56 protein-coding genes (2 of these 56 running past the window's edge) are annotated in these 56886 nt (G+C 69.1%); 19 read left to right on the top strand and 37 right to left on the bottom strand.

The window, feature by feature from the left end; all coding sequences use genetic code 11:
* From trpA to hisI, 11 genes are all read right to left on the bottom strand, one after another.
* Positions 1-56 carry the 5' portion of a tryptophan synthase subunit alpha gene (gene trpA, locus ABD848_RS11870; RefSeq protein ID WP_344970962.1) on the bottom strand. 763 nt of this gene lie to the left of the window's left edge, so only the first 56 of its 819 coding nucleotides appear in the window; the start codon lies at positions 54-56; its stop codon lies off the left edge, out of view.
* On the bottom strand, positions 53-1282 hold the full coding sequence (trpB, locus tag ABD848_RS11865) for a tryptophan synthase subunit beta (protein ID WP_344970960.1): 1230 nt from the start codon (positions 1280-1282) through the stop codon (positions 53-55). Before trpB ends, trpA begins: the two co-directional genes overlap by 4 nt.
* 198 nt (positions 1283-1480) lie before the next feature.
* Positions 1481-2287 carry an indole-3-glycerol phosphate synthase TrpC gene (trpC, locus tag ABD848_RS11860; protein WP_344970958.1) on the bottom strand — a complete coding sequence of 269 codons (807 nt, stop codon included), beginning with the start codon at positions 2285-2287 and terminating at the stop codon, positions 1481-1483.
* 223 nt (positions 2288-2510) lie between these two features.
* A complete protein-coding gene (locus ABD848_RS11855; protein ID WP_344970956.1) occupies positions 2511-2963 on the bottom strand; it encodes a DUF2752 domain-containing protein in 453 nt (150 codons plus the stop codon).
* Positions 2964-2998: 35 nt separating this feature from the next.
* On the bottom strand, positions 2999-3205 hold the full coding sequence (locus ABD848_RS11850) for a hypothetical protein (RefSeq protein WP_344970954.1): 207 nt from the start codon (positions 3203-3205) through the stop codon (positions 2999-3001).
* A 15-nt stretch (positions 3206-3220) separates the two neighbouring features.
* On the bottom strand, positions 3221-3445 hold the full coding sequence (locus tag ABD848_RS11845) for a hypothetical protein (protein ID WP_344970952.1): 225 nt from the start codon (positions 3443-3445) through the stop codon (positions 3221-3223).
* A 211-nt stretch (positions 3446-3656) separates the two neighbouring features.
* A complete protein-coding gene (locus ABD848_RS11840; protein WP_344970951.1) occupies positions 3657-4043 on the bottom strand; it encodes a CD225/dispanin family protein in 387 nt (128 codons plus the stop codon).
* Positions 4044-4146: 103 nt separating this feature from the next.
* Positions 4147-4536 (bottom strand): CD225/dispanin family protein, encoded by a 390-nt coding sequence (locus tag ABD848_RS11835; RefSeq protein WP_344970949.1) that lies wholly within the window; start codon positions 4534-4536, stop codon positions 4147-4149.
* Positions 4537-4773: 237 nt separating this feature from the next.
* Positions 4774-5109 carry an HGxxPAAW family protein gene (locus ABD848_RS11830; protein ID WP_344970948.1) on the bottom strand — a complete coding sequence of 112 codons (336 nt, stop codon included), beginning with the start codon at positions 5107-5109 and terminating at the stop codon, positions 4774-4776.
* Positions 5110-5205: 96 nt separating this feature from the next.
* Positions 5206-5841 (bottom strand): Trp biosynthesis-associated membrane protein, encoded by a 636-nt coding sequence (locus ABD848_RS11825; RefSeq protein ID WP_344970946.1) that lies wholly within the window; start codon positions 5839-5841, stop codon positions 5206-5208.
* Between the two features lie 2 nt (positions 5842-5843).
* Positions 5844-6239 (bottom strand): phosphoribosyl-AMP cyclohydrolase, encoded by a 396-nt coding sequence (hisI, locus tag ABD848_RS11820; protein ID WP_344970944.1) that lies wholly within the window; start codon positions 6237-6239, stop codon positions 5844-5846.
* A gap of 121 nt (positions 6240-6360) precedes the next feature.
* Between hisI and ABD848_RS11815 the strand changes: the two genes are divergently transcribed.
* Positions 6361-7356: a sugar isomerase gene (locus ABD848_RS11815; protein ID WP_344970942.1), complete on the top strand. Its 996-nt coding sequence runs from the start codon at positions 6361-6363 to the stop codon at positions 7354-7356.
* A 71-nt stretch (positions 7357-7427) separates the two neighbouring features.
* Here ABD848_RS11815 and ABD848_RS11810 read toward each other — a convergent pair whose 3' ends face one another.
* The 3 genes from ABD848_RS11810 to ABD848_RS11800 all read right to left on the bottom strand — a co-directional run bounded on the left by ABD848_RS11810 (position 7428) and on the right by ABD848_RS11800 (position 11693).
* Positions 7428-9281 carry an ABC transporter ATP-binding protein gene (locus ABD848_RS11810; RefSeq protein WP_344970939.1) on the bottom strand — a complete coding sequence of 618 codons (1854 nt, stop codon included), beginning with the start codon at positions 9279-9281 and terminating at the stop codon, positions 7428-7430.
* Positions 9278-11200: an ABC transporter ATP-binding protein gene (locus ABD848_RS11805; RefSeq protein ID WP_425567507.1), complete on the bottom strand. Its 1923-nt coding sequence runs from the start codon at positions 11198-11200 to the stop codon at positions 9278-9280. Before ABD848_RS11805 ends, ABD848_RS11810 begins: the two co-directional genes overlap by 4 nt.
* 358 nt (positions 11201-11558) lie before the next feature.
* The gene (locus ABD848_RS11800) at positions 11559-11693 is read right to left on the bottom strand and encodes a hypothetical protein (protein WP_344970937.1); all 135 of its coding nucleotides are present in this window, start codon (positions 11691-11693) and stop codon (positions 11559-11561) included.
* A 300-nt stretch (positions 11694-11993) separates the two neighbouring features.
* Between ABD848_RS11800 and ABD848_RS11795 the strand changes: the two genes are divergently transcribed.
* Positions 11994-12857, top strand: coding sequence for an SAM-dependent methyltransferase (locus tag ABD848_RS11795; protein WP_344971157.1), 864 nt, complete (start codon positions 11994-11996; stop codon positions 12855-12857).
* 135 nt (positions 12858-12992) lie between these two features.
* Here ABD848_RS11795 and ABD848_RS11790 read toward each other — a convergent pair whose 3' ends face one another.
* The 9 genes from ABD848_RS11790 to hisD form a co-directional block, all read right to left on the bottom strand.
* Positions 12993-13169 (bottom strand): DUF397 domain-containing protein, encoded by a 177-nt coding sequence (locus ABD848_RS11790; protein ID WP_344970935.1) that lies wholly within the window; start codon positions 13167-13169, stop codon positions 12993-12995.
* A complete protein-coding gene (locus tag ABD848_RS11785) occupies positions 13166-13942 on the bottom strand; it encodes a helix-turn-helix domain-containing protein (RefSeq protein WP_344970933.1) in 777 nt (258 codons plus the stop codon). Before ABD848_RS11785 ends, ABD848_RS11790 begins: the two co-directional genes overlap by 4 nt.
* A 1381-nt stretch (positions 13943-15323) precedes the next feature.
* Positions 15324-16094, bottom strand: a complete 771-nt coding sequence (hisF, locus tag ABD848_RS11780) for an imidazole glycerol phosphate synthase subunit HisF (protein ID WP_344970931.1) — start codon at positions 16092-16094, stop codon at positions 15324-15326.
* A complete protein-coding gene (priA, locus tag ABD848_RS11775; protein WP_344970929.1) occupies positions 16091-16825 on the bottom strand; it encodes a bifunctional 1-(5-phosphoribosyl)-5-((5-phosphoribosylamino)methylideneamino)imidazole-4-carboxamide isomerase/phosphoribosylanthranilate isomerase PriA in 735 nt (244 codons plus the stop codon). Before priA ends, hisF begins: the two co-directional genes overlap by 4 nt.
* 107 nt (positions 16826-16932) lie before the next feature.
* The gene (gene hisH / locus ABD848_RS11770; RefSeq protein ID WP_344970927.1) at positions 16933-17568 is read right to left on the bottom strand and encodes an imidazole glycerol phosphate synthase subunit HisH; all 636 of its coding nucleotides are present in this window, start codon (positions 17566-17568) and stop codon (positions 16933-16935) included.
* 79 nt (positions 17569-17647) lie between these two features.
* Positions 17648-17809: a hypothetical protein gene (locus ABD848_RS11765; RefSeq protein ID WP_344970925.1), complete on the bottom strand. Its 162-nt coding sequence runs from the start codon at positions 17807-17809 to the stop codon at positions 17648-17650.
* Complete coding sequence (gene hisB / locus ABD848_RS11760) at positions 17806-18399, bottom strand: imidazoleglycerol-phosphate dehydratase HisB (protein ID WP_344970923.1); 594 nt, start codon at positions 18397-18399, stop codon at positions 17806-17808. Before hisB ends, ABD848_RS11765 begins: the two co-directional genes overlap by 4 nt.
* Before the next feature lie 35 nt (positions 18400-18434).
* On the bottom strand, positions 18435-19541 hold the full coding sequence (locus ABD848_RS11755) for a histidinol-phosphate transaminase (RefSeq protein WP_344970921.1): 1107 nt from the start codon (positions 19539-19541) through the stop codon (positions 18435-18437).
* A complete protein-coding gene (hisD, locus tag ABD848_RS11750) occupies positions 19538-20860 on the bottom strand; it encodes a histidinol dehydrogenase (protein WP_344970919.1) in 1323 nt (440 codons plus the stop codon). Before hisD ends, ABD848_RS11755 begins: the two co-directional genes overlap by 4 nt.
* A gap of 308 nt (positions 20861-21168) precedes the next feature.
* Between hisD and ABD848_RS11745 the strand changes: the two genes are divergently transcribed.
* The 3 genes from ABD848_RS11745 (at position 21169) to ybaK (ending at position 23115) form a co-directional block, all read left to right on the top strand.
* On the top strand, positions 21169-21732 hold the full coding sequence (locus tag ABD848_RS11745) for a ferritin (protein ID WP_344970917.1): 564 nt from the start codon (positions 21169-21171) through the stop codon (positions 21730-21732).
* A 126-nt stretch (positions 21733-21858) separates the two neighbouring features.
* Complete coding sequence (locus tag ABD848_RS11740; protein WP_344970915.1) at positions 21859-22536, top strand: LON peptidase substrate-binding domain-containing protein; 678 nt, start codon at positions 21859-21861, stop codon at positions 22534-22536.
* A 99-nt stretch (positions 22537-22635) separates the two neighbouring features.
* A complete protein-coding gene (gene ybaK, locus ABD848_RS11735) occupies positions 22636-23115 on the top strand; it encodes a Cys-tRNA(Pro) deacylase (protein ID WP_344970913.1) in 480 nt (159 codons plus the stop codon).
* A gap of 11 nt (positions 23116-23126) precedes the next feature.
* Here the strand turns inward: ybaK and ABD848_RS11730 are convergent, their stop codons facing one another.
* Together ABD848_RS11730 and ABD848_RS11725 are read right to left on the bottom strand one after the other, a co-directional pair.
* Positions 23127-23726: a hypothetical protein gene (locus ABD848_RS11730; protein WP_344970911.1), complete on the bottom strand. Its 600-nt coding sequence runs from the start codon at positions 23724-23726 to the stop codon at positions 23127-23129.
* 271 nt (positions 23727-23997) lie between these two features.
* Positions 23998-24561, bottom strand: a complete 564-nt coding sequence (locus ABD848_RS11725) for a PadR family transcriptional regulator (RefSeq protein ID WP_425567505.1) — start codon at positions 24559-24561, stop codon at positions 23998-24000.
* A 519-nt stretch (positions 24562-25080) separates the two neighbouring features.
* Here ABD848_RS11725 and ABD848_RS11720 point away from each other — a divergent pair.
* The 7 genes from ABD848_RS11720 to fxsT all read left to right on the top strand — a co-directional run bounded on the left by ABD848_RS11720 (position 25081) and on the right by fxsT (position 36648).
* Positions 25081-26379 carry an endonuclease/exonuclease/phosphatase family protein gene (locus ABD848_RS11720; RefSeq protein ID WP_344970907.1) on the top strand — a complete coding sequence of 433 codons (1299 nt, stop codon included), beginning with the start codon at positions 25081-25083 and terminating at the stop codon, positions 26377-26379.
* Between the two features lie 145 nt (positions 26380-26524).
* Positions 26525-27130 carry a DNA polymerase ligase N-terminal domain-containing protein gene (locus ABD848_RS11715; RefSeq protein ID WP_344970905.1) on the top strand — a complete coding sequence of 202 codons (606 nt, stop codon included), beginning with the start codon at positions 26525-26527 and terminating at the stop codon, positions 27128-27130.
* On the top strand, positions 27127-28020 hold the full coding sequence (gene ligD / locus ABD848_RS11710; protein WP_344970903.1) for a non-homologous end-joining DNA ligase: 894 nt from the start codon (positions 27127-27129) through the stop codon (positions 28018-28020). Before ABD848_RS11715 ends, ligD begins: the two co-directional genes overlap by 4 nt.
* 155 nt (positions 28021-28175) lie before the next feature.
* On the top strand, positions 28176-29324 hold the full coding sequence (locus tag ABD848_RS11705; RefSeq protein ID WP_344970901.1) for a S1 family peptidase: 1149 nt from the start codon (positions 28176-28178) through the stop codon (positions 29322-29324).
* Positions 29324-30814 carry a VMAP-C domain-containing protein gene (locus ABD848_RS11700; protein WP_344970899.1) on the top strand — a complete coding sequence of 497 codons (1491 nt, stop codon included), beginning with the start codon at positions 29324-29326 and terminating at the stop codon, positions 30812-30814. Before ABD848_RS11705 ends, ABD848_RS11700 begins: the two co-directional genes overlap by 1 nt.
* A gap of 21 nt (positions 30815-30835) precedes the next feature.
* A complete protein-coding gene (locus ABD848_RS11695) occupies positions 30836-31984 on the top strand; it encodes an AAA family ATPase (protein ID WP_344970897.1) in 1149 nt (382 codons plus the stop codon).
* Positions 31984-36648, top strand: coding sequence for an FxSxx-COOH system tetratricopeptide repeat protein (fxsT, locus tag ABD848_RS11690; RefSeq protein ID WP_344970895.1), 4665 nt, complete (start codon positions 31984-31986; stop codon positions 36646-36648). The genes ABD848_RS11695 and fxsT overlap by 1 nt, the downstream gene beginning before the upstream one ends.
* 75 nt (positions 36649-36723) lie before the next feature.
* Here fxsT and ABD848_RS11685 read toward each other — a convergent pair whose 3' ends face one another.
* Positions 36724-36981 carry a DUF397 domain-containing protein gene (locus ABD848_RS11685; RefSeq protein ID WP_344971155.1) on the bottom strand — a complete coding sequence of 86 codons (258 nt, stop codon included), beginning with the start codon at positions 36979-36981 and terminating at the stop codon, positions 36724-36726.
* A 237-nt stretch (positions 36982-37218) separates the two neighbouring features.
* On the opposite strand from ABD848_RS11685, the gene ABD848_RS11680 reads away from it, so the two are divergent.
* Together ABD848_RS11680 and ABD848_RS11675 are read left to right on the top strand one after the other, a co-directional pair.
* A complete protein-coding gene (locus ABD848_RS11680) occupies positions 37219-37572 on the top strand; it encodes a CU044_2847 family protein (RefSeq protein ID WP_344970893.1) in 354 nt (117 codons plus the stop codon).
* A gap of 119 nt (positions 37573-37691) precedes the next feature.
* Complete coding sequence (locus ABD848_RS11675; RefSeq protein WP_344970891.1) at positions 37692-38381, top strand: YdcF family protein; 690 nt, start codon at positions 37692-37694, stop codon at positions 38379-38381.
* A gap of 75 nt (positions 38382-38456) precedes the next feature.
* Here the strand turns inward: ABD848_RS11675 and ABD848_RS11670 are convergent, their stop codons facing one another.
* Positions 38457-39110, bottom strand: coding sequence for a PaaI family thioesterase (locus tag ABD848_RS11670; protein ID WP_344970889.1), 654 nt, complete (start codon positions 39108-39110; stop codon positions 38457-38459).
* A 181-nt stretch (positions 39111-39291) separates the two neighbouring features.
* Positions 39292-39720: a GNAT family N-acetyltransferase gene (locus tag ABD848_RS11665; RefSeq protein ID WP_344970887.1), complete on the bottom strand. Its 429-nt coding sequence runs from the start codon at positions 39718-39720 to the stop codon at positions 39292-39294.
* Positions 39721-39758: 38 nt separating this feature from the next.
* Here ABD848_RS11665 and ABD848_RS11660 point away from each other — a divergent pair, with 38 nt between their 5' ends.
* The 4 genes from ABD848_RS11660 (at position 39759) to ABD848_RS11645 (ending at position 46354) form a co-directional block, all read left to right on the top strand.
* The gene (locus tag ABD848_RS11660; protein WP_344970884.1) at positions 39759-40646 is read left to right on the top strand and encodes an AraC family transcriptional regulator; all 888 of its coding nucleotides are present in this window, start codon (positions 39759-39761) and stop codon (positions 40644-40646) included.
* Between the two features lie 374 nt (positions 40647-41020).
* The gene (locus ABD848_RS11655) at positions 41021-41770 is read left to right on the top strand and encodes an AzlC family ABC transporter permease (RefSeq protein ID WP_344970882.1); all 750 of its coding nucleotides are present in this window, start codon (positions 41021-41023) and stop codon (positions 41768-41770) included.
* Positions 41767-42081, top strand: a complete 315-nt coding sequence (locus tag ABD848_RS11650; protein WP_344970880.1) for an AzlD domain-containing protein — start codon at positions 41767-41769, stop codon at positions 42079-42081. Before ABD848_RS11655 ends, ABD848_RS11650 begins: the two co-directional genes overlap by 4 nt.
* Before the next feature lie 2593 nt (positions 42082-44674).
* Positions 44675-46354, top strand: a complete 1680-nt coding sequence (locus tag ABD848_RS11645; protein WP_344970878.1) for a thiamine pyrophosphate-dependent enzyme — start codon at positions 44675-44677, stop codon at positions 46352-46354.
* Between the two features lie 257 nt (positions 46355-46611).
* Here ABD848_RS11645 and ABD848_RS11640 read toward each other — a convergent pair whose 3' ends face one another.
* The 4 genes from ABD848_RS11640 to ABD848_RS11625 all read right to left on the bottom strand — a co-directional run bounded on the left by ABD848_RS11640 (position 46612) and on the right by ABD848_RS11625 (position 49116).
* Complete coding sequence (locus ABD848_RS11640) at positions 46612-47538, bottom strand: RluA family pseudouridine synthase (RefSeq protein ID WP_344970875.1); 927 nt, start codon at positions 47536-47538, stop codon at positions 46612-46614.
* Positions 47531-48241: a signal peptidase II gene (locus ABD848_RS11635; RefSeq protein WP_344970869.1), complete on the bottom strand. Its 711-nt coding sequence runs from the start codon at positions 48239-48241 to the stop codon at positions 47531-47533. The genes ABD848_RS11640 and ABD848_RS11635 overlap by 8 nt, the downstream gene beginning before the upstream one ends.
* A gap of 5 nt (positions 48242-48246) precedes the next feature.
* The gene (locus ABD848_RS11630) at positions 48247-48651 is read right to left on the bottom strand and encodes a TraR/DksA family transcriptional regulator (RefSeq protein ID WP_344970867.1); all 405 of its coding nucleotides are present in this window, start codon (positions 48649-48651) and stop codon (positions 48247-48249) included.
* A 195-nt stretch (positions 48652-48846) separates the two neighbouring features.
* The gene (locus ABD848_RS11625) at positions 48847-49116 is read right to left on the bottom strand and encodes a divalent-cation tolerance protein CutA (protein WP_344970865.1); all 270 of its coding nucleotides are present in this window, start codon (positions 49114-49116) and stop codon (positions 48847-48849) included.
* Positions 49117-49528: 412 nt separating this feature from the next.
* Here ABD848_RS11625 and ileS point away from each other — a divergent pair, with 412 nt between their 5' ends.
* On the top strand, positions 49529-52705 hold the full coding sequence (gene ileS, locus ABD848_RS11620; protein ID WP_344970863.1) for an isoleucine--tRNA ligase: 3177 nt from the start codon (positions 49529-49531) through the stop codon (positions 52703-52705).
* A 596-nt stretch (positions 52706-53301) separates the two neighbouring features.
* Here ileS and ABD848_RS11615 read toward each other — a convergent pair.
* The 5 genes from ABD848_RS11615 to ABD848_RS11595 form a co-directional block, all read right to left on the bottom strand.
* Positions 53302-54657: a hypothetical protein gene (locus tag ABD848_RS11615; RefSeq protein ID WP_344970861.1), complete on the bottom strand. Its 1356-nt coding sequence runs from the start codon at positions 54655-54657 to the stop codon at positions 53302-53304.
* Positions 54658-54734: 77 nt separating this feature from the next.
* Positions 54735-55667, bottom strand: coding sequence for a DivIVA domain-containing protein (locus ABD848_RS11610; protein ID WP_344970859.1), 933 nt, complete (start codon positions 55665-55667; stop codon positions 54735-54737).
* Between the two features lie 129 nt (positions 55668-55796).
* Positions 55797-56090 (bottom strand): YggT family protein, encoded by a 294-nt coding sequence (locus ABD848_RS11605; RefSeq protein ID WP_344970857.1) that lies wholly within the window; start codon positions 56088-56090, stop codon positions 55797-55799.
* A gap of 42 nt (positions 56091-56132) precedes the next feature.
* Positions 56133-56669, bottom strand: coding sequence for a cell division protein SepF (locus ABD848_RS11600; protein ID WP_344970856.1), 537 nt, complete (start codon positions 56667-56669; stop codon positions 56133-56135).
* A gap of 118 nt (positions 56670-56787) precedes the next feature.
* Positions 56788-56886, bottom strand: the 3' portion of a protein-coding gene (locus ABD848_RS11595) for a YggS family pyridoxal phosphate-dependent enzyme (protein WP_344970854.1). Its footprint extends 630 nt past the window's final position; the window shows 99 of its 729 coding nt (coding positions 631-729); the start codon falls outside the window, past its right edge — the gene reads right to left on this strand; its stop codon occupies positions 56788-56790.

Genomic DNA, 56886 nt, shown 5'->3' with positions numbered 1-56886 from the left:
CGCCCTTCGCGACGGGCCTGGGCCAACTTGGCCTGAAGTGTGGTGGGCGCGCTCACGCCTGCTCCCCTTCCTGGTCCACGAGCCCGAAGTAGGCTGCCGCGGTGTCGACGTCTTTGTCTCCCCGGCCGGAGAGGTTCACCAGGATGACCGCACCGGCGCCGAGTTCGGTGCCGAGGTGGCGGGCTCCGGCGAGCGCGTGTGCGCTCTCGATGGCGGGGATGATGCCTTCGGTGCGGCACAGCAGGCGGAAAGCCTCCATGGCCTCGGCGTCGGTGACCGGCCGGTAGCTGGCACGGCCGCTGTCGGCCAGCCATGCGTGCTCGGGGCCCACGGCGGGGTAGTCCAGGCCGGCGGAGATGGAGTGGCTGGGCACGGTCTGGCCGTGCTCGTCTTGGAGGACGTAGGTGCGCGCACCCTGGAACACGCCGGGGCTGCCGCCGGTGATCGAGGCGGCGTGGCGATCGGTGTCGACACCGTCGCCGCCGGCCTCGAAGCCGTAGAGGCCGACCTCGGTGTCGGGAATGAAGGCCGCGAAGATGCCCATGGCGTTGGAGCCGCCGCCCACGCAGGCGGCTACGGCGTCGGGCAGCCCGCCGGTGAGGTCGCGCACCTGCTCGCGCGCCTCGGCGCCGATGACGAAGTGCAGGTCGCGCACCATGGCCGGGAAGGGGTGCGGTCCGGCGACGGTGCCCAACAGGTAGTGGGTGGTGTCGACGTTGGCGACCCAGTCGCGGAATGCTTCGTTGATGGCGTCTTTGAGGGTGCGACTGCCGATGGTGACGGGCACGACCTCGGCACCGAGCATGCGCATGCGGGCGACGTTGAGGGCCTGGCGCCGAGTGTCCTCCTCGCCCATGTAGATGACGCAGTCCAACCCGAGCAGCGCGCAGGCGGTAGCGGTGGCTACGCCGTGCTGGCCGGCGCCGGTTTCGGCGATGACGCGGGTCTTGCCCATGTGGCGGGTCAGCAGGGCCTGGCCCAGTACGTTGTTGATCTTGTGCGAACCGGTGTGGTTGAGGTCTTCGCGTTTGAGCAGCACCCGGGCCCCGCCGGCGTGCTCGCTGAAACGGTGGGCCTCAGTGAGCGGGCTGGGCCTGCCGGTGTAGCTCGCCAGCAACTGGCTCAGCTCGGTTTGGAAGGCGGCGTCGTTTTTGGCCTTGTCCCACGCCGCGGCCACCTCGTCGAGAGCGGCGACGAGCGCCTCAGGGCTGAAGCGGCCTCCATAGCTGCCGTAGTGCCCACCGGGATCGAGGTAGGCGGGCTCGGATCGTTCAGTGCTCATTCGATTCTCCAGACCGGGCGCCGGTGCGCACGGTCGCGCTCAGGTGAAAACGGTCGGAACCGCGGTGAGGGGTACGGAACCGGCGACCAAGGTGACGACAGCACGACCATGGGAACCCATCGGCACGGATGCCGGGGTTCCCTACGGCCATCGGCGCCGGGCGCACCGGAGTGGCGAGCTGGGCATGGGCGGCGCTGCCTAGTGCCGGTCGCGCAGCGCCGGATGCGCTCCGGCGGTGACGAGGTCGGCCACGGCCTCGCGGGGATGGCCGCCGATGACTAGGCTCTCGCCGACCAAGACGGCGTCGGCGCCGGCTCCAGCGTAGGCCAACAGGTCGTGTGGCCCGCGCACCCCCGACTCCGCGATCTTGATGCGGTCGTCGGGGATCAACGGCGCCAGCTTGGTGAAGACGTCGCGGTCGACGCGCAGCGTCTTGAGGTCGCGCGCGTTGACGCCGATCACGGTGGCTCCCGCCTCGATGGCTCGTTGGGTCTCCTCCTCGGTGTGGACCTCGACGAGCGGGGTCAGGCCCAACGATTCGGCGCGCTCGACCAGGGAGACGAGGGCGGACTGCTCAAGCGCGGCGACGATGAGCAGCACGGCGTCGGCACCGTGGACGAGGGCTTCCCACAGTTGGTAGGAGGTCACCACGAAGTCCTTGCGCAGCAGCGGCGTGTCGACTGCGGCACGCACGGCGGCGAGGTCGGCAAGGCTGCCGCCGAAGCGGCGCTGTTCGGTGAGCACGCTGATCAGGCAGGCTCCACCCGCGGCGTAGTCGCGGGCCAAAGCGGACGGGTCGGCGATGGCGGCCAACGCGCCTTTCGAGGGGCTGGAGCGCTTGACCTCGGCGACGACCTGTACGCCGGGCCTGCGCAGCGCCGCGACGACGTCCTTGGGGACGGGCACCGCAGCGGCTTGCTCCTTAAGCCGCTCCAGAGGTACGGCGGCCTGCCGATCGGCAAGATCGGCGCGTACTCCGTCGAGTATCTCGTCGAGCACGCTCACGTGGGACTGCCCCCTCCAGTTGGCCGGTTCGTGTGTGGCTGGTGACACCGCGCCCCGATGCACGTGGCCAGATGGCGCGGTGTCAAGGGGTGCGCGAATGCGTTCAAAACCGGGATTGCGTGGCGTGTGCCACGCTTGCCCCGCTCCTCGATCGTAGCGACCCGCGCGCGGTAGGGAATCACCGGCTCGGGTATTACGGCGCCCGGAATATGGCCACGACCGGTCAACCCGGGGCGAGAAACGCCGCGAACGGCAGGAAGGACAGGTTACGGACGATCCAGAATCCGACGATTCCCGCCAAGAGTAGCCACAGCCAGAAGGGATTGATGGTTTTGGGCGGGTGCCGGGGCGCGGCGACGGCTGGACGCAGCGAACGCCACAGCCAGCGCGCGTACCCCGCGAGCAGGAACGGCAGCACGAGCACTGTGACCACATTCATCTCCACCGCGCCGACGACGTCGAGGTTGGTCAGCGCGTGGATACAGCGCATCGTGCCACAGCCGGGGCAGAAGGTCCCGGTGATCATCAGCCACGGGCAGGTGGGATAGTGCCCGGCCTCATTGGGGTCGACGAAGTGGATCAGGGTGGTGCCCGCGAGGGCCGCCACACCGAGCAGCAGCGGTGCCGTGGCGGGGTGCAACCGGCGTTGTAGCCGAGTGGCGAGAGGTTCGCTCATTGCTCTCACTCAAGGTCGGGAAGGGGCCGGGCGGGCTAGGGCCAGGACCCGCTGAACAGGGAACCGACTATGGCGATCGCGAATCGGATCACGGTGACGCGAAACCGGGACTCCAAGCAGGTGGCTTGGCGGGGACGAACGGCAGGAAGCCCGAAGACGTTCCAACCGACGGCAGACAGGACAACGGTTACGACATCGATGATGCCAAAGGTATCGGCCTTGCCGGCAGTGTCCTCAGCCACTGCGGCGACGCCGATTTACGGATCGTTGTCGAGTCGCCGTGAGAAGACCAGGCTGATGACGTCAAAGATCGACCTCAGGTGGTGCAGTACAGCCGAGCCGATAACCACGAGGCGAACCCGGCCCACGCCGGCTGGACGGAGGCCGGGATGAGGAGATAAGGCGCGGAGACCGAGGTAGCCGCCGGGCAGGAGGGCGTAACCGCCGGGGTTCTGGCGCCCCTGAGAGGGAGCATCGCTCACGAGTCGGCTTGCCTTAGACGTACCTGGCAGTGGGCGCCGCACGTCTGTGGAAGCGGCACCGACGACTGCGACTGCTACCAGTACACCGGGGCCGCTTCCCAGACGATTCCGGATCTCATTCATAGGGGCAACCGGCTCGCTTCGCCCCCGACACGACGGCGGCTCACCCGGCCGCGCCCGAGAGCACCGACGGTGTGGCTGCCCCGTACCGCTAGTAGTTCTGCAACGCAGGGTCGTTCATGACATCGGCGAACATGTAGGCGTTGAAGACAAACGACAAGATCCAGCCGACGATGCCCAGCGCGACGCATACGAGGCCGATGATGCCGAAGATCTTGGCCTTGCTGGCGGCGTCTTGAGCGCCGGCGACGTCGCCGGTCTCCCACTTGTTGTTGACCTGTAGCGAAAACACCAGGGTGATGATGCCGAAAATCAGCCCCAAGGCGTTGCAGCAGACCACCGAGGCCATCGACACGATCGCGGCCCACAACCAGTTGCTCGGCTTGGCCGAGGATGGCTGGGCGCCGGGGTAGCCGCCGGGCGGGGGACCGTAGCCACCGGGGGGCTGCTGGGGGCCAGAAGGCGAACCGTAGCTCATAGTCGGGGCTTCTTTCTTGGAAGAGCAGATGTGGTCGTGATTGCCGCGGGCGTCAGGGCGGCGAGGAGAGCGAAGGTGGGAAACGGGCGCACGGCGGGTCCGGCTACACCCCGGCGACGAAGAGGAACCAGGCGATCCAAAAGAAGATGGACAGCACGGTCAGCACGACGCCGATGATGCCGAAGATCTTGGCCTTGTTGGCGGCGTCCTCGGCACCGGCGAAGTTACCCGCGTTCCAGTTGCTGTCGACCTGTAGCGAGAACACCAGCGCGATGACACCGAAGATCAACGCCAACGGGTTGCAGCACAGAACCAACGAGGCTATGGAGACGATCGCGGCCCACAACCAGTTGTCCGGTTTGCCCGGAGGCGGCTGGCCGCCCGGGTAGCCGGGAGGCGGAGGACCGTAGCCCCCAGGAGGGGGAGTGTAGCCGCCGGGCGGGGGACCGTAACCGCCCGGGGGCTGCTGCCCCGGGGGCGGACCGTAGCTCATAAGCCGGGGTGTCTTTCCTAAACGAGGGATGCAAATGCGGCGACCGCGAGCGCGCGAGGACCAACGGGAGCGCGGTTGGACGCCACCTTCGCGGACATTGCGGGCAATTAGTGCAAGTCAGACTTCAGTATTGAGCTTGCCACGAACCACACCACAACCGCTATAGCTGTACCAAGCCACTAAGCCACTGTCGAGTTGGGTGCGCATTTCGTGACGCGAGCGTAACCCGTTCTCCGCTCACTCGGCGCCGACGGCGACCGACTCGTTCGACTCCGTCTCGGCGGCTTCGTCACGCTCGGCGCTGCCGCCGCGCTTGGCCTGCAACGCCTCCCACTGCGCGCGGGTCATCGGTGCCTGGCGCGGCTGCTTGCGCCCCATGCCGGCCTTCTTCATGGCGCCGGCGATGATGGCGCAGACGACGCTGGCGCCCAGGCCAAGGACAGTCCACAGCAGTAGGCCCTGACCGAAGAAGATGATGGCGGCACCGGACACGGACCAGACGACGATCCAACTCAGGGTCAAAAACCAGGCGGCGGGAGTGTTGCCGTGGTCATCGTGGTGGGCCTCGGCCATCAGTGCTCCTTGGAGTCGAAGGACGTCTCGGTGAAGGCGTCGCGGGGACGCCGCGGGTTCAACGGTGACCTGCGCGGTGGCGTTGGCGCCGCACCGCTAGGGCGGGGGCGGGCCGGACGCGGACTCCGCGGTGGGGTCGGTACCGGCGTCGAGGGAGCGCCAGAGGGTGACGGGGTCGTCAGAGCGTGCCTCGGGCACAGTACTGGGGCGATCGTACCTGTTACTCATCGCGGGCCAGTCACCCCCCCGAAGAACGGTGAGCGCTCCGGCCGCCAGCACTGCCACAGCGCCTCCCGCCGCTGTCCACGGCCAGCCGGCAGCGAGGGTGACCTCGCTCAACGTCGCCGCTCCCGTGACCTGTTCCTGGGCCGCCGCGACAAGGGCGGACTCACGCGTGGCCATCACCACAGCAACGAGCGCGACCGTGCCGAAGCCGGCGAGCACTCCCCCCACCACCTGGCGTACGCGACCGCCGACCGCGACGATCGCGGCGACCGCGGCCAGACTGGCCCACCCCATGGCCGGAGCGAGCGTGCCAAGGGCGTTACCGTGCAGTTCCACGGCGGCCGGGGCCAGCGGTTCGGGCATCGCCAGGGTGGCGGTGGCCCACGTGCGGCTGGTGGCACCCAAGAGCCCGCCGGCGCCGACGACGGTCAGCACCAGCGCCACCACATAGGCGACGGCTCGACGCCGCCGGGGCGCCGGGGCGCCGGAGTGCTCGGCAGTGCTCACCGCTACGCTTCCCCGCCCATGGGCAGCTCACCGGCGTCGAAGCAGGTCGTGGCGCCGGTGTGGCAGGCCACACCGCTCTGTTCGACCTTGACCAGGAGGGTGTCACCGTCGCAGTCCAGCGCGACCGATTGGACGCGCTGGTAGTGGCCTGAGGTGGCGCCCTTGACCCAGTATTCGCGGCGGCTGCGCGACCAGTAGGTGGCCTGGCGGGTGGTCAGGGTGCGGCGCAGCGCCTCGTCATCCATCCACGCCAGCATCAAAACCTCGCCAGTGTCGTGCTGTTGGACGATGGCTGGGACCAGCCCGTCAGGGGTGCGGTGCAGCCGGTCGGCCACAGCCGGGTCCAGGCGGGGCTCCTGAGACGTGCCGGCCGCGGGCTGGGGAGGGCTCGTGCTCATGGTCCCTACCTTACGACCGTGGTGCCGGCGGTCGCGCCGCCCCCGCCCCGGCGCACCGTAGGGTCGTAGGCAGCACCGTCCACCCCACCGGCGGTGTCCAGCCGAGGCCCCAGGGGGTTGCGTGACCGCCAAGCAACTCGCGGCCGATCTCGCCGCGAAGCCGACCGCGTTGACCGAACTAGCTGACCATCTGGTTCGCCACGACCCCTACGCGGCGCTGCCGGCGCTGTTCGACGACGAACCGGCCGCCATCGTGCTGCTGGGCGCGGGACCGGCTCGGTACGCCTGCGCCGCGGCTGCGGCACGGATGCGCCAAGCGGGGCTGGGCGCCACAGCCGAATACACTTCGACCACGCACACCCCGCCGCCCGCCCCCGACACCCTCGTGGTGGCGGTCGACTGTGGCGTGGGCGGGTTGGAGTTGTCGACCAGGCTGGATCGCTACGTGGAACAGTGCGCGATCGTCCTGCTCACTGCGGACCCCACCTCTCCCCTGACCCATTACGCCGATGTGGTCGTGGCGTTGCGCGCCGGTGCGGAGGACAGCGAACTGGGATGCCGTGCCTGCCAGCACGCGTTGGCGCTGCTGCTGTTGTTGGCCCATCGGCTCGGCGCGCCGCCTGTGGGGGGCAGCGCCGATCCGGCGGTGACGCTGCGCCGCGTGGCCAACGCCTGTGCCGACCTGCTGGAGCGGGCCGCTACGTGGCTGCCCCAGACGGCGAGCACACTTCTCGGACCCGACAGCGAACACGGCGTTCACTTCATCGCTCCGGCCGAGCGGCTGGCGTCGGCCCACCAAGCCGTGTCGGCCCTGCGGCGGGGACCGATCGTGCACGCTTACGCGGCCGAGACCGGGGATTGGTCCTATTCCGACCGTTACCTGGCGGCCATCGAGGACTACCGGGCTGTGCTGTTCGCCGGCTCGGCCTACGACGAGCGTTTCAGCGAACAGTTGCTGCAACTGCGGGGGACGTTCGTCAGTGTGGGGGGCGAGGTTGCGGGCGCCCAGATGAGTCTGCGCTACCTGGGCGATACCGATCCTGACATCAGGTTGCTGACCGAGCCGCTCGTTGGGGAGTTGCTGGCCGCCCACTGGTGGGCCGGCCGGCCCGGGTAACGGCGGCCGGGGTGCCGTGGCCGGCGCGCCGGGGGCTGGCGGCGGTGGCGAGCCCACCGGCGCGCCGGCGCTCACGCGGAGCTGTGCACCCACGAGGCGTGCAAGTCGGCGTAGACGCCGGGCTGGGCGACCAGGTCGCTGTGGCGGCCCCGCTGGACGACCCGGCCGGCGTCGAAGACCAGCACGTCGTCGGCGGCCTCGGCGGTGGAGAGCCGGTGGGCGATCGCCACGGAGGTGCGACCGTGGGTGAGCTGGTCCAGGGCGCGCTGGATGCGCACCTCTGTGGCCGGGTCCACAGCCGAGGTGGCCTCGTCGAGCACGAGCAGGTCGGGGTCGGCCACATAGGCGCGCACGAGGGCGACGAGTTGGCGTTCGCCCGCCGACAGGGACTCGCCGCGCTGGCCCACCGGGGTGTCGAGACCGTGGGGCAGGCCGGCCAGCCAGTCGGCCAACCCGAGCTCGGTGATGGCGTCGACCAGCGCGGCGTCGTCGGCCTCAGGCCGGGCGAAGCGGATGTTCTCGGCCAGGGAGCTGTCGAAGAGGAAGCCCTCTTGGGGAACCATGACCATGCGGCGGCGCAGCGAGGAGAAGGCGACAGTGCGCAGGTCCACGCCGTCGATGTAGACGGTGCCCTCGACGGGGTCCATCAGGCGCGTGAGGAGCTTGACGAAGGTCGTCTTGCCCGAGCCGGTCTCTCCGACCACGGCCACCCGTGTCCCCGGCCGAATCTCTTGGTTGATGTCGCTGAGGACGGTGGGGCCGTCGGGGTAGGCGTAGGAGACGCCGTCGAAGCGCACACTCACCGGCCCGGCAGGCAGCTCGCGGCCGTTGGCGCCGGGGTCGGCGATGTCGGGCACGGTGTCGAGGACGCCGAGCACGCGCCGCCATCCGGCGATGGCGTTTTGGGCTTCGTTGAAGATCTCGGTGGCCATCATCATCGGCCCGACGAACAGGGTGACCAGGAACAGAAACGCCAGTAGCTCGCCGGGGGTGAGGTGGCCGCCGATGCCCAGCAGCACCCCCACGACGACCACGGCGGCGTTGGCTGTTGCCGCGACCAGTTCGGCCACGGGCGAGACGGCCATCGATAGCCGCTGCGCCTTCACCTGGGCGCCGCGGGTGGCCACGACCGTGGTGTCGACCCGGTGGGCGGTGCGCTCTTCGGTGGCGTGGGCGCGGATGACTGCGGCCCCCAGCACGGTTTCGCCGATGACGCCAAGCATGTCGCCGGTGCGTTCGCGCACCTTCAGATAGGCCCGCGACAGCAGGCGCTGCAACCAGCGCACTCCGAACAGCAGGGGGATGAAGCACAGCCACATGACGATGGTGAGCTGCCAGGAGTAGACCGCCATCAGCACTGTGGCGACGAGGAGTTGACCGCTGCTGACGATCAGCAGCAGCCCGCCCCACTGCATGAACGTGCTGATCTGGTCGACATCGGCGGTGACCCGCGAGACCAGGGCGCCCTTGCGCTCACTGTTTTGGGTGAGCACCGAGAGGTCGTGGACGTGGCGGAACGCCTTGCGGCGCAGCGTGGCCAGCCCCGATTCGCTGGCGCGGTAGAGCCGCACGTTCATCAGAAACGAGCACACGCCGGTGACGACAATCAGCACACTGCACAAGGCGACCGCGCCGAAGACGAAGTCGGGGTCGGGTTCGCCGGTGGCGGCCCCGATCCCGTTGTCGACGATCTGCTGCACCGCCATGGGGACGACGACTTTTCCGGCGGTGGCGATGACGGCGAGCACCAGGGTCAGGCCGATGCCGTGAGTGAACTCCGGGGAGAGTTGGATACCGCGGCGCAGCGTGCTGAGAGCGGAGTCGGTGGAGCGCCACAGGCCAGGCCGGGCGGGGGGAGCCTCCGGCGCCGGGGCGTGGTCGGTGGTGTCGTCGCGCCGGGTGCGGGTGTCGGCCGGGGCAGTCAACCCAGGACCTCCTCGTTGATGGGCGTGGCGGTGTCGGCTGCGCGCTGCTCGGCCGCGCGCTCGTAGGCCGTGACAAGCTCGCGGTAGCCGGGTGAACGGTCGAGCAGGTCGAGGTGGGCGCCGCGGTCGCGCACCGTGCCTTGCTCCAGGTAGATGACGTCGTCGGCCAGCTCGATCGTGGCTCTGCGGTAGGCGACGACGACCACGGTGGCTCCCTCCTCGTTGCCGCGCAGCCCAGCGAGGATCTGTGCCTCGACCTGGGGGTCCACGGCCGAGGTGGCGTCGTCGAGGATGAGCAGCCGCGGCCGGCGCACGACGGCGCGCGCCAAGGCGAGACGCTGGCGCTGCCCGCCCGAGAGAGTGGTGCCGCGTTCGCCGAGCGGAGTGTCCAGGCTTTCGGGCAGCGCGGCGACGAAGGAGTCGGCGCGGGCCAGTCGTAGCGCTGCCCACACCCGTTCGTCGTCGATGTCTTCGCCGAGGGTGATGTTGTCGCGGACGGTGTCTTCGAAGATGAAGGTGGTTTGGGGGACGAGGGCCGCCGAACGGGCGATCTCGCCGCGGGCCAGGTCGCGCACGTCGACCCCGTCGAAGTACAGCGTGCCGGTGTCGGGGTCCATCAGTCGCATGAGCAGCGTGGTCAGGGTGGATTTGCCGGCGCCGGTGGGGCCGACGATGGCGACCGTGCGGCCGGGTTCGACCGTGAAGTTGACGTCGTGCAGGACGGTGGTGCGCGACTCGGGCTCGCCACTGGAGCCCGCGGCGAGGTCGAGCCCGGAGCCGCCGCCCTCACCGCTGCCCGGGGCGGCGGCGTTGTAGGCGTCGGCGTAGGAGAAACTGACCCCCTGGGCCTCCAGCCGGACACCGCCCGAGGGGGTGAGGGTGCGGGTGCCATAGCTCATCTCGCCGGTGGCCGACAGTACCGCTTGCACCCGGTCCCAGCCCACGACGCTGCGCGGCAGGTCGCCCAGCAACCAGCCGAGCGAGCGGATGGGCAGCGCCAACAGCGTGAACAGGTAGGAGAGTTGGACGAGGTCGCCGGCGCCCACGGCTCCCTCGGAGAGTCGGACCACGCCCACCCCGAGTACTGCGAGCACCCCCAGGTTGGGGAGGGCTTCCATGGTGGGGTCGAACATGCCGCGCAGCCGGCCCACGCGGATCTGGGCGTCGCGCAGGCGGTGCGCCGCGGCCGTGAACCGCTCGGTCTCGGTGTCTTCTCGGCCCAGGGTCTTGACGACCAGCGCCCCGTCGAAGGACTCGTGGGCGACCTCGCTGACCTGGGCGCGCAGCTTCTGGGCGCGGGTGGCCGCCGGCGACACCCGCTGCTGGAACAGGTAGTTGATCACGGCTAGCGCCGGGAAGACCACGAACCCCACGAGGGCGAGCACGGGGTCGGTGAGCACCATCGCCACGGCGGCGACCACGAGCATGACGAGACTGCCGATGACCATCGCCAGCGGCGCCAGCGGCTGCCAGGTGGCTTCGACGTCGGCGTTGGCGTTGGACAGCAACTGGCCGGTGGGGTGGCGCTGGTGCCACGACAGCGGCAGCCGCAGATAGTTGCGGGCGACCCGGCGCCGGTAGTGCGCCTGCATGCGAAACATCATGAGCCCGCCGAACAGCCGCCGGCCCGCCAGCCCGAGCGCACGCAGCACGCCGACGCCGAAGAGCAGCGCCGCGGCGGTGGTAAGTGTCGCGGCGGTGGTGCGCCCCTGCTCGAAGGCGGGGATAATGACGGTGTCGGTGATGTGACCCAGCACGGTCGCCGACCCCACCGTGACCGCTCCGTGCAGCGCAGCCCCGGTGACGGCGACGGCGAACACCCACCATTCGGTGCGCATCGCCACCCCCAACACCCTCACACCGCGCCGAAACACCCGGGAGTCGACAGCAGGTCCCTCTGTTGCTACTCCCTGTGACATTCGTTCACCTGGCCCCTTCGCTGGTGTCTCCGGCCTCAACAGCAGTCAGACGCCCCCGTCCTGTGGCGCCCCGTCGCCGCGGCCCCGCCGGGCAGGGCGCGCGGTGGTACGTCGGGTTCAGCATCCCCTCGAAGCGGACTATTCCGCGCTCTTCACCCCGCGACGCCTGTCATCGGCAATAGGGAATAAATCAGGATCTCCCATTATTTCTAACCCCACCCCACCGTCGCATGCGCCCCAGCCGGCCCCGGGGAAGACGCGGTGAGGGGGCGAAGGCCGGTGGCCGACCAACTGAGGAGGGCGCCGAGGTCGTAGGCTGCCTGTCGCGGCGTCGACAGCCACGGATCAAGCAGCAAGATCACGAGACATTGGAACGGGAAGCGCCGTAGGCGAGGCCATGGGGAGCCGAGCCGAGCCGCGTCGGCGACGAGTCGGCGCCGGAGCGCACCAGCGCCCGCGCCTGGTACCACTTGTTCTCACCCCAGTGCGCCATTTGTCGCGCACGCTATACAGGGAGTTACCTGCGGCGTAGTTCCACTCCCTCTCCCCCACCCAGCGTCCGATTTCAGTAGATTAGAAACTTATGTCGGCTTTTCTTCCGCATCTCCGGGCAGAGTTGGCTTAATGCCCGCATATTGCTTTAAAATCATCTAAACCGCTACACAACAAGCCGCTTTCTGTGCTATGGCCGCCGTATGCCAGCACACCCCCTGGAGAGGCTCTTTCGATGGCTGAGCGCCCCGATCCGGAACCTGCCGGTGAGTTCAACAGCTCTTCCCCACCAGTTACCGGATTGAGGGGACAAAACCACGCTAACGAGGAGCGTTGTTCCCCGGACCTTCCCATGGACCGTCCCACTCCGGCACGGGCCTATGGGTGGATGTTGGGCGGAAAGGACAATTTCCAGGTCGACCGCAACTTGATCCTCAGCGTCTCGGAGCATTTCCCCGAAGACCTCGACATTGCCCGACAGAACCGACTGTTCCTGTATCGCGCGGTGCGGTATCTGGCGCGTGACGTGGGGATTCACCAATTCCTCGACTTGGGCAGCGGCTACCCTACCGAGAACAACGTCCACCAGGTCGCCCAGGCGTTCCAGCCCGAAGCACGGGTGGTCTATGTCGACATCGACCCCATCGTGCTCGCCCACGGCCGCGCGCTGTTGGCCGACAACCCTTACACCACGGTCATCACTGCCGACATGACCGACCCCGAGCAGATCCTCACCCACCCCGACACCCAAGCACTGCTCGACCCCACCCAGCCCGTGGGCATCCTCATGTTCAGCATCCCGCACTGCATCCCCGATGACGGCGACGCACAGCGCGCCATCCAGGCTCCCCTTCAGTGGGCGGCAAGCGGCAGCTACCTGGCCATCTCCCATGTGGTGGCCGACGATGTCGCCACAGCCGACGAACTCACCGAGGTCATCACCGGTCTGGGCATGCCCTGGCGCACCCGCACCCCTTCTCAGTTCGCCTCGTGGCTGACGGACCTGGAACCGGTGGAGCCCGGTCTGGTCGACATCAACGACTGGCGCCCCGACCCCGACCAACCTCCGCTCGGCGAGTGCCCGCCCGAACTCGCCCCCTACCTCGGCGCATCGGCCGGGAGCAGGCGGATGTACGAGTACGGCGGCGTCCTTCGCAAACCGTGACGACTCCCTCAGGCCGGTAGGTCAGCGTCCCGCCGCCCGCCATCGGCGCGGGCGGCGAGAACCCGTTTCCCACACAACAAAACCCCCGAGCAGACCCGGGGGCGAGCACAGCGGGGGGCGTGCAGGAGGTCCGCGTCAGACCTCGCCGCTGCGCACACCCTCCAGGAACGCCCGCCACTCCGCGGAATCGAAGGTCAACACCGCTTCATCCGGGTACTTAGAGTCGCGAAAGTTCGCGAACTCCGTGGTCTCCCGGACTTCCGCACAATGGCCACCGGTGTCGCTGTAGCTGGACTTGTGCCACTCGCTCACGACATTTCCTCCAAAATCCTTCGCGACTGGCGAGGGGGGAGCGCAGCGGCGAACGCGCGCTTCGCCAACTCCGTCAGCCGGTCCCAATCTTCCCCGTCGTTGTCGTGAATGACGTTACCGCAGACATGATCGCTGGAAGCCGCAGAACCCCCATTCAGTAGACGCACCATCAGCAAAGGCGACGTAACTCCCACCAGCAGTGTCCCTTCCGGGACCAAGTGGACGCTCACCCGTCCCGAATCGGTCAGGGACAGCAAGTGCCTTACCTGCTCGACGCGCACCTCATCGGTGACCCCCGACAGCGCCGTCTGGGGAAACACGGCAGTGATCCACGGGTCATTCCTGTGGCGAAGCGATTCGTAACGTTCACAGCGGAGGGCCACGAGACGCGCGATTTCGCTATCCGTGGACAACGGACGACCTTCCCGGAATACAAGCCAGGCATACGCCGGTGACTGCAACAATCCCGGAACAAGCACCGGGGAGATGCAATCGATCGAGGCGGCTTCCTCTTGCAATCGGCCGGCATCACGCATCCACGGGGGCAGCGAGCTTCCCGAGGTCTGTGCCTGCCACGTTCGCAGCAGCTGACCGCTCGCGCCGAGGGCTTCATCGAGCCGTTCGACGTGCTCGCGTCGGGGCGTCACTTCCCCGCGCTCCCAGCGACACAGTGACGACGTCGACGAGCGGATCCGTGACGATAACTGCCGTTGCGTGAGTCCCGCCTGCTCGCGGAACTTGACGACTTCCGAGGGGAACAAACTTAGAGTCACGTTCTGAGTGCAAACCGTTACTTTGCCGGTATCCAGCGTTCGCTATGAAACAGCTCAGCCCGGCGAGAGCGTTGCTGCATGCCCGGTTCCGGGATTCCGGGGCCTCTCCACGCGGAGGCGGTCCCGCCGTGCTCCCCGCGCACGCGGGGATGGTCCCCTGACCGGCACATGCCGGATCGTGGGTTCGGGGTGTTCCCCGCGTCTGCGGGGAGCCGGCGGGGCCTGGGTGTCGGTGCTGTGGGCCTGGGTGCGGGCTGGCGACGGAGGGCAGCGACGGCCGGTGGTAGTTGGGGACGGTGGGGGTGTTTTTCGTACGCTCGTACCTCGATCGCTGCGCGATCTCAGTAGCTTTGAGCGGGCGTGGGGTCGGGGTGGCGTGGGGAAGTGAAGGCCGCCAGGGGGGCAGGGGGTGTTACACGGTTCTGGGGGCTGGGGAGGCGCCCTCCGTTCAGAGCGTGGCGGGAAGCTGACGCGTTCCCTTGAGTTGCGGTCCACCTCTGGGCTACCGAGATCGCGCAGCGATCGAGGTACGAGCGGCGCGAAACGTTTCCGCCTGCTTGAACCACCCCCACACCCGGCCGTGGCCCTCACCCAGGAGAAGCCCCTGGATACCGCTACTGCACGCTGGGACGGCTCTCGGCAACGAGGGCAGCGAGGACGGACAGGGCGGGGGCGGGCACGAAGTCGGTGCTGTGGGCCTGGGTGCGGGCTGGCGACGGAGGGCAGCGACGGCCGGTTGAGTGCGGCTAGTCGGGGGCGTGGGCGGCAGCGACCATGGGAGGTTCGCCAACACCGGCGGTGATCATGGCCAGCGCGGAAGCGACAGATCCGCCCATAGCGCCCCCGTGGCGGCGGGGTGGGCGCCCGGCTGGGGTGCTTCTCGCGCGAGAACGCGCCTCTTTCCTCCCCCGAGAGACGACATGGCGGGGCAAACCGGACATCATGCGGCCGGTGGCCACGCCTAAAGGCGCCTTGATCGCGGCGAGGATGCCTGTTCGGCGATCCTCGCGGCCCAGGATCGCCGAACAGGCATCCTCGCCGCGATCTTGCCGAGCAGATCCTCTTCGCCCCCAGCGAGAGCCCACCAACCACCCACCACCGGCCCTCGCTGCTCTCCGTCGCCGCCCCTGCCCCGAACGGGCAGCACCGACCCCCGGCCCCAGGTACCAAGCGCCTCACCGGCAGCCGTGCCGACGGACCCACCAGCAACCCACCGTTCGGGGAGCAGTGCAGCGGCCCGCTCCCCCACCTCTCCCCCAGGCTCCCCGGCTGTCCGGGACGCCCGGCGAGAGCACGGCTGAACAGCCGCCCGGTTGCGCTCAGGGACGGGTTCAGCCGCGACGGCAACCGCAGGGCGCGGGTGTGGGACAGCCGGGTCCAGTTAGCGCACCGGGTGGCCGTGGGCGCGGAGTTCGGCCTTGACCTCGGCGATGGTGAACTCGTTGAAGTGGAACACCGACGCGGCCAAGACGGCGTCGGCGCCGGCCTCCACGGCCGGCGGGAAGTGCTCGACACGGCCCGCTCCGCCGCTGGCGATCAACGGGATGCTGATCACGGCGCGCACGGCGCGGATCAGCTCCAGATCGAAGCCGGCCTTGGTGCCGTCGGCGTCCATCGAGTTCAGCAGGATCTCCCCGGCGCCGAGTTCGGCGGCGCGGCGCGCCCACTCGATGGCGTCGATTCCGGTGCCCTTACGCCCGCCGTGCGTGGTGACCTCGAAGCCGCTGGCGGTCTCGGTGTCGCCTTGGACGCGGCGCACATCGGCGGACAAGACGAGGACCTGACGGCCGAATCGGTGGGCGATGTCGCCGATGAGCTCGGGCCGGGCGATGGCGGCGGTGTTCACGCCGACCTTGTCGGCGCCGGCGCGCAACAGCCGGTCGACGTCGTCGGGGGTGCGCACCCCGCCGCCCACGGTCAGCGGGATGAAGACCTGCTCGGCGGTGCGGCCCACGACGTCATAGGTGGTGTCCCGGTCGGCGCTGGAGGCGGTGACGTCGAGGAACGTCAGCTCGTCGGCGGTTTCGGTGTCGTAGCGGCGGGCGAGTTCGACGGGATCGCCCGCATCGCGCAGGTTCTGAAAGTTGACGCCCTTGACGACACGGCCGGCGTCGACGTCGAGGCAGGGGATGACTCTGACGGCGAGGCTCATGTCGACCTCACCGCTGCCAGGGCCTCTTCGAGGGTGAACGCGCCTTCGTAGAGGGCGGTGCCCATGATGGCGCCCTCCACGCCCAGCGGCACGAGCCCGGCGATGGCGCGCACGTCGTCCAGGGTGGAGATTCCGCCGCTGGCGACGATGGGCTTATCGGTGCGCCGGCACACGGCCCGCAGCAGGTCGAGGTTGGGGCCTTTGAGCGTTCCGTCCTTGTTGACGTCGGTGACGACGTAGCGCGCGCACCCTTCGGCTTCGAGGCGTTGCAGCGTCTCGTAGAGGTCGCCGCCGTCGCGGGTCCAGCCGCGCGCGGCCAGGGTGGAGCCGTCGCGCACGTCCAAGCCGATGGCGACGCGGTCGCCGTGCTCGGCGATGATCTTGGCGCACCATTCGGGGTGCTCCAGCGCGGCGGTGCCGATGTTGACCCGGGTGCAGCCGGTGGCCAGGGCCGCGGTCAGGGAGTCGTCGTCGCGGATACCGCCGGACAGTTCGACGCGCATATCCACAGCACCGATGATGCGTGCGAGGAGTTCCCGGTTGTGGCCACGGCCGAACGCCGCGTCAAGGTCGACCAGGTGGAGCCATTCGGCCCCGGCGCGCTGCCAGGCCCAGGCCGCCTCGAACGGGTCGCCGTAGCGGCCCCCCGAGCCGGCCTTGCCCTGGACGAGCTGGACGGCCTGGCCGTCGGTGACGTCGACAGCCGGAAGCAGTTCGAGGGTTGAGGCCATAAAGCTTGAGGACTTTCCGTGTGGAGTGGGGTGGGACAACAGACGGTGGTGTGCGGCCCGGGCGGCTGGCGACCACCCGGTGGCCGGCAACAGTGAACGGGCGGCGGCTACAGGGTAGCGACCCAGTTGGCCAACAGGCGGGCGCCGGCGTCGCCCGACTTCTCGGGGTGGAACTGGGTGGCCCACAACGGCCCGTTCTCGACAGCGGCCACGAAGGGAGCACCGTAGTGGGTCCAGGTGACCGCCGGCGCCGGCATGCGCGGGTCGGCGGGGTGCAGTTCCCAGTTGAGCACGCCATAGGAGTGCACGAAGTAGAAGCGCTCCTCAGGGTCGATGCCGGCGAACAGGGCGGAGTCGGCGGGGGCTTGCACCGTGTTCCACCCCATGTGGGGCACCAGCGGGGCGCGCAGCCGTTCGACGGTGCCGGGCCACTCACCGCAGCCTTCGGTGGCCACGTCGTGCTCGACGCCGCGCTCAAAGAGGATCTGCATGCCCACGCAGATGCCCAGCACGGGCCGGCCGCCTGAGAGGCGCTTGCCGATGACGCGCTCCCCGCCGACGCTGAGCAGGCCGGTCATGCACGCCTCGAACGCGCCGACCCCGGGCACGACGAGACCGTCAGCGGCCATGGCGGTGTGGGGATCGGCGGTGACAGTGACGTCGGCGCCGGCGCGCTCCACGGCTCGCTGAGCCGAGCGCAGGTTTCCGGAACCGTAGTCGAGGATGACGACCCGTGGCTGCACGTGGGACCAGCGCCTTTCGTTCGTTCATCGTGGCTGTCGTGGGTGGGACGGTGGCGGGTGGGCCGCTAGGGGCCGCGCTCTAGAAGTATCCGGAACGTAGCACCCCGGCGGCCAGGGCGAGAGCGGCGCAGGCGCCGAGCGCGACGGCCAGGAGCTTGCTGGCGCGCCATGTGGTGATGGCTCCGCCCAGCAGCAGGCCGCTGAGCGCGATGAGCAGCAGCGCCCACATCGGCTGCGTCACAGTGCGCCTTTGGTGGAAGGGATTCCGGTGACGCGGGGATCGGGCTCGGCGGCGAAACGCAGCGCTCGCGCGAGGGCCTTGAACTGGCACTCCACGATGTGGTGAGCGTTGCGCCCGTAGGGGACGTGGATGTGCAACGCGACGCGCGCCTGGGCCACGAAGGACTCGAAGATGTGGCGAGTCATGGTGGTGTCGTAGTCGCGGCCGATGACCGGCGCCATGCCTTCGGGCTCGGAGTGCACGAGGTAGGGGCGCCCCGACAGGTCGACGGTGACCTCCGCGAGCGCCTCGTCGAGGGGCACTTTGGCGTCGGCGAAACGCCGGATGCCGGCCTTGTCGCCCAGTGCCTCCCGGAAGGCCGCGCCGAGGGCCAGCGCGGTGTCCTCCATGGTGTGGTGGGAGTCGATGTGCAGGTCACCGTCGGTGTGCACGGTGAGGTCGAATAGTCCGTGCCGGGCGAGCTGGTCGAGCATGTGGTCGTAGAAGCCCACGCCGGTGGAGACTTCGGCGGTGCCGGTGCCGTCGAGGGTGATCTCGACGGCGACCTTGGTCTCCTTGGTGGTGCGTTCAACGCGGCCGGTGCGGCTCATGGGGTGCGTGCTCCTGATGGTTGTGGTCGCGGGCTCTAGTCGGCCGCACCGCGGGCGGTGCCGGTCACGTCCAGCAACGTCTGGCGGAAGGTCGACATTTCCGCGGGGGTGCCGACGGTGACGCGCAGCCACTGCGGCGGCCCGACCTCGCGGACGAGAATCCCCTGGTCGAGCAGGTGCTGGAAGACGGCGCCGCGGTCGTCGAACTCGCCGAACAGCACGAAGTTGGCGTCGGAGTCGGCGACGGTGAAGCCGTGGCGGCGCAGCCAGTCGACGAGGGCGTCGCGTTCGTCCCGGAGCTGCTTGACCGCGCTCAACAGTTCGTCGGTGAACTCCACGGCGGTGGCGGCCACCACCTGGGTGACCGCGGAAAGGTGGTAGGGCAGCCGCACAAGCTGGAGGGCGTCGATGACCGCCGGGTGGGCGGCGAGGTAGCCGATGCGGGCGCCTGCCATGGCGAACGCCTTGGACATGGTGCGGGTGACGACCAGCCGCGGGTGGTGGGGCAGCAGGGACAGGGCGCTGGGGGCGCCTTCGCGGCGGAACTCGGCGTAGGCCTCGTCGACGACGACCATCCCCGGGGCGGCGCGCGCGATCTCGTCGATGGTCTCCAGCGCCAGCGCGGTGCCGGTGGGGTTGTTGGGCGAGGTCAAAAAGACGATGTCGGGCTGGTGGCGGGTGATGGCGGCGACGGCGTCCTCGGGGCGCAACGTGAAGTCGTCGGCGCGCGGCACCGACACCCACTCGGTGTTGCTGACCCGGGTGATGACCGGGTGCATCGAGTAGGAGGGGTCGAAACCCATGGCCAGCCGACCGGGGCCGCCGAAGGCCTGGAGGAGCTGTTGGAGCACCTCGTTGGAGCCGTTGGCCGCCCACACCCGGGAGGCGTCGAGGCCGTGGCCGAGGTAGCCGGCGAGGTCGCTGCGGAGCCGGGTGGCGTCGCGGTCGGGGTAGCGGTTGAGGCCGGCGGCGACGTCGGCGACGGCCCGGCCCAGGGCCTCGCTGAGGCGCTGGGAGGGCGGGTAGGGGTTTTCGTTGGTGTTGAGCGCGACCGGGACGTCGAGTTGGGGCGCTCCGTAGGGGCTGCGACCGCGCAGGTCGTCGCGCAGGGGCAGGTCGTCGACGCGCAGCGACTCACTCACGCTTGATCCTCCTGTTGGTCGGCCGCGTGCTGTCCCACGCGCAGCGCGACGGCATCGCCGTGGGCGGGGAGATCCTCGGCCCGGGCCAGGGCGAGGACGTGGGGGGCGGCGGTGGCCAGCGCGGAACGGTCGTAGTCGACCACGTGGATGCCGCGTAGGAACGACTGCACGCTCAACCCCGAGGAGTGGCACGCACAGCCGCCGGTGGGCAGCACGTGGTTGGAGCCGGCGCAGTAGTCGCCCAGCGAGACGGGGGCGTAGGGACCGACGAAGATCGCTCCGGCGTTGCGCACGCGGGAGGCGACGGCGTGGGGGTCGCTGGTCATGATCTCCAGGTGCTCGGCGGCGTAGGCGTTGACCACGGCCAAGCCGTGGTCGATATCGTCGACGAGCGCGATGCCGGACTGGCGTCCGCTCAGGGCTTCGGTGACGCGCTCGCGGTGTTTGGTCGTGGCGACCTGGGTGGCGAGTTCGGTTTCGACCTTGCCGGCCAACTCGGCGGAGTCGGTGACCAGTACCGAGGCCGCCACGACGTCGTGCTCGGCCTGGCTGATGAGGTCGGCCGCGACATAGCCGGGGTCGGCGGTGTGGTCGGCGAGCACGGCGATCTCGGTGGGGCCGGCTTCGGAGTCAATGCCGATGACGCCTTTGAGGAGCCGCTTGGCGGCGGCGACCCAGAGGTTGCCCGGGCCGGTGACCATGTCGGCGGGGGCGCATGCGCCGGCGCCGTAGGCGAACATGGCCACGGCTTGGGCCCCGCCCACGGAGTAGACCTCCTCTACGCCCAGCAGCGCGCACACGGCGAGGGTGGTGGGGTGGGGCATCCCCCCGGTCTCGGCGTGGGGCGGCGAGGCCACGGCCAGCGAGGAGACCCCCGCCTCCTGGGCGGGCACCACGTTCATGACGACGCTGGAGGGGTAGGCGGCGCGGCCACCGGGGACGTAGAGCCCGACGCGCTCCACGGGGAGCCAGCGCTCGGTCACGGTTCCGCCGGGCACGACATGGGTGGTGACGTCGGTGCGGCGCTGGTCGCGATGTACGAGGCGGGCGCGGCGGATGGACTCTTCCAAGGCGGCGCGCACGTCGGGGTCGAGTTCGGCGAGTGCGGCGTCAAGAGCGGTCTTGGGCACTCGCAGGTCGGTGAGGCGCACGCCGTCGAAGCGCTCGGTGAGGTCGACGAGCGCCTCGACTCCGCGGGTGCGAACGTCGTCGCAGATCGGGCGCACCCGGTCCACGGCCGCCTCGACGTCCATCTCGGCGCGCGGCAGCAGGCCACGCGGGTCTCCGGGGGTTCCTCGCAGGTCGATTCGGGAGATCACCCCCTCATTCTAGGGGCGGACGGCGGTATACCGGCGTACCGGTACACAGGCGCGATCATCGCCTCATTCCAGTGGCGGCACGGGGCGGCGGGGGAGGGCCCGGGGCGAGTGTGGGACGCGCCGTGGCGGCCGGATGGGGGTGGAAGTGGTGAAAAAACCGACCATGCCGACATCAAAACGCCAATAAATTAAGCCAAACCTTACTTCGGCGCGCCTTACCTAATTGACATAAAAAGAGCCTTGCCTAAGTGTGGGACATTACTTTCGCATTGATCGCCAATTGCAGAACATGACGCTATTATTGTCGTATGACTTCAACGACAACGAGCACCGATCACGGTCTTTCCAAGTTCCACCGACTCCTGCTTGAGCAGGTCAGGCACGAGTTCACGGCCTCTCAGCAATACATCGCGCTGGCAGCGTGGTTCGACGAGCACGACTTGCCCCAGTTGGCCGGATTCTTCTATCGACAGTCGCTGGAAGAGCGCGACCACGCGATGATGATCGTGCGCTTCCTCATCGACAGCGACGTCACGGTTAGCATTCCGGCGACCGACGAAATTCGCAATGATTTCGACACGGCGCGTGATCTTGTCGCCCTTGCGCTGCGCCAGGAGCAGGAGGTCACCGCGCAGTTCCAGCACCTGGTCAAGGTGGCCCGCGAAGAGAACGACTACTCCGGCGAGGAGTTCCTGCACTGGTTCCTGAAGGAGCAGCGCGAGGAAGTCTCCACCATGTCGACGCTGCTGGCCGTCGTCGACCGCAGCAACGGCAATCTGTTCGACGTGGAGACGTTCGTGGCGCGTGAACTCTCCAGCACGGGCGAGGAGGACCACACGGCACCGGAGACGGCGGGACCAGAGGTCTCCTGAAGGTCTCCTGACGCCCCGGGCCCACACCCCACGGGGGTGACCGCCAGCGGCCGGTGGCCCCCCGCAGGGGGATGAACCACCGGCCCCCAGCCGACAGCAGCCGCCTCGATTAGGCATACTGGGACAATGCCTCGCAGGCTGCCTCTTTTCCCACTTGGTTCTGTACTCTTTCCCGGTATGGCGCTGCCGCTGCGCGTCTTCGAGGAGCGCTACCGCCGGTTGCTGGCCGACCTCCTCGACGAGCCCGCCGACGAACCACGACGGTTCGGCATCGTGGGCATCGAGTTCGGCCACGAGGTCGGCGAGGGCGCGGCGCACCGCCTCTCCGACGTCGGCTGTGTGGCCGAGATCAGTAGCGTCCACCGGCGCGAGGATGGCCAATACGACATCGTCGCCCAAGGCATGACCAGGTTCCGGGTCGACGCGGTCGATGCCCCCGACGCCGAGCGCCCCTATCAGCGGGCTGCGACCACCCCCTTGCCCGACGAGGTCGGTGAGGGGGCTGAGGAACTGGCCGAGCGGGTGAACCGGCTGTTCACCACCTACTGCGAACGGCTGGCCAGTGCCGGGGTGCGTGTGGAGATCCCCGACGATTTCCCCACCGACCCGCTCCCGCTGTCCTACGCGGTGGCGGCGGCTGTTGTGGTCGACCGCTACGACAAGCAGGGGCTGCTCGAAGTCGACCAGGCCACGGAGCGGCTGAAACGGCTGGCCGAGCTGCTGCGGCGGGAGAACCGGCTGCTGACCACGCTTCCCACACTGCCGGCGGGTCCTTTCACGCGCCACGAGGTCAGCCTGAACTAGCGCCGTCGTCTCGCTCGTCGGAGGCCGGCACCCAAAAGCCTCGGCCGGCAGCGCTACGGGCTAGCCTCGAAGGACCGGTGCCGAGACGAAAGGAGCGGGATGGGCGCTCAGAAGACCCCTGCCACGATGGCCGCGAACCGAGCCAACGTCGAGTTCACCCTCCACCCCTACGAGGCACCGGGAAAGGCCTCCTACGGCGAGGAGGCCGCCGACGCGCTCCAGGTGGCGCGCGAGCGCGTGTTCAAGACCCTGGTGGCCGAGGTCGACGGCGAGCTGACGGTCGGAATCGTGCCGGTTCACCGCAGCCTCAACCTCAAGGCGCTGGCCGCAGCGGTGGGCGGCAAGCGGGCCGCGCTGGCCGAGTCGGCCACCGCCGAACGCGCCACCGGATACGTGCGCGGCGGGATCAGCCCCCTGGGCCAGCGCAAGCGGTTGCGCACGGTCGTGGACTCCTCGGCCGACGACCACACCACCATCTTCGTCTCCGCCGGCCGGCGCGGGTTGCAGATGGAGGTCTCCCCCACCGACCTCATCCGGGCAACCGGGGCGGTCACCACGGGGATCGCCACCGGCGAGTAAGGCCCCTCGCCCTACTCGGGTACGGTGCCGGGCCGGCCCGGCGGGGACACGGCGGGGGTGCCGGCTGCGGACGGCGACTCGTGAGGCTCGCGGCTGAGGCGTGGGAGATCGCCGCGCCAGAGGCTGACTGCGTCGAACAGGCCGTACTGCAACACGGCCACGAACGCCCACAGCACCAGCGCGCTGCGGGCGCGCAGCAGCAGCGCGGCTTCGACGGTGTCGCCGGGCTCGGCCTCGGCAATGGCGGGCCCGGCGAGGGCGGCGTCGAGGGTGACACCCGTCTGCCAGGCCAGCACCGCGCCCAGCAGCGCCCCGGCCGTGAGGCCGAGCAGGACAGCCAGGCGCAGGTCGGTCCGGGTGCGCACGGAGTAGTGGTGCTGCGCCAGGTAGCCGACGTAGCCGCAGATCAGCCCGGCGAGCACCATCATGATCGCGTAGTAACCGTCGCGGGCGAACAGATCCTCTGAGATGGGGTAGGGCGCCGTGGCCCCATCGGAGATCACGGTCACTTGTGCCGGCGGGGCCAGGGCCCACCACAGCAGCCCCAGCGGCGGACCAAGCACCGTCAGGCTCCCCAGGGCCGCTCCACCAGCGACGAATTGTCGCGCCACCACCGATCGTCCACCTGCCCCTTCTGTCACGGTGGGGATCGCCGGTCCCTCCAAGCGCCCCCGCGCCTCCCGAATCTATCCCCGGTGGGATGGCACAACCCAAAACGCGGCGGGCACGGCGCGGGAGCGAAGGCGGGGACGGCGTGGCCACGACATCGTGGCCAGCTTCGGCACGGCCCCGGCAACGCCTGGCGAACAGGGCGCGCAGGGCTCCCGCGCCGCCGGCAGGCGAGGTGTCGCATTCTCGCAACTCCCCCGAAAGCAGGTGAGCTCAGGTGTCCTCCTCGTCGCGGCCACTGGTCTGGCCGGTGTCTTCGGCGAGGATGCGGTACAGCCCGCGCCGGGTGTCGTCGAGGAGCTGCTTGGCACGCTGCACCTGCTCGGGTGTGCCGGCCTGTAGCACCTGTACGGCCGCCGCCGAAAGCTGGGCGGCCAGCGCGCCGAACTCGCCGAAGTCGCCTTGGGGCTCGTCGGCGTCCTCGAACGCCTCCCAGGGCGGGGTCAGCTCCTCGGCGTTGTCGTCGACGTAGGAGCGGCCCTCCTCAGTCAGCTCGAAGGGGCGGCGGCGGTTATCGCCGGAGCCGGCCGCGGGCCGCACCAGCCCTTCGTCTTGCAACTGCTGGAGCATGGGATAGACCGACCCGGGGCTGGGCCGCCACGCGCCACGGCTGCGTTCGCGCCCCTCCCGGATGATCTCGTAGCCGCTGCGGGGCTCCTCAGCTAGCAGCAGCAGGATGCCGGTGCGCACGTCGCCCCGCCGCGCCCGGCGACCGCCGGATTTGCGGTGCCCGTGCGGGCCACCGAAGAACCATTCGAACGGGGCGCCGGGAGGCATGGGAGGCCCGCCCCAGGGCCCCTGCGGCGGGAACGGACGCCCCCCTCGGGGGCCGCCACCGCGGGGACCTGTCATCGCCAGCCACGGCGGCCGGCGGCAGTCACCAGCAAAGTGCCCGGGTGTGCCGGGGATGTCCCAACCGCCGCCGCGGCGACGCTCCCCCTTGCCACCGCCACGCGCTCTGCCTTCCCAGGGCCACGGCATTGCCATCGCAGTCATCACACGATCCTTTCCGATCGCTCATTTCCTATCGAGATGTATTAACGATATATCGAGATAGGGTCGCGTTCAAGGGATGGTTGGGCGGCACCGGCCTCGGTTCGCCCGCCGCGGCCGACATGCGCGAACGTGCCGGCCGCGGCGCCGTAGACTCGACAGCAGCTCCGGGCGGACACGCCGTCGCGAGCGTCGGCACCGCGTGTTCACCGCCGGGTCATTCTGGGGCTGCGCGGGATTGCTCGCGCCGCGCTAGATAAGGGCGCGACCGCGTTTCCCGCCGGGAAGGGACAACCGACACCGATGCGTTCGACAACGCGCACACTGGCCTTACTCACCGCGCTCGCCACCACTCTGACGCTCATGACGGCACCGGCCGCAGCCGAGTACAGGCACGGCGACCACGGGCACCACCACGGGGGCCACGGCGAAGGCCACGGCACGGGGCACGGCGCCGCGGAGATCCGTTTCGCCACGTTCAACGCCTCGCTCAACCGCGCCTCCGCCGGAGAACTGGCCGCGGACCTGGCCACCGGCACCGACACCCAAGCCCACACCGTCGCCGAGATCATCCAGCGCGTCCGGCCCGACGTCTTGCTGCTCAACGAGTTCGACTACGACGCCCGGGGACGAGCCGCCGAGCTGTTCCAGGAGAAATACCTCTCCGTTCCCCACGAGGGCGCCGCGGGCATCGACTACCGCTACCGCTACACCGCGCCCAGCAACACCGGGATCGCGTCGGGCTTCGACCTCGACAACGACGGCGTGGCCGTCACCGAACCGGAGACCGCGGGCTACGGCGACGACGCCTTCGGGTTCGGGGCGTTCCCCGGCCAATACGGCATGGTCGTCTACTCGCGCTACCCCATCGCCACCGACAAGGTGCGGACCTTCCAGAAGTTCCGCTGGGCCGACATGCCCGACGCGCTGCTACCGACCGCCCCCGACACCGGCGAGCCGTTCTACTCCGCTGCGGAGCTGGCGCGCCTGCGGCTGTCGTCGAAGAGCCACTGGGACATCCCGATCCGCGCCGGGCGTGGCCGCAGCGTCCACCTCCTGGCCAGCCACCCCACACCCCCCAGCTTCGACGGCCCAGAACAACGCAACGTCAAACGCAACCACGACGAGATCCGGTTCTGGGCGGACTACGTGCGGCCGTGGCGGGCAGGCTACATCTACGACGACGAGGGACAACGCGGCGGGCTGCACCCCGGTGCGGCGTTCGTCGTCGCCGGTGACCTCAACGCCGACCCCAACGACGGCGATGGCCACCCCGATGCGATCGCGCAACTGCTCGACTCCCGCCGCGTCAACTCCGCTGTGGTGCCCACCAGCGCCGGCGGGGCTGAGGCCGCCCAGGCCCAGCAGGGCGCCAACACCGACCACACCGGCGCCCCCGCCCAGGACACCGCCGACTTCGCCGACACTCCCGGCCCCGGCAACCTGCGGGTCGACTACGTGCTGCCCTCCCGAGGGCTGGCTGTCCGAGACGCCGGGGTCTTCTGGCCCACCTCCGACGACCCGCTGAGCCGCCTCACCGGAAGCTACCCCTTCCCCAGCTCCGACCACCGGCTGGTCTGGCTCGACCTGCACCGGCGCTGACCGCTGCCACGGAGCGGGTGGTCGGGACGCCGGACACGGCCAGACCACCCGTTTTCCCGTTTTTTCCCACCTCACCGGTGGTATCGGCGGCGCGGGCGCATGGTGGCGCCGATCTCGGGCACGAGGTCGGGAGGGGGAACAACGTATGGCCACCACTGACGACTCGCACGAGCGACAGCACCCGCGCACCGTCGACTCCGTGTCGCAACCCTCGCAGGCGCAGCCGGGGACGGCCGGCGAGCGCCCCCAATTCGTGATCCAGCGCCACGCCGCCAGCACCGACCACTACGACTTTCGGCTAGAAGTCGAGGGGACGCTCAAGTCGTGGTCGGTGCCCAAGGGGCCCTCGATCGACCCTGCGCAGAAGCGGCTCGCCCTGCCCACGGAGGACCACGCGCTCGACTACGCCGACTTCGAGGGCACCATCCCCAACGGGGACTACGGGGCGGGCACGGTCTTGATCTGGGACCGCGGAACCTACACCAACACCACGGTGGAGCAGGGCCACGAGGTGAGCATGAGCCACGGACTCCACCAGGGCCACGTGTCATTTCGCCTCCACGGCGACAAACTCGACGGAGGCTATGCCCTCAACCGGATACGTCGCGGCTCCGACGAGGCGTGGCTACTGGTCAAGGAGCGTGACGAGGCCGCCGACGCGGGCGACGAGCCCACCACCCGCCCGGAGTCGGTGCGCACCGGCCGCGACATCGACGAGGTCGCACGCGACGACGAGGCTGAGCAGCAGTGAGCGGCAGCAAGGAGAACCTGCGGGTGGACGGCTACGACGTCGCCGTGAGCCACCCCGACAAGATCCTGTTCGACGACGACGCGATCACCAAACGCGACCTCGCCGAATACTACCGCGCCGCCGGAGCGGCGATGCTGCCGCACGTGCGCGAACGGCCCTTGGCGATGCACCGTTTTCCCGAGGGGATCAACGCTGAGGGCTTCTTCCAGAAACGGCGCCCCGACCATGCCCCGGACTGGGTGGGGGCCGTGCGCGTCGAGCGCGAGCAGGGCGGCGCGGTGACGATGGTGTCCTGCTCCACCACGGCCGTCCTGGTGTGGCTGGCCAACCAGGCGGTCATCACCGTCCACCCGTGGTTGAGCCGCAACCGCGCCCTTCACCGGCCCGACCGGCTCATCATCGACATCGACCCGCCAGAGGACGACTTCGCTCGGGTGCGCCGCGCCGCCGGCGACGTGCGGGCGGTGCTGGAGGAGGCGGGGCTGCTCTGCTATGTGATGACGACGGGCTCGCGCGGGGTACACGTGGTCACGCCGCTGCGCCCGGAGCGCGACTTCGACGACGTGCGAGCGCTCTCGCACGAGCTGGCCAACCGCGCCGCCCAGCGCCACCCCCGCAGCCTGACCACCGAAGTGCGCAAGAACAAGCGCGGCGACCGCGTCTTCCTCGACACCCTGCGCAACGCCTACGCGCAGCACGCCGTGGCCCCGTACTCGGTGCGCCCGCTGCCTGGGGCTCCGGTGGCTACGCCGCTGACGTGGGAGGAACTCGACGCGACAGCCTCGGCGCGGGTGTGGACCGTGCACACCGTCGGCCCTCGCCTGGCGGCCGACCCATGGCGGGACATGGCTCGGCACGCCCGCTCCCCCGCCCGGCTCGCCCACCACTAACAAGAGCGCCGGCAGGGGCACCCCCTCGGTCACGATCACTGGTGCGCCGCTGACACGCCCGGCCGACGACCGGGTGCCGTCCGATTCCTGCCAGGCTCGGCTGCGTGGCCGGCCCACCGTGTGGAACCCAGGTGGTATTCGCCGCGTCGACAGCAATGCGTGACAATCCATGCACCCGAGAGCCGATTTCGTCACTGTCGTGCGGGTACGATTTTCACAAAAGAATCCCCCGTTCTGAACAGGACGTTCCTATCGCGTGTTGTGGGTCGGCACTGCTGTACCGTTGCCGGCCGACAAGAAAGAGATACGTCGCCGTGTCTGCGTTTCCTCATCGAGCCGCCCCCACATGGCAACTGAGAATCCTCGATTCGAGGGGCGTTTTCGTCGGGGCGGGAATTGTCGTCAGCCCCGAGCACCTTGTGACCTGTGCCCATGTGGTGCGCTCGGCGGCCGGGCCCAGCGGCAGGGACCGGGAGGAGCGAAACGATACGGGCCATGAGGCCACCGTCCTCGTCGAGGCGCAGGGGCGCGCGATCGCGGCGGCCCCCATGGCCGAAGGGTGGTTCGAGGACCGACCGCCCTGGGACATCGCCGTCCTGCACACCAGCGAGAGCTTGCCCACCACCGTGGCGACCGCGCCGCTGGGCGGCTACGAGGGGGCTCGGGCGGCCGGCCGCACGGTGAGCGTGCTTGGACTGGGCGACGTCGCGCACGGCGTGTGGGCCTACAGCGTGCTGCGCGCCCCCAGCGGACCACGCGCTGGTTATGTGCAACTCGACGCCGCCTCGACGCTGGGGCCTCGGATCACCGAGGGGTTCAGCGGCAGCGGGGTGGTCGACACCACCACGGCGCACGTGATCGGCGTCGTCAGCGACTCCTACGCCGATCCGCGCGGCACCTTCGGCGACGTGGCCTGGATGATCCCGGTCGACACGATCCCGGCGGTGTGGTCGGGGCAACTCCGCCCCGCAGCGCCCACCACGCCCCCGGCGCAGCGCGACACCGCCTGGGTCGACGGAGCGACGCGGACACACCGGCTGGTTGTAGCCCTGTGCGAGGTTCCCACCATCGCCATGCTCGGCCCGCGCGAGGTCTTCCACTCCTACCTGGCCGGCCGGATTCGGCGGTGGGTGCCCTACGAGGGACCGGCCGAGCTTTACGCCGCGCGGCTAGTGGCCCGCTGCCGAGACCACGGCGAGCTACGCTCCGCGCTGGCCGTATTGGACCTGCTGGAAGACAACAGCGAGCCGATGCGCCGGTGCTGGGAGGCGGCGGCGCCCGTGTTGCGCGGAGGTCCCTCCTGATGCGCCAGGCCCGCCACGAACTCGTCAAAGCGCTGGCTGACGTCCCGACCTTGGCGACGGTGAGCCGGCGGGAGATCTACTGCTCCTACCTGCCCGACACGATCCACCGCAGCGTAGACCTGACAGGGGCGCCCCACGAGTTCTGCGAACAACTCGTGTACGCCTGTGTGCGCCACAACCGGCTACGGCTGGCCCTACGGTGGCTCGTCGCCAAAGAGGAAGACACCTCGCGCAGTGTCACGCTGGCGACCGAGGCCGCCGAGCCGCTGTTGGCCGAGGAAGACGCCCTGCTACTGGGGCCAGAAACCACTGACCGGTTGAGCACGCTGCTGGTCACCCTGGCACCACGCGACTTCGAGTCGGCCTACACCACAGCGGTGCGCGATCGCCTGGCCGACCTCGACGATGTACCGGCGCCCCAGACAGGCTGGGAAGCCTTCCTGGACCTCCACGACCTGCCGCCGGATCTGGCGGGCGTGGAGCGCGCGCTGCTGTTTACCGAGCACCTCGCCCTCCACCGCCCCGACCTGGCGCGGCGGCTGCGTTCCTGGGGGGAGGCCCAGCCCAGCAACAGCGCCACCCGGCAGGCGGTGGAGCGCATCCGCGCACAGGCGGGCGCCGAACCCGTGGCCAGCGGGCTTCGGCCCGAGCCCGCGCGACTGCTCGTCGAACTCGAACCCCTCGACGACCACGCCGGCCAGTACCGGCTGCACCACTGGATTCACATGAGCCCCCACCGCGAGAGCGCGCCGGAATTCGTGGGGCTGCACAACCGGGAGACCGTGGCGCGAGCCCACGTGGAGCGGCGCATCGCCGAGATCGCTGAGGAAGCCGACAACCTCGCCGTACGCGGCAACCACGCCCAACTACGCCTGGAGTTCATCGTGCCGCTGCACCTGATGGGGCTGCCCGTGGCCACGTGGCGACGCGCCCTGCCCGCCGAGGTCGACCCCGAACCCGGGCGCATGGGCGCCGAGTTCGAGATCAGCTTCCGCATCCGGGAGTACCTGCGCTGGCACGGCAGCTACCGGGGGGCGCGCTCGCGCAACGAGGAACGCTGGCACCGCCTGGAGCGGGGACGCTCCCGTACCGCCTACCCCAACGACACCCAGCGTCCGGCCGGCATGCGGCTCTCGGAGTACCTGGCCAACCGCGACATCGCCGCGCTGATCGTCGATGCGACCGCCGGCGCGCGCGACTGGAGCCAACAGTTACACGCCGCCGTGGCCGCCGGCATCCCGGCCGTCCTCTACTGCCAGGACCCCCACCTGGCCTCACCGGCGGCCACGTACCGACCGATACTGCCCGAAATCCCGGCCACAACCACGCTGGTGGGATTACCGCAGACGATACGGGAAATCCGTTCCACAGAACGCCTGTCCCCGGATGGCCCCAGTGTTGCGGAGAGTTACTCCCTAGGACTGATCCTGCACGACACCGCTCCCATCTTTCCACCCCGCCCCCCGCTGTCGTCGGCCAACGCCGCGTAATCCCCGTCGAGGTCACTGCCCATGGTCTCTTCCCCCGCCGACTCCGGCGATCCCAGTGCCGCGCCCGCCCCCTGGTGGCTCTACCACGGCACCGGCCGGCCCCGCCCCGGATTCCGGTTGGCCGATGAGCTGCCACCGCCGCCGCCGTGGCGACGCTTCGCCGACCCCGCGACCACCGAGCTGGCCACCCCGCCGCCGTTGGATCAGCCCGGCCCCGAAGCCGACCGCATCCTGGGGCCCGTCCATGCCGGCACCGACGGCTCCAGCCACGCTTCCCGCCAGCAGCTCGACAAGATCAACGCCGCCATCGTGCTGCGCCGCCCGCTGCTGGTCAGCGGCCCACCCGGCTCGGGCAAATCCGCCCTGGCCACGCTGATCGCCCGCGAACTGCAATTGGGCCCGGTGCTGCGCTGGACGATCAACAGTCGCAGCGACGTCGGCTCCGGTCTCTACGACTACGACCCCATGGCCCAGATCCACGACATCAACCTCGAAACCGCTCTCTACCAGTCCCGTGCGCAGCGCCCCTACGCCCAGTCGACCTCCTCCGCCCCCGGTGTGCGCGACAGCGCCGAACGCATCGGCGACTACCTGCGGCTGGGGCCGTTGGGCACGGCGTTCCTCCCGTTTGAGCTGCCGCGGGTACTGCTCATCGACGAGTTCGATAAAGGCGACCTGGACCTCGCCAACGACCTGCTCGAACTGTTCGAGAGTGGCCGCTACGAGATTCCCGAACTGCGACGGTTGGCCCCCACCGCCCCGAGCCTGCGCGTCCCCACTGCCGACGCTGCGGGCATGGTCACCGTCACCGGCGGTGCCGTGGAGTGCTCGGCTTTTCCCATCGTGGTGCTGACCAGTAACGGCGAGCGGGACTTCCCGCCGGCCTTCCTGCGCCGTTGCATCCCGCTGCACCTAGACGAGTTCAGCGAAGAGCAACTGGCCGCCGTCATCGCCGCCCACTTCACTCATGGCGGCACCGAACGTGACCGCGCTTTGATCCGCGCCTTCCTCGACCACAGCCAAGACCACGGCGGTCTCGCCATCGACCAGCTACTGAACTCCGTCTACATGGCCACTTCCACCGGGCTACTCGATGGGGGAACCTGGAGCCAGGAGACCGTGCACCGGGTTCGCACGCTCCTGTGGCACCGACTGACGGAAGGGCCCTGATGCGTGGACCCCTCGGACACAGCGCCTCCGGTGGCCACCATCTCCACGAGCCCACCGCGTCCCACCCCACCGCCGAAGAGATCGGAGACGCCCTCTACCTCCAGGCCCTCATCCACGCCACCGGCGCCGCCCCCGCCGGTGCCTTAGAGCCCGCCGATACCGGACAGCCGACGGCCACCGACAGCGGGGGTGAGCCGGCTACCGAGCCTGAGCAGCCACCCGTAGCCCACGACCGCGAGCCGCCCCCCACATCCTCCGCCGAGACCGCGGCAGACGAGGAAACCGCAGCCTCGCAACCGGACACCGACACCCTCGCCGTCACGGTCGAGCCCGCCGAACGGCTCTCCGCCGAGGCGGGGAACGCTGCCCATGCCGAGCGCGGGCACCCGCTGCCGCGGCTGCCGGTTCTGCCGCGACGCCAGCAGTTGACTAAGGCGCTACGGGCCCTGGCGGTCAGGTTCCCCTCGCCGCGGCGGCGCCAACTCGACGTCGCCGCCACGGCGAGCCTGGCCGCGGCACGCATGATCTCCCGGCTCGCCGCCGGCACCGCCGCACGAGGACGAGCCGCGCCCGTGGAACCGGTGATCATCGAGCCGGTCAACCGGACCGTGAACGAGGCGGCGCTGCACGTGACCGTGCTGGCCGACGACAGCCTGTCCATGCTGTTCCACCGGGAGCTGGCCGACGAGTTCGCCGACCTGCTCCGCGAGTCGCACGGATTCGCCGCAGTGCGGCTGCTGCGGTTCGACTCCGACAAGGCCGAAAACGAGCGTGTCACGCTCCGCACCGCCGCCGGCTCTCCCGCCGGCGCCCCCGAGCGGCTCTTCCCGCGCGATTCGGTCGGGCGGCACGTGGTGTTCGTGGTCAGCGACACCATCGGGGTGGGCTGGCACACCAAGCGGGTGCAGAGCTGGCTGGCCGGTCTGACCCGCATGGCCGCGGTGGCCGTGGTACACGCGCTCGACGCCGACCACTGGCAGCGCACGGGGATCGACCCTGAGATGGTGCGGCTGCGGTGCACTCCCCCGAGTGCGGTGGGGCAGGTGCGCCGTAACCACGAGTACACGGTCTGGCCCGCCGCAGCCGCCGATTCCGTGGCCTCCTGGCCCGGCCTCGATCCCCCGGAGGCCCCCACATCGTGGGAACCGACCGCGGTGGCCCTACCGGTGGTGGACCCGCGCTCAGGCGAGGCCATCGTGTCGCTGGCACGTTTCCTGGTCCACGAGCCGGGAGCGCGCGAGATCACGATCCCGGCGATCATGGCCACACCGGTGCCCACCGCTGCCCCGGCCCCCCACCGGGGCGCCCCCGAGGGCGGCGCAACGGCTGCGCGCGGTTGGGGGAAGGTGGCGGCCGAGCCCGCGCGCCCACCGCGGTCGGCGGGAGAGGCCCACGCCGGCACCGACGATGCCCTCGGCTGGGTCACCGCGTTTCGGCAGAGCGCTTCCCCCACTGCTTTCACGCTGGCCGTGGCTCTGGCCACTGTCCCGCTCGCACCTCCCATCATTCGCCTGGTGTGCGAAAACGTCACCGGCCGCGCGCACCCAGCGGAACTGAGCGAGATCTTCTTCGGCGGCCTGATCCAACTCGTCGGGCCGGTGGACCGCGATGACACGGTGGTGTGGGAATTCCGGGCCGGGGTGCGCGAAGCGCTGCTGGCCATCGGTGGACGGCGCTCGCAGATCCGGGAACTGCTGGCTGAGATATGTGAGCGTTTCGCCGCCCACACGCCGTGGTTTCATGACCTGGGGCGGTTGTTGCTCACTCCAACGGAAATGGTGGACCCGCCGGAAACAGAGCGATCCACCCCCTATATCCGTGCCACGCTTCCGGCGTTGGCGACGCTTTCTGCGGCCCACCGCGCGAGCGCGTGGGAAATTCGGCGCATGATCGACAATCCGGAAAACCACTCGGGAGAAACAGGCGACAACAGGTTTAGCGATTCTTCACCGACGCCCCGCGGCAACGACGTACAATTTGAAATCCAGCACACTTTTGAGGGTGGTGGCCCTTCTGCCGGCACCCCCAGCTTGACAGCTTCAGCCTCGCACGATCGACAGGCCGCTTTGAGCTCACACACTTCGTCTGCCTCCCCTTCCACTCCGGGGCCCACGGGAGAAGCACTGATGACCGATGCCGCACTCACCCCTGGTGGCACCATGTCGCCCCCGTTTTCCATCTGGCACGGAGTTCCTGGCCGCAACCCGGCCTTCGTGGGGCGTTCGGAGGCGCTCCTGGAACTGCGTCGACGGTTGTCCTCGGGAGAGTCGACCCTGTTGTTACAGGCGCTGCACGGCATGGGCGGGGTCGGCAAAACCGCGTTGGCGGTGGAGTACATTTTCCGCAACAGCGAAGATTACGATCTGGTCTGGTGGATTCCCGCCGAGCAGACTAACCAGATCAACGAATCCTTCGCTGCTCTGGGAGAAAAACTGGGGCTGTCCTCCTCGCGCATGTCGACTGAGCAAACCGTAAGCGCGGTGCGAGAGGCACTGCGGCGCGGCACTCCCTATCGACGTTGGCTGCTGGTCTTCGACAACGCCAAGTCTCCCGAAAGTCTGGACCCCTACCTGCCGGTGGACGGCCCCGGCCACATCATCATCACCTCACGCGACCTGACCTGGGGGACCCCCGGCACCGCCAGCGGCGCGCTCGACGTCGACGTCTTCCAGCGCCAAGAAAGCATCGAACTGTTGCGCGCCCGCGGCCCCAAAGGGCTCAGCGTCGAGGAGGCCGAACGGCTCGCCGAGGAGTTGGGGGACCTGCCACTGGCGCTAGACCAGGCTGCGGTGTGGCTCTACGAGAGCGCGATGCCCGTCACGCACTACCTCGCGGAATTCGAGAGCAAGCGCGAGGAGTTGCTGCGGGTACTCAGCCCCACCGACGCCACCCAGGTGGGGGTCGTGGCCGCGTGGAACGTCTCGCTGGACCAGCTCCAGCACAGCAACCGAGGCGCGCTGGAGCTGCTTCAGGTCTGCGCCTTTTTGGCCTCGAGCCCCATTCCGCAGACGCTGTTCACATTGGCCCGCGATGTCTCCGCCCCCGAGGCGCTCTCTCGCGCGCTGGGCGACCCGCTGCTGTTGGGGCGCGCCATACGGGAGGTGACGCGGTTCGGCCTGGCCCAGATCGACCACGAAAACAACACCCTCCAACTGCACCGACTGGTCCAAGACGCGCTGATACTGCCGCTGGACTCCGAACAGCGCGAGGAGCTGCGCCACACCGCGCACCAACTACTCGCTAAGAGCGACCCGCAAAGCCCCACCGTTCCCGCCTCACGTGGCCGCTACGCCGAACTTCTGCCACACGTGTGGCGCTCACGCGCCTGGGACTGCACCGACCCGTGGGTGCGCCGGCTCGTCCTGCACGAGGTCGAAGTCAGCTACATCCGCGGCGACTACGAGGAGAGCCAGCGGCTGGGAGAAACGGCGGTGGCCTACTGGGAGGAGAAACTGGGCGCCGACCACATCGACACCATCCAAGGCGGGCTCACGGTCAACAGCCCATTGCGCCGACTGGGGCAGTACCAAAAGGCCCGCGAATACACTGAGTGGGCGCTGAACGTGCTCACCCGCGACTTCGGCCCCGAGGCGCCTGAGACGCTGGAGGCCCAGATCGATCTGGTGCGTGACTTGCTCTACGCCGGTGACTTCCACGCCGCCGCCGATCTGGCCGAGCACACCTACGAAGCCTCCCAGCGCGTGCTGCCTCGCGACGACCCGCAAACCCTGCGGGCGGCCCACCACCACGCCTCGACGCTGCGGCTCAGCGGCGACGTCGAGCGCGCTGTAGCGGTCATCCGGCGCACGGTCGAACTGCGCGAGGTGACGCAGGGCCGCGACGCTCCCGTGACGCTGGGGGCGCGCAACGGTCTGGCCCTAAGCCTGATGGAGGCCGGGCAGTATCAGGAGGCGTTGGAGATCCAACGCGACCTGACCGCCAAGACCCGCGCCATCTTCGGAGATACGGCCCCCGGGCCGCTGGAGAACAGCGGCGTCCTGGCAGTGATGCAGCGTCGCATGGGGATGTTGGAAGAGTCGGTGAAGCTGTCAGATTTCGTCTACCGGACGTATCTGAGCCGGTTTGGCGCCGACAGCACCAGCACGCTGCACAGCGCGGCCCTGCACATGGTGGGGCTACGCGCCATCGGACGCCACGACGAGGCGCTGCGACTGGGAGAGGACACCGCCCGGCGCTACACCGCCCTGTTCGGCGTCGAACACCCCCACGTGGCCGCCGCGAACGTCAACCTGGCGATCACGTTGCGCCTGGAGAACCGGGTGAACGAGGCCAAGGAACTCGACGAGGACGCCTTGGCGCTGCTGCGGCGCAAGCTCGGCTATGACCATTCCAGCACAATCGCCTGCGCCCTGAACCTGGCGAGTGACCTGTTCGCCTCCGGTGACGTAACCGGGGCCATCGAACTCGACACCGAGACGGTGCAGCGGTGCCGCCGCACTCTCACCGAGAAGCATCCGTTGACCCTGCTCGCACGGCGGAATTTGGCGCTGGATCGCCAGCACATCGAGCCGGAGGCGGCTGCGGCAGAGCTGGCCGAGGTCGAACGGGACTACACCGACGTGTTCGGCCCCGAGCATCCGGCCACGCAGTCGGTGCCGCGGTGGATGCGAGGCAACGCCGATATCTTCCTCAGCCAGATCTGAGCGGTTCGGGGCCACAAACACAAAACGGCCCCGCTAGGGCGAGGCGGTGGGTGGCGCTCGAATCCAGTGACGATGCTATGCGAAATATGCTTGCCGGATCGCGGAAAGAAGCGCGCACCACTCCAGTAACGGAAAGGAAAGAATTACCCCGTCCTGGTGCGCTGTGTCGCGGACGGCTACACCGGCGGAGGCGAGCATAGCGGTATCGACACAGTCGGTACCGTGATCGTTGTCGCTGTAGCTGGACTTTCGCCAGGTGACGGCGGTGCTCGCCACCCTCTCCGGCCAGACACGCGGCGACGAAAGATCATCGAGGCCGCGTTCCTCGTTCATCACCACATGAGTCCCTTAGTATCGCTGTGGTCACTCCACATCTCCATTGACGTCGACTGATCCCACTTTTGTCGGTAATCCTGCTATCGCGTTCACTCTGCTGTATACCCTCCTCATGGTTGCTTTCATGTAGTCCACAATGGGACAAATCCTGGCTCTGGGGCGGGTACGTCAAGAGAATGTCACCACTAATGCGGCAGGAGCCCTTCCCCCGTCCCTTAAAGGAGAGTGCGCCCCATGGCCGAACTCGTACCATTCACGACTCGTGACAACCAGACGATCTATGTGGAATCGGCGGGGGCTCGCTCAGGGGCGGTCAACGTCAGTCGTCACAACCTCCCACAACAGGCGCAACGGCAATTCTCCGAAATCGTCGAGCAGATTTCTCACATCGCGGAATCGTTGGCGTCGCAGGTCGGGAAGCTGGACGTGCGGCCCTCCGAGGTCACCGTGGAACTCGGAGTGGGCATCACCGGCTCCGCCGACGTCTTCATCGCCCAGGCCAGTTCCGAGGCCGCCCTCACGGTCACCCTGACCTGGTCTCCCGGTGACGAGACCGCGGGGACGCCCAACTCCCCACCCCAGGAGTGAGCGACGCCGCGCTCGGTGGGCCGGCCCACCGAGCGCGGCGTGGAAATGGCGCACGATGGGGGAGGGAGCACCTGCGTACCTAACCCTAGATTCTCTAGAGTCGTACCATGATGCCCCAGTTGGATACAGAGGTTCGCGCCCTCGCCCGCACGCTGTGGGAGTTCCACGCCGCGCCGGCGCGCTGGGAAGCCCCCGAAACCGCGGATCTGATCCTGGCGCTGGGAAGCCATGACGTTCGAGTCGCCGTGCACGCCGGCCGGCTCTGGGCCGCGGGAGCGGCCCCCCTGGTGCTGATATCGGGCGGCCATGGGCGGCGCACCAGCGGCAAGGACGGGCATGCGCGATGGCAACGCTGCGAAGCCGAGGTCTTCGCCGAGGTGGCGCGCGACGTGGCCGGAGTCCCCGACTCCGCGCTGCTCCTCGAGCGCCACGCCACCCATACCGGCGAGAACTTCGCGCTGAGCCGCACCCTGGCCGAGGAGCACGGCCTCAAGGTGGGGCGTGCGATCGTCACGGCCAAGCCCTACATGGGACGGCGGGCCCTGGCCACGGCTGAGGTGCGCTGGCCCGACGTCGACTGGGTCTTCCGGTGCTTCCCCGGCGGCTACGACGGCTACCTTGACGAGTGGCATAGCGAGCGAGAGCTGATCCACTTCCTCGTAGGCGACCTGCAACGGTTGGAGGTCTACGCCGAACGAGGGTGGAACACGCGGGTCGAGGTGCCTACGGCGGTGACCAAAGCCTATGAGCGTCTCGTCAAACTCGGCTTCACCGACCACGCCGTGCCCGGGGTGCCGCTGGCGCAGTGAGCCCGCACCCACCGACGGCCCCGGAGGACCGGCGGGCGGGAACGGGCTGGTCGCCGGGGAGGAGGCGAGGACGAGTCAGAGCGCCAACCGCACCATGATGGCGGTGCCCGTCGCGGTGACCTGCCCGTTGTGACGGATCTCGCCGGAGACGAAGACCTTGCGGCGCTCGGTTCCGGTCACGCGCGCCTCGACCGACAGCGGCTCGTTGAGCGGGGTGATCTCGTGGAAGTCGACGTTGAGATTGGCGGTGAGGCCTGGCATGCCGGCGGCGCCGGCGGCGGCACCGAGCGCCTGGTCGAGCAGGGCCGCTACCCAACCGCCGTGAGCAGCCCCCGGCGGTCCCTGGTAGGCCCCGCTGAGCGTGACCTCGCCGCGCAGCCCGTCGTCGGTACGCTCCAGTGACAGCGGCGGAGCGGCCGGGTTGGTGTCGCCGGAGACGGCGTTGATGACGGTGGAATACTCCGCTCTGGCCTGGGGGCTCTCCTCTTTGAGCACGGTGGTGGTGTCGCGGCGACGCGCGTTGAGCCGCTCGGTCAGCGCCTCGACCATCCCCCGGGCGGCGACGAGCTCCTCGCGCTCGACATCAGTATGGGCGACCGCCTCGACGAGGTGGCGCACCTGCTCGGCCAGCGCCAGCAACTCGGGGGGAAGGTCGTCCTCGGCTATGACAGAAAAACCGAAGTCAGCGGGATCGGGCAGGGCAGCGTCCGGCTGCGTTTGGACCGTCATGGACTACCGTCGGTTCCTTCGTCGTGGGCAAGGAGTGGCGACCGTTGCCGGCGTCACCACCGCACAAAATACTACTCGCCAGTAGTCAATGAGGGGTGGTCACCTTACGGTCATGGTGGTGTGGCTATAGCAACATCACCCAACGCTATCCCCGCGCTCCCCTGCGCACGCGCAGTCGCGCTCACCCCAGCGGCTTGCGCATGGCCACGTGCTCGATGCCGGACTCAACAAACCGCGGACCGTAGCTGGTGTAGCCCAATCGCTCGTAGAAACCCAGTGCGTGCACCTGAGCGTGCAGCTCGATAGCGTGCAGCCCCAACGCGCGCGCACGCTCCTCGACAGCGCCGGCGAGAGCACCCCCCACCCCTACGCCGCGGGCCTGGCTGAGAACGGCCAGCCGACCCAGCACGCCCACCTCGTGGCGAGACACCAACCGTCCCGCTCCCACCGGCGCCCCGTCGACACGGGCGAGGAAATGGTCCGCATGAGCGTCGAACGGGTCGCGTTCCTGCTCAAGCGGGACCTGCTGCTCAACCACAAAAACCGCCTCACGGATCGCGAACACCGCGGCGCGCTCCTGAGCACCACGAGCAAGAGCCACATCCAGCATGCGCCGAGCCTACGCCAGATCCGCCTAAGCTGACCGCTATGAGCCCGGCCAGTGCCACACCAGCACACCGTCTCGACCCCAGCGGCCCCGCCGGCGAGGAGGCACGCTACTGGCACCACCCCTCCCTGCCCGAGGTGGAATTACTCCGCGCCACGTTCGTCAGCCACACGTTCACGCGCCACACCCACGAGACCTACACGGTCGGAGTCATCGAATCGGGCGTCGAAGAGTACACCTACCGCGGCGAGACACACCGCGCCGGGCGCGGCGGGATCGTGATCGTCGAGCCCCATGAGGTTCACACGGGCCACGCCGGCACGCCAGAAGGGTGGAGCTACCGGATGCTCTACCCCAGCGTGGCCACGGTCACGGCCGTGACCGCCGAACTGGGCTTAGCCGCACCCCCAGCCTTCGCCGGGTCGAGCCTGGACGACCCCGCCTGCGCCGACCGGCTGCGCGCCGCTCACCTGGCGGCCGAACGCGGCGACCGACTCAGTGCCTCCAGCCTGACCCACGCGGCCCTCGTCGAGCTGGTGCGCCGCCATGCCCGCCAAGGAACCCGGCTGCGCGGGCCGGGCACATCGCCACGCGCAGTGGCGCTGGCCCGGGACGCCCTACAAGAGAACCTAGTGGACCCACCCTCCCTAGACGAGCTGGCGAACCTGGCCGAATCGACCCCATTCGCGCTGCTACGCGCATTTCGCGCCACGCATGGGCTACCGCCGCACGCCTACCTGAACCAACTGCGCGTACAGCGCGCGCGGCGCCTCCTGGCCACAGGGGCAGCGCCCAGCGCGGTGGCGTTCCAGGTGGGGTTTGCCGACCAACCCCACCTCACACGCCACTTCAAGCGCTACGTCGGAGTCGCGCCAGGCGCCTACCAGCGCGGACTCAACGCCGGACCGCCACGAAGCGGCACGCAATAACGTTCAAGACCGCGCCTGGAACGCGGCGCTAGCGTCGCGGCCATGAGATCCCTTGCTACACCACTGAGCGAGAGCCTCCCTGCCACGCCTGAACGCCGGACCCCAGAGCAGCCCCAGGGGTGCCACCAACGACGATCCGGGGCAGCCATAGCACGGCCGCTTCGGCTCCTGGCCTCCCCCCGCCCCTGGCCGCGCGGCAGCACCCCGGCAACGACACGGCGACCAGCGACGCTCGGCCCGACCGGTCTGCCAGGGCACTGCCGGAGCCGGCGCCCACAGCCCCGCGCTATGCCGACCCGCCACACCCGCCAGCGACCCAGAAAGGGCGGCGTCATCCCTCGGCTCAACCACCGAGGCGGCCACGCCATCAACCGATGAAGCTCTACAACCTCACTATCTCACCCCCGATCCGCGACGGCCTCGGCGTGGGGCTGGCAGTCGGGCTGTCCGGGCTGGCCTTCGGCACCACAGCGGTGACCGCGGGCATGTCAGTAGCGCAGGCGTGTGTGCTGAGCCTGCTGTGCTTCAGCGGCGCTTCCCAGTTCGCGCTGGCCGCTGTCGTCGCCGGCGGCGGCGACCTCGCGGCGGGCACGCTCGGGGCCCTGCTCCTGGGCGGACGCAACGCCCTGTACGGGCTGCGGCTGTCCGGGGAGCTGGGCTGGCGCGGCGGGCGACGCATCGTGGCCGCCCACGGTGTCATCGACGAGACGGCCGCCATCACCTTGCCCTACCGGGAACAAACCGCCGTACGGGCAGCCTTCACCAGCACGTTCGCGACGCTGTACCTGATGTGGAACCTGACGACGGCTCTGGGGGCTCTCGCCGCCGACAGCATCGGTTCTCCCGAGGCGTTGGGGATCGACGCGGTCGGGCCGGCGATCTTCCTGGCGCTGCTATGGCCACGACTCACGGAAGGAAGACGGGTCATGCTCGTGGCGTTGCTGGGCGCCGGCATCGCCCTGGCGACGACGCCATGGCTGCCACCGGGAGTTCCGGTGCTGCTCGCGGTGGTGGCAGCCCTAGCCGGAACCGGTGAGCGCGGTGACAGCGGCGAAACCGGGGAGGCCGGGCCGGGCGGCGCCGCCGGAGCCGGACCCACACAGTCGAGGGAGGTGCGGCCGTGAATCTATGGATCGCCGTCATCGCCACCGGCCTGGGCTGTTACCTGCTCAAGCTTGCCGGTATGGCCGCACCGCGCGGACTCGTAGACCGCCCGTTGGTGCGCCGATTCGTCTTGGCAACACCAATCGCGCTGCTGGCAGCGCTCATCGCGCTACAAACGCTGGCCCAGGGGCAGGAACTAGTGCTGGACGTAGCACGACTAGGCGGGCTCGCCGCCGCCGTACTCACCCTCCTGCTACGCGCGCCCTTCCTCGTGGTCCTCATAGCCGCGGCACTGACCACGGCCGTGCTGCGGGCCGTAGGTGTGGGGTAAGGCCCGGCGCCAGTTGCATCATCCCTGATGGAACGGCGGAATGACGGAACGGAAGCACGGGGAGCGGGAGGTGGTGGGACGGGGGACGGGGGTGGCGGGACGGAGAAACGGGAGGCTGGCGGAGCGGGGAACGCTAGCTATAGGCAAAGAGGGAGTGGATGGGTGGGGTGGTTAGGTGTCGGTGCCGCTGGTTGGGGTGGAGGCGAGCGACGTAGAGCAGCAAAGACGAGCTGGCGGCGGGGAGGCGCCCGGATCGGTTCTGGGGGCTGGGGTGACCGGCGGCAACGGGAGCGGCGAGAGGCAGGGACGGTGAGGGAGATACCGGAGCAGTGGCCGACTGCCGGGGCTGGCGCAGGGCAGGCAGCGAGGGGTGGAGGTGGTGGATCGGTTCCGGGGCACTGGGGTGACCGGCGGCAACGGGGGCAGCGACGGCCGATGGTGGGTGGGGTGGTCGGGTATCGGTGCTGCGGGCTGGGACAAAGCCAGCGACGCAGAGCAGCGACGGCGGGCAGTGGGTGGGGGGCGCTGGGTCGGTTCCGCGGCGCGAGCGGCGGGAGCCCTAACGAAGGGGCGGCGTCTTGGGGTGGGGGTTGGGTAATGGCCGGCCGGTGGGGTTACCGGAAGTGGCGGGGATGGTGGCAGGGGCGAGGAGGCGGGGTGGAGCGAAACACCGACCTCGTCTCGCCTAATGAGACAGCAAAGACACGCCCTGCGCTCAATGTTGGGGGGGAGCGCAACACTGAGCGTGCAAACGCGCCACGACCACCCCCACAAAAGCGACAAGCTACCCATATCGCACAGCGACAGCGGCACAAACATCCAAAATGCGAGATGTTCGTTTAAGAATAAACATTCTCCCCAATCCGAACAGCGACATAGCGGAACAAACCAGACACGAACGGGCCGGTGACTGCGTCTAACGTTGCCGTGACCACGACTAGGGTGCCCACTGAGCGACCCTGGGCCGCAAAAACCATCAAGCCCCCCAGCAATCACACCGCGCCGGCCACCCCCTTTTTTTCGCCCCACCCCGACCGCCCTCCTCCACCCCACCGACCGGCCACTACTCCACCCCCACCACTGCTTCCTTCTTGCTACTTCGGCGACCACCAACCCCACCGGGCCGACCACTAAACCGGCACCCCACCCCATCGGCCGGACATCCAACCACCACCTCCCTAGCCCTAACCGGCCGCCACCGCCCCCTCGTCACGCCCCCGCCACCCACACCCCGAAACCGATCAGGTGCCCGCTCCACCCACCACCGGCCGTCGTCGCCCCCGTTTCCGCCGGTCACCCCAGCGTCGCAGCACCGATACCCGCCCCCACCACTGCTTCCTTCTTGCTGCTTCGGCGAGCACCAGCCCCAGCGAGCCGACCGCTACTCCAACACTGCCCCACACCCCTGGCCTTCGCTGCCCAACGTCACCAGCAGCACCCCTCAGCGCACAGCACCGATGACCGACGCCCCCATACCAGCCGTCTCCTCGCCCTCGCGTTACATCTCCTCCCCCGAACCGGCGCGGTGCCCTCCCCATTTCCCGGCTGGGCCGCCGATCGTGCCCGGTCCCCTCCGCTAACCACAACCACCCCGCGGAGAGGGCGCCGGCGCGTCCCAGACGATCGTGTACACGTTAGGACCGCCCCTGACGTGCGCGGGGAGCACCGCGACAATGTGTCCCGGGGCCTTCCTACGAGGACCGCCCCCGCCTGCGCGGCTCCTGTGGCGCGGTGTGGGGCGGGGCTGAGGAGAACACGTGGTGTTTCCCTCCGCTCGTGCCTCGATCGCTGCGCGATCTCGGCAGCCTGAGGGCCGGGCCACACCTGGAGTGGGTGCCACAACCTGACACCCCCCGGATCATGGCCAACGGGAGGCCAGCCATGCCAGCCCCGAAAGCTAGGAACTCCCCCACGGAACCGTCCCAAAAGGTAATGGGCGGCTGTGCCCAGGGGCTTGCCGCGACCTGGTGGCGTGTCCGGGGCGGGAATCACCATTGTGTCCTGGGCTTATAGCGGCGTTCCTTCATCCCGGTGGCTACCTGCATTATTTGCGGTCGTCCCAACCACCGTGCCCCGCAGGCTGCCGAGATCGCGCAGCGAGCGAGGTACGAGCCAACGGCCCCTGCTCACTTGACCAAAAGCAGAGCTAGAGGCCCTAACGACCAGTGCCGAGGCCCGAACCCGCTACCAGCCTTCCCCAAACACGCGCTCCCCCGAGCCGAGCACTGTCGCCTCCTGCGTTCGACACGGGCAGTTGCGGCTACCACGGGTCCACGGTCGAGGAACGTTACGGTGCTTCAAGGCAGCACGAACGTCCGACCCGTTGTCAGCTCGCCGGGGCGTGGCGAGGACCGGTGAGCTCTTGCCCTTTCCGAAGGGCGGAGTTGCGTACCCAAGGTGGGGGGTTGGGAGCGTCAAGCCTGTGGGTAGAAATGCTCAACCTGCGGGAACGCCCGACGGAGACCAACGACCAGGTGCAGGGCGAGCGTCGGCCGAGCCCTAGGGCTTTGCACAGATGCCCACTGGCCCCGACGGGGCACGACCACCACCCCTCCCCGGTTCCAACGGCCGGGGCCTCCGCGAAAGGTAACCGGTGAACGAGACGCCGACGCGCACCGTGGCCGAGCAGGTCACCGAAATCCTGGCCCAGGCTGGAATCCGCCGCTGCTACACCGTGCCGGGGGAAAGCTTCCTGGGACTACTCGACGCCTTGGAGCGCCACCCCGCGATGACGCTGGTCTCTACGCGCCACGAAAGCGGCGCCGCGATCATGGCCGACGCCGAGGCCAAACTCACCGGAGTGCCCGCCGTGGCCGCCGCGAGCCGAGGGCCGGGGGCGGCCAACCTCGCCGTGGGAGTCCACACGGCCCGCCAAGACTCAACACCGATGGTGGTCTTCCTCGGGCAGGTCAGCACCGACCGGCTGGGGCGGGAAGCCTTCCAGGAGGTCGACCTCACCGCCTTCTACGCGCCCATCACCAAGTGGGCGACGACCGTACACCGGGCCGACCGGCTCGCGGAGGTGACCGCGCAGGCCATCCGGGTCGCCACCACGGGCCGCCCCGGGCCGGTCGCCATCGCCGTGCCCGGCGACTTGTTCACCGCCCCCGCGCCAGAGCCGAGCGCACCACCGATGGCCGCTGCTCCGCCGCGGCCCGCGCTGGCCGACGAGGAACGCGACCGGCTCGCGGCCTGGCTGGCCATGGCCGAGCGTCCCGTGATCATCGCCGGAGGCGGCGCCTACCGCGCCCGCGCCGAACTCATCGCGGTGGCCGAACGGTTCCAGGTGGGGGTCTACACCTCGTGGCGACGCCAGGACGTGTTCCCCAACAACCACCCCCTCTATCTCGGGCACCTGGGGCTGGGGTGCCCGAAAACGGTGCTGGCGGCGTTGGAAGCCGCTGACGCGGTGCTGGTCGTGGGCTCGCGGCTGAGCGAGATCACCACCCAGACCTACCGGTTACCCGAGAGCACGCACCCGGCCCGGCCCTGCTCGGTGGCCCAGATCGACATCGATCCCGGCCAGGTGGGCGCGGTCACCCGAGTGTGGCTGGGCGCCGTCGCCGACGCAGCGAGCGCGCTGTCCTCCCTCAACGCCGCTGAGGTGAGCGTGGGGGAACGCGACTGGTCAGCGGCGCACCGAGCGTGGGTCGAAACGACGACGCCACCGCCGGGCGTCCAGCGCCCGGAGGCAGCGCTGCACCCGTGGTCGGTCGTGACGGCGATGCGCCGCGTGCTCCCACAGGACACGGTGCTCACCAACGATGCCGGTAACTTCGCGGGCTTCCTGCACCGCGGCTGGTGGTACCGGTACCCACGCACCCAACTCGCCCCCACCAGTGGGGCTATGGGCTACGCGGTTCCGGCGGCGGTCGCAGCCAAACTGACCGAACCGCACCGAACGGTCGTGGCCGTGGCCGGCGACGGTGGGGCTTTGATGACCGGCCAGGAACTGGAGACGGCAGCGCGCCTGGGGCTGGCCGTGACCGTGGTGGTGTTCCAAAACGGGGTGTACGGAACGATCGCCATGCACCAGGCCGCCGAATTGGGGCGTACCGCCGCCACCGACATCAGCGGCCCGCTGGATCTGGCCGGCTACGCGCGAGGACTGGGGGCCTGCGGCGCGACAGTTCACACTCCCGCAGAAATGGAGGGCGCGCTGGCCGAAGCGCTACGCTCCGAGGCGCCCACCTTGATTGACGCCCGCACCGACCCGGAGGCCATCAGCACGGAGGCGACGATGAGCCAACTACTGCGCGGGGGCTCGAACTAGGTGCTGTTTTTGGACGGGCGGCGAAGACCGGTGGTGGGCGCGTGCGGGTGAGCGCCTCCGCTGCCGCCCCAGGCCGGCGAGATCGCGCAGCGACCAAGGCGCGGGCGATCGAAGAACACCTCCACAGCCCCACCCCAGCCGCCCGAAAAACAGAACCTAGGACGCCCGCCTTGAGCCCGCCTTGCGGGCGAGCGGCGCCGCAGGGCCTGCTGGTGATGAGAGCTGAGCGACCGGGGAAAACGCCGGTGTGCCCGCTGTCAATCCTCGCGCAACTGCTCCACGGCTTTCGTGAGGTCCTCGGGGTAGGGACTCTCGAACTCCACCGGACGCCCCTCGGTGGGGTGGTCGAAGCCGAGCCGGACGGCGTGCAGCCATTGGCGCGCGACCCCCAGCCGGGCGGCCAGCGTGGGATCGGCCCCATAGAGGTAGTCCCCCACGCAAGGGTGGCGCATGGCCGCTAGGTGCACGCGGATCTGGTGGGTACGGCCGGTCTCCAGTTTGATCTCCAGCAGGCTGGCCGCCCGGAACGCTTCCAACGTGTCGTAGTGGGTGACGGCCGGGCGCCCGCCCGCAACCACGGCGAAACGGCCGTCACCGGCGGGGTGGCGGTCGATGGGGGCATCGATGGTGCCGCGCAGCGGGTCGGGGTGGCCCTGGGCCAGCGTGTGGTAGCGCTTGTCGACGGTGCGCTCTTTGAAGGCGCGCTTGAGGGTGCTGTAGGCGGTCTCGCTCTTGGCGACCACCATCACTCCGGTGGTGTTGGCGTCGAGGCGGTGCACGATGCCTTGCCGTTCGGCGGCACCGCTGGTCGCCACCTGTACCCCGGCGGAGAGCAAGCCTTCGATGACCGATGGCCCGGTCCAGCCCACGGTGGGGTGGGCGACCACACCGACCGGCTTGTCGACGACCACGATGTCGGCGTCCTCGTAGAGGATCTGTAGCCCTGGCACGGGTTCGGGCCTGGCCACCGGCGCGGTGGGCGCGGGGGGCAGAGTGACGTCGAGCCAGGTGCCGGCTTGGACCCGGTCGGATTTGGCCGCGGCGGCACCGTCGACGAGCACGCTGCCGTCGCTGATCAGTTCGGCCGCCCGCGTGCGCGAGAGGCCAAACATCCGGGCCAGCGCCGCGTCGAGCCGATCGCCTTCGAGTCCGTCTGGGACGGGGAGGCTGCGGTGGTCACTCACGGTCGTCCTCCTCGGAGGGAGACGGCGAAGCGCTGCCGGTGGAGCCGTTGGGCGACGCGGACTCCTCCTCGCCACCGGCGGCGTCGTTGGTCTTGGCCGGCTCTCGGCTGCCGTCGAGGTTGATGCCGCGAAACGACAGCAGTACCGCCAGGATGGCTCCGCAGACGACACCGGAGTCGGCCAGGTTGAACACCGGGAAGTTCGGTACCTGAATCCAGTCGACGACATGGCCCTGCAACGGCGCTGACGGGGTGAACAGTCGCTCGGCGAGCGTGCCGGTGGCGTTGGGTCCCACCAGGGAGGAGGAAACCTCGCGCGAGGCCGCCCGCCAGATCCGGTCGATGAGATTGCCGGCCGCACCGCCGAGGATCAGCCCGAGCGCACAGGTCCACGCGGGGCTACGCAGCTTGCGGGAGATGCGTAGGATCACGGCGATCACGATGATCATGACCAGGCTGAAGAACCACGTTATGCCGGTGCCGATGGAAAAGGCCGCACCTGAGTTGAACACGATGGTGAGCTTCAGCAGACCGCCGAGTAACTCGATCGGGTCATAGGGGGAGAAGGCGGCCAGGGCGATCTCCTTGGTGACGAAATCGGCCACCAACACCAGGCTCGCTACAACCGCCAACAGAACGAACCGCCGCGGTTGCGACGCGGCGGAGGGCTGCTGCATCGTCTCTTCGCCCCCGCGGGGGCCCATATCACTCAGCGACGCTCCTCGCGCTGTTTGCACTTCACACACTGGATGGCGCGCGGGAACGCCTGAAGCCGGGCCTTGCCGATCGCTTTCCCGCAGGACTCGCACACGCCGTAAGTTCCGGCGTCCATCCGCTGGATCGCCCGCTCACTTTGGGCAAGCAAGTCACGAGTATTGTAGGTCAGCGCCAGATCGTACTCGCGCTGGTAGGTCTTGGCGCCGATGTCGGTGGCGTCGTCGCCGGCGCCCTCGACGGAGTCTGACAAGCGTTCGGCTACCTCCGACTCCGCGGCGGCCAGCTCGGCTCGTAGGCGTTCGGTGTAGGCTTCAAGGCCCTGACGGACCTCGGCGAGCTCTTCTTCGCGCCAAGGCTGTTCACCCGGCAGGACCGGGAGGTCGACGGTCTCGCTCATACCCGTTCTCCCCTCGTCGGTTTTCCCACGGACGGGACGCCTGTGCTGGCCGCCCGGCGGTCAGTGGTTCACCCCGCTGGCCGTATCCGCTCCGACGTGCGGTTTTCCCCCGAAATCTCACGTTATGCGGAACCCGCCCGTACGGATGGGCGGAAGCTTAAACGCCGGGCTGCGGCGGGGCAACCAGCCGCGACGTCAGTCTTGTGCCTCGATGGCGATGAACCCGTCATACCTTTCGGCCAGATCCGACAGTTGTTGCCCCTGCTGATCGGCTGGCCCGCCGCCTGGGGCATTGCGGACCTCGATCACCCAGTCGACGTCTTCGGCGTCGTCCTCACCGGCGAGCATGTCGCGGTGGACCGCGCAGGGGCCGTAGCCCTGCTCAAGGAGGTGCTCGGCTACCCGCTCGGCGTCGTCGCGGTCAGGGAGCGCGATGAGGACAACGCCGGCCGCTCCGCTGTTCATTCCGTGTTCTCCCCTTCACCTACTACGTCCGCTGACGACTGCTCAGGCAAACGTGTCAAGTATGCCTGAGGGCAGCCGAGGCGGGCGAAAATCGGCGCGATAGGGATGGCCGCGTACGTTATTCTCGGTTCCAGTAAGGCGTGGATGGGGACGAGTACCGCCGGACACAGCCCAGAGCGACCCGGGGATGGTGTGAGCCCGGGGGTATGCCCGCCGGGAATATCACCCCGGAGCTGCCGGAAGAACGGTCCCGGCCCGCCGGAGTGCGTACGGTGGGGCTCAGTAGAACCGGCCATGGCACAAACGAAGCGGGGCGCGCCCGGGCCGGGCGCTCCCAAGGAGGGTGGTACCGCGGGGCTGTCGGCCTCGTCCCTCCGTCAGGTAGCCAACTCCTGATGGAAAGGTACGCCAGGTGTCGCAGGAACAACGGCCCGTACAGCCCTTCCCCGCTCTGCCCGCGCGCATCGATCTGCCTGCCATGGAGCACGAGGTGCTGCGGCGCTGGTCGGAGCAGAAAATCTTCGAGCGCTCCTTGGAGCAGACCCAGGGAGGCCGCAACTGGGTGTTTTTCGAGGGGCCTCCCACCGCCAACGGCGAGCCCGGTGTCCACCATGTCGAGGCGCGGGTGTTCAAGGACATCTTCCCGCGCTTCAAGACGATGAAGGGCTTCCACGTCAACCGCAAGGCCGGCTGGGACTGCCACGGGCTGCCGGTGGAGGTGGCCGTGGAAAAGGAACTGGGGCTGAGCGGTAAACGCGACATCGAGGAATTCGGGGTGGCCGAGTTCAACGCGCGCTGCCGCGAGTCGGTGCTGCGCAACGTGGGCGCCTTCACCGCGATGACCGAGCGTATGGGCTACTGGGTCAACATGGACGAGGCTTACCGCACCATGGACCCGCAGTACGTGGAGTCGGTGTGGTGGTCGCTGAAGACTGTGTGGGAAAAGGGGCTGCTGGTCCGCGACTACCGGATCAGCCCTTACTGTCCCCGCTGCGGCACCACGCTGTCCGACCACGAGCTGGCTCAAGGCTATGAGAGCATCACCGACCCGTCGGTCTATGTGCGTTTCCCGGTGACCTCGGGGCCGCTGGCCGATCCGGAGCGGCCCACGTCGATGCTGGTGTGGACCACGACCCCGTGGACGTTGGTGTCCAACACCGCCGTGGCGGTCCACCCCGACGTGAGCTACGTGGTGGCCAGCAACGGCAGCGAGCGGCTGCTGGTGGCCGAGCCCCTGGTTGAGACGGCCTTGGGTGAGGGCTGGACGTTGACCGGGGAACGCTTCGAGGGCGCCGAGATGGAGCGCTGGACCTACCAGCGCCCCTTCGAGCTGGTGCACTTCGACGAGCCGGCCCACTTCGTCGTGCTGGGCGACTACGTCACCGTTGACGACGGCACCGGCCTAGTGCACCAGGCGCCGGCCTTCGGCGCCGACGACATGGCGGTGTGCCGCGCCTATGGCCTGCCCGTAGTCAACCCGGTGCGCGCCGACGGCACGTTCGAGGCCGACCTGGACCTGGTGGGCGGACAGTTCTTCAAGACGGCCGACGCGGCGCTGCTCAGTGACCTCAACGAACGGGGGCTGCTGCTGCGTCGCCTCTCCTACGAACACAGCTACCCGCACTGCTGGCGGTGCCACACGCCGCTGCTCTACTACGCGCTGCCCTCCTGGTACATCAAGACCACCGCCGTCAAGGAACGGCTGCTGGAGCAAAACGCCCGCACCAACTGGTACCCGGAAAACATCAAGGAGGGACGCTACGGCGAGTGGCTGCGCAACAACGTCGACTGGGCACTGTCGCGGAGCCGCTACTGGGGGACACCGCTACCGGTGTGGACCTGTGCTGAAGACCACATGACCGTGGTGGGCTCGCTGACCGAGCTCGGCGAGCTGGCTGGCCAGGACCTGTCCACCCTCGACCCGCACCGCCCCTACGTCGACGACGTGGTCCTCAACTGCCGCGAGTGCGGCGGCCCCGCCCACCGTGTCCCCGAAGTCATCGACGTTTGGTACGACTCCGGCGCGATGCCCTTCGCCCAGTGGGGGGCGCCGCACCACAACAACGAGACGTTCACGGCGAACTTCCCCGGCCAGTACATCTGCGAGGCGATCGACCAGACGCGCGGCTGGTTCTACTCCATGATGACCGTCAGCACGCTGGTCTTCGGGCACTCCTCCTACGAAAACGTCGTCTGCCTGGGCCACATCTTGGCTGAGGACGGCCGCAAGATGAGCAAGCACCTGGGCAACGTGCTCGAACCGATGGCGGTGATGGAACGCCACGGGGCCGACGCCCTGCGCTGGTTCATGGCCGCCAGCGGTTCGCCGTGGATGCCGCGCCGCGTGGGCCACACCGCGTTGGAGGAGATCGTCCGCAAGGTCTTGCTGACCTACTACAACACGGTGTCCTTCTTCACCCTCTATGCCAACGCCGGCGACACCTGGAGCCATGAGCGCCTCGACGAGGCGCCCGCGCCCGCCGAGCGACCGCTGCTGGACCGCTGGGTGCTCTCCGAACTCAACCGCGTGGTGCAAGGCGTGGACGAGGCGCTGGAGAACTTTGAGACCGCCACCGCGGGGCGGCTACTCACCTCGTTCATCGACGATCTGTCCAACTGGTACGTGCGCCGTTCCCGGCGGCGGTTCTGGTCGGGAGCCACCAGCCCCGAAGGAGCGGCGGCGTTCGCGACGCTGTTCGAGTGCCTGGAGACGCTGACGCTGCTGCTGGCTCCGATCATGCCCTTCATCGCCGACCACGTGTGGACGTCGCTGCGCCGTCCGGAGGCTCTAGAGTCGGTGCACCTGGCTGCCTGGCCGCGGGCGCGCACGGAGCTGATCGACCCTGACCTGTCGCGGGACATGGCGCTGACCCGGCGGCTGGTGGAGCTGGGACGCTCCGCGCGCGCCGAGTCGGGCGTGCGTACGCGCCAGCCGCTGGCCCGCGCCCTGATGGGCGCCGAAGGTGTGGACGGGCTCGCCGAGCAGCTTCGCGAGCAGATCGCCGACGAACTCAACGTTATGCGCATCGATCCGCTCTCGACGGTGGGCGGTGACCTGGTCGACTACACCGTCAAGCCCAACTTCCGGGCGTTGGGCAAGCGGTTCGCCAAGCGCACGCCCACCGTGGCCGCGGCGATCCAAGGCAGCGACGCCACGGAACTGGTGCGCCAGATCCGTTCGACCGGCTGGGCTCACGTCACGGTCGAGGGCGAGCCGGTGGAGATCAGCGCCGAGGAGGTCCTCGTCACCGAGCAGCCCCGCGAGGGGTGGGCGGTGATGTCGGAAGGCAGCGAGACCGTAGCACTGGACCTGGAGATCACCCCCGAACTTCAGCGCGCCGGTCTGGCCCGAGAGATGGTGCGACTGGTCCAGGACTGCCGCAAGTCCAGCGGGTTGGACATCTCCGACCGGATCGAGCTGTGGTGGTCGGCCAGCGACGCCACAGCCGCGCAGGCGGTCAACGAGCACGCGACGACCATCGCCGGCGAGGTGCTGGCGCACAGCTTGACCGAGGGGGCTCCCGAAGGCGAGGCGCACTCGGTCACCTCGCAGGACTTCGGTGTGACGTTCTGGCTGCGTAAAGCCTGAGCAGCGTTGTGACGGCGGCCGGGAGACTCCTCTCGGCCGCCGCTGTAACGGCGCGGCGCGCTGCCCGGGGACGTCACTGTGTTTTTGTCCAGCGGGGCAAGCGGGGCGGGGAATCAGTGTCGTTTGCCCGTGCCTCGATCGTTGCGCGATCTCGGCAGCCTGAACAAGGGTGCGGCGACTGAGGCAACCGCAACCGAGGCGAGTGGCCACCGGGGCGCAGGAACGCTGCCCTAGCCCAGGACACGGCAACGAGTAAGCCCCTCCCAGCCACCCCGCCAAGCCGCTGCACCCCCACACAAGGTGAGAGGGCGACCTCCCAGAAATGACACCGGGCCGAGGCCTCGCCCCCGCGGCACGAAGAAACACCCCCTGCCACGGGGCTTGAGTTCTAGAGGTCGTTGCAACACCCCATCCCCGGGCTGGCGAGATCGCGCAGCGATCGAGGCACGGGCGACGGGAAACCTACGGGCCCTTCTCAGTCCTGATCCACCCCCAAGCCCACACCGCGCCATAGGCCCGCGCGCAGGCAGGCGGGAGGTGGGGCCCCGCCGCGGACCTGCTCGCCGCGCCGGCGGCGGGTCGACCGAGGCCCGGCTCTAGTCGGTGGGAGATTCTTTCGACTGGCCGGACTGGTTCTGGGGGGTTTCTTCCTCGTGCGCGGCGCTGTCGTCGGCGGCACCGGCAAGGGGTGGTGCGGCGGCGTCCGCGGAGTCGTCGGCGGAGGCCTCCGCCTGCTGGGACGTGTCCTCCTCGGTGCCCGCGCCGTCGCCGGTGTCGTCAGCGGGCGCAGTCGTGACGATCGGCAGCGGGGCGGTCATCTCCGCCGCATCGGTGGGGGCGCTGTCGGCCTCGCCGGCGGGCTCGGTGGAGTCCGCCTCGGGCGCGGCATCCCCGGTCTCCCCAGCGGGCCGGGCTGCCTCGTCGGCATCCGGCGCCTCGTCGGCTCGGGGGGACTGTGGAGGCGTCGGATCGGGCGCATCCGCAGTCTCGACGGTGTCGCCGGGGGCGGCGTCCTCGCGGTCGGTGTCGACGGTGGTTGTGGCGTCGTCATCGGCGGGGGCCGGCTGGCCACCGTCGTGGGCCGCTGCGGTGTCGTCTGGGGCGGCGCCGCTGTCCTCGGTGGAGGGATGGTCGGCCGCCGAGGGTGTGTCCGGTGGGGCAGCCGCAGTCTCGGTTGGGGGTGTCACGGTATCGGCGCCGGCCGGCTCCGCAGGGGTGGCGGAGTCGCGGCGGTCGTCGGGGGCGCTGGGCTCCTCGGCGGGCTCGTCGTCCTCGTCGGCCGGCGCAGCGCCGGTATCGACGGCAGGAGCGTCGTCGGTGTCGACGGGCGCACCGTCATCGGCGGCCACGGCAACGGAATCGTGTTCGTGCCCCGACTGGCCGGTAGAAGAGGGAAGATGGTAGCGGAAGCTCGGGGTCTCGGCGCTTCCGCCGTCGTGATCTGGGTCTGTGGGGCCGTCGGTCGCGTTCTCGGTCCCGACCCCAGGCTCCGGGAAGTCGTCGACCTCCTCGTCTTCGTCGGAGCCTTCGGCGGTCGCCGGGGGCGGCACCCGCCCCTGGGCGGGTTCGACGGGCTCGGAGAACGCGGATGCCCGCGTCGACTCACTGGCCGACGCGGGAACCGACGGGGCACCGGCCTGCGTGGCAGGCCCTGGCGGAGCCGAGGGCGGAACAGGCTCGGACCATCCCACGGGCGCGGTTCGGACGGACGCCTTCCCCAAACCGTCCGTACGGTACGCCCCCGCGGGAGCGGTCACCTCTTGTCCAGGGCGATCCGTGCGCTTGCCGGCGAGCAGCCGCTGGCGACCCCTGACGAACTCGATCGCGAGGAGGACGGTGGCCATGCTGGCCAATCCGAGCGCGAGGTAGACCAGGGTCAACTCTGCCAGCACCAGTGCCGCACCCACCACGACCAACGACGCGGCGGTGAGGACGAAGCAAACGAGGATCACTGGAGGGAGGGCCTTTACTCACGGGGTGACACGGTGTCGCCGGTCACAACTCTTACTGTATGGCCTGCTCAGTGCTATCAGCGACGGTCGTGGGGCGCCTCTCCGGGGTGGTACCCACCGTGCTGAGCGGGTTCGGGTTGGGCGAACGGGTTGCCGCCACTGCCCGGAGTGCCGTTGCCGGGGCCAGTGTGCTGAAGCGAGGGCGAACCGCCGGAGGGAGCCATCGTCTGGAAACCACCAGTGGTATCGGCGTTGCTGTGCTCGCTGGCGCCTTCCTCAAGTTCGCGCAACTGGCGCTCGAAGTACTCCTTGAGGCGACCGCGGTAGAGGCGCTCGAACTCCTTGAGTCCACTGACCTCGTGCTCCAGCTCCTCGCGCTGTTGCACCAGCGAGCCCATCACCTGGCGGTGGCGCTCTTGGGCGTCACGGTCGAGGTTTTCGGCGCGGGCGCGGGCCTCGTTGACGATCTGCTCAGCCTGGCGGCGAGCCTTGTTGAGGATGTCGTCGGCCTCGTGGCGAGCACGGCCCAGGGTCTCGTCGGCCTCGCGCCGGGCGTCGGAGATGGCCTGGTCGGCGGTCTGCTGCGCGAGGGCGAGGACGCGGGCCGCGGTGTCCATGTTGTCCTCAGCGCCAGGGAGACCCATGTTGGCCATGGCCTGCTGCATCTGCTCTGGTTGCTGCACCGATTCCGGCCGCGGCGGCTCGGGCTGCTGCTGCGCCTGTGGTTGTGCCTGCTGCTGGGCCTGTGCCTGCGGCTGCGGTTGGGGCTGCGGCTCCTGCTGCTGTTGCTGCTGCTCTTGCGGCTGGAAGTCCTGCATCCCCGCGTTGGGGACCTTGCCCCGCAGACATTCGGCGAGCTTGCCTCGCAGCTCCTCGTTCTCTTGGATCAGCCGGTCGAGCTCAGACTCGACCTCGTCGAGGAAGGCATCAACCTCTTCTTCGTCGTAACCCGGCCTGAGCCGGGTGGTACTGAACTGCTTATTCCGCACATCCGCGGGTGTCAGCGGCATGTTCGTCTCCTTGGCGCGCTTGGACTCTGTCCGTAGGGACGCTACCTGATCGTGACCTTACGGCAATCCTGACTCCGACCAAGACCACATATCGGAAGCGGAGCTTACCGTTCCGACATTGTGGCGCTGCTAGGCGGCCGGGATCGAGGCCACGACCTGGATGAGGATCACCACCACCAGGAAGAGGACGGTGAAGCTCAGATCCAGCGCCACGCTTCCCAGGCGCACGGGCTTGATGAAGCGCCGCAGGAACCTCAGGGGCGGGTCGGTGATCGTGTACGTCGTTTCGGCCAGCACCAACACGAATCCAGTCGGTCGCCAGGACCGCGCGAATGACTGGACGAGCTCGAAGACAAGGCGTCCGATCAGTACCAACATGAAGAGGTACAAGATGGTGATGAGTATGTTCTGCACGATACTCACAGTCGTTCCCCGGCCCGCTCACTGGACATCTGTCGTGATGATCTAACTTTGATTGAAGAACCCTCGCTCAGCGATCCGTGCTTTGTCTTCAGCGGTCACCTCAACATTAGCTGGGGACAGCAGGAACACCTTGTTGGTGACGCGATCGATGCTGCCACGCAGCCCGAAGATGAGCCCCGCCGCGAAGTCGACCAGACGCTTGGCGTCGCTGTCGACCATCTCGGTGAGGTTCATGATCACAGGTATACCTTCTCGGAAGTGCTCTCCGATAGTACGCGCTTCGTTATAGGTCCGAGGATGCAGTGTGATGATTCGCGCGAGATCCGCGGTCATGGGAGCAGAGGAGGGGGCACCAGGTCGCTCTCCGGGAGACATCGGGTGATCGCCCGCATCCGCTACGGGGTCGCCACGTAGATCGTCACCACTCGGCCCGAGGTTACGGTCGTGCCGCTCCTCGGCACCCTCGACGCCTTCATCGAAGTCATCGAAGTCATCATATTCGTCCGCATAGCGGTGATCGTAACGGTCGTCCTCCACGAGGCCGAGGTAGACCGCCATCTTGCGCATCGCGCCGGCCATCTCTTGTCCTCCGTCGTCCCTGTGGTGCTGCACCGCAGATGACTCACCACTGGCTCCTGCCCGTACCCGCCCTCGTAACCGAACTCGACAGATGGGCGCCAAGGTCTATGTGGGGACATTACCCCACGATCACCTTGCGCTCGCCTAGCAACGCCGTGCCGAGTCGGAGGTGTGTCGCGCCTCTCGCGATGGCAGCTTCGAGGTCGCCACTCATGCC

The sequence above is a fragment of the Salinactinospora qingdaonensis genome, assembly GCF_039539445.1.
Taxonomy (GTDB): Bacteria; Actinomycetota; Actinomycetes; order Streptosporangiales; family Streptosporangiaceae; genus Salinactinospora; species Salinactinospora qingdaonensis.
The sequence above is the reverse complement of the archived record's forward strand: the minus strand, read 5'-3'. Positions and strand labels throughout refer to the sequence as shown.

Bases quoted from the DNA above. Each gene is read 5' to 3' on its own strand.
- trpB (WP_344970960.1), bottom strand. From the start codon at position 1,282: ATGAGCACTGAACGATCCGAGCCCGCCTACCTCGATCCCGGTGGGCAC.
- ABD848_RS11855 (WP_344970956.1), bottom strand. From the start codon at position 2,963: ATGAGCGAACCTCTCGCCACTCGGCTACAACGCCGGTTGCACCCCGCC.
- ABD848_RS11840 (WP_344970951.1), bottom strand. From the start codon at position 4,043: ATGAGCTACGGTTCGCCTTCTGGCCCCCAGCAGCCCCCCGGTGGCTAC.
- ABD848_RS11835 (WP_344970949.1), bottom strand. From the start codon at position 4,536: ATGAGCTACGGTCCGCCCCCGGGGCAGCAGCCCCCGGGCGGTTACGGT.
- ABD848_RS11830 (WP_344970948.1), bottom strand. From the start codon at position 5,109: ATGGCCGAGGCCCACCACGATGACCACGGCAACACTCCCGCCGCCTGG.
- hisI (WP_344970944.1), bottom strand. From the start codon at position 6,239: ATGAGCACGAGCCCTCCCCAGCCCGCGGCCGGCACGTCTCAGGAGCCC.
- ABD848_RS11805 (WP_425567507.1), bottom strand. From the start codon at position 11,200: ATGTCACAGGGAGTAGCAACAGAGGGACCTGCTGTCGACTCCCGGGTG.
- ABD848_RS11800 (WP_344970937.1), bottom strand. From the start codon at position 11,693: ATGGCGCACTGGGGTGAGAACAAGTGGTACCAGGCGCGGGCGCTGGTG.
- hisF (WP_344970931.1), bottom strand. From the start codon at position 16,094: ATGAGCCTCGCCGTCAGAGTCATCCCCTGCCTCGACGTCGACGCCGGC.
- priA (WP_344970929.1), bottom strand. From the start codon at position 16,825: ATGGCCTCAACCCTCGAACTGCTTCCGGCTGTCGACGTCACCGACGGC.
- hisB (WP_344970923.1), bottom strand. From the start codon at position 18,399: ATGAGCCGCACCGGCCGCGTTGAACGCACCACCAAGGAGACCAAGGTC.
- ABD848_RS11745 (WP_344970917.1), top strand. From the start codon at position 21,169: ATGACTTCAACGACAACGAGCACCGATCACGGTCTTTCCAAGTTCCAC.
- ABD848_RS11740 (WP_344970915.1), top strand. From the start codon at position 21,859: ATGCCTCGCAGGCTGCCTCTTTTCCCACTTGGTTCTGTACTCTTTCCC.
- ybaK (WP_344970913.1), top strand. From the start codon at position 22,636: ATGGGCGCTCAGAAGACCCCTGCCACGATGGCCGCGAACCGAGCCAAC.
- ABD848_RS11725 (WP_425567505.1), bottom strand. From the start codon at position 24,561: ATGCCTCCCGGCGCCCCGTTCGAATGGTTCTTCGGTGGCCCGCACGGG.
- ABD848_RS11720 (WP_344970907.1), top strand. From the start codon at position 25,081: ATGCGTTCGACAACGCGCACACTGGCCTTACTCACCGCGCTCGCCACC.
- ABD848_RS11715 (WP_344970905.1), top strand. From the start codon at position 26,525: ATGGCCACCACTGACGACTCGCACGAGCGACAGCACCCGCGCACCGTC.
- ABD848_RS11705 (WP_344970901.1), top strand. From the start codon at position 28,176: ATGCGTGACAATCCATGCACCCGAGAGCCGATTTCGTCACTGTCGTGC.
- ABD848_RS11700 (WP_344970899.1), top strand. From the start codon at position 29,324: ATGCGCCAGGCCCGCCACGAACTCGTCAAAGCGCTGGCTGACGTCCCG.
- ABD848_RS11695 (WP_344970897.1), top strand. From the start codon at position 30,836: ATGGTCTCTTCCCCCGCCGACTCCGGCGATCCCAGTGCCGCGCCCGCC.
- fxsT (WP_344970895.1), top strand. From the start codon at position 31,984: ATGCGTGGACCCCTCGGACACAGCGCCTCCGGTGGCCACCATCTCCAC.
- ABD848_RS11685 (WP_344971155.1), bottom strand. From the start codon at position 36,981: ATGAACGAGGAACGCGGCCTCGATGATCTTTCGTCGCCGCGTGTCTGG.
- ABD848_RS11680 (WP_344970893.1), top strand. From the start codon at position 37,219: ATGGCCGAACTCGTACCATTCACGACTCGTGACAACCAGACGATCTAT.
- ABD848_RS11670 (WP_344970889.1), bottom strand. From the start codon at position 39,110: ATGACGGTCCAAACGCAGCCGGACGCTGCCCTGCCCGATCCCGCTGAC.
- ABD848_RS11665 (WP_344970887.1), bottom strand. From the start codon at position 39,720: ATGCTGGATGTGGCTCTTGCTCGTGGTGCTCAGGAGCGCGCCGCGGTG.
- ABD848_RS11660 (WP_344970884.1), top strand. From the start codon at position 39,759: ATGAGCCCGGCCAGTGCCACACCAGCACACCGTCTCGACCCCAGCGGC.
- ABD848_RS11655 (WP_344970882.1), top strand. From the start codon at position 41,021: ATGAAGCTCTACAACCTCACTATCTCACCCCCGATCCGCGACGGCCTC.
- ABD848_RS11635 (WP_344970869.1), bottom strand. From the start codon at position 48,241: ATGGGCCCCCGCGGGGGCGAAGAGACGATGCAGCAGCCCTCCGCCGCG.
- ABD848_RS11630 (WP_344970867.1), bottom strand. From the start codon at position 48,651: ATGAGCGAGACCGTCGACCTCCCGGTCCTGCCGGGTGAACAGCCTTGG.
- ABD848_RS11625 (WP_344970865.1), bottom strand. From the start codon at position 49,116: ATGAACAGCGGAGCGGCCGGCGTTGTCCTCATCGCGCTCCCTGACCGC.
- ABD848_RS11610 (WP_344970859.1), bottom strand. From the start codon at position 55,667: ATGCCGCTGACACCCGCGGATGTGCGGAATAAGCAGTTCAGTACCACC.
- ABD848_RS11600 (WP_344970856.1), bottom strand. From the start codon at position 56,669: ATGGCCGGCGCGATGCGCAAGATGGCGGTCTACCTCGGCCTCGTGGAG.